General features: G+C 65.9%; 38 protein-coding genes, 2 tRNA genes and 1 pseudogene. 11 read left to right on the forward strand and 30 right to left on the reverse strand.

Translation table 11 applies throughout. The features are described from left to right. Positions 1–306: hypothetical protein (locus GX414_00650; protein ID NLI45596.1), on the reverse strand; the 306-nt coding region annotated here is incomplete at its 3' end. Between the two features lie 135 nt (positions 307–441). On the opposite strand from GX414_00650, the gene GX414_00655 reads away from it, so the two are divergent. Together GX414_00655 and GX414_00660 are read left to right on the forward strand one after the other, a co-directional pair. Beyond that, positions 442–1,401, forward strand: coding sequence for a hypothetical protein (locus tag GX414_00655; GenBank protein NLI45597.1), 960 nt, complete (start codon positions 442–444; stop codon positions 1,399–1,401). Beyond that, the gene (locus GX414_00660; protein NLI45598.1) at positions 1,398–2,177 is read left to right on the forward strand and encodes a hypothetical protein; all 780 of its coding nucleotides are present in this window, start codon (positions 1,398–1,400) and stop codon (positions 2,175–2,177) included. The genes GX414_00655 and GX414_00660 overlap by 4 nt, the downstream gene beginning before the upstream one ends. A 152-nt stretch (positions 2,178–2,329) precedes the next feature. Here the strand turns inward: GX414_00660 and rho are convergent, their stop codons facing one another. From rho to GX414_00700, 8 genes are all read right to left on the reverse strand, one after another. Beyond that, on the reverse strand, positions 2,330–3,607 hold the full coding sequence (rho, locus tag GX414_00665) for a transcription termination factor Rho (GenBank protein NLI45599.1): 1,278 nt from the start codon (positions 3,605–3,607) through the stop codon (positions 2,330–2,332). Between the two features lie 40 nt (positions 3,608–3,647). Beyond that, positions 3,648–4,244, reverse strand: a complete 597-nt coding sequence (locus GX414_00670; protein ID NLI45600.1) for a YihA family ribosome biogenesis GTP-binding protein — start codon at positions 4,242–4,244, stop codon at positions 3,648–3,650. 14 nt (positions 4,245–4,258) lie between these two features. Beyond that, positions 4,259–6,640 (reverse strand): endopeptidase La, encoded by a 2,382-nt coding sequence (lon, locus tag GX414_00675; protein NLI45601.1) that lies wholly within the window; start codon positions 6,638–6,640, stop codon positions 4,259–4,261. Positions 6,641–6,668: 28 nt separating this feature from the next. After that, positions 6,669–7,925, reverse strand: a complete 1,257-nt coding sequence (clpX, locus tag GX414_00680; protein ID NLI45602.1) for an ATP-dependent Clp protease ATP-binding subunit ClpX — start codon at positions 7,923–7,925, stop codon at positions 6,669–6,671. Positions 7,926–7,939: 14 nt separating this feature from the next. After that, positions 7,940–8,530 carry an ATP-dependent Clp endopeptidase proteolytic subunit ClpP gene (clpP, locus tag GX414_00685; protein NLI45603.1) on the reverse strand — a complete coding sequence of 197 codons (591 nt, stop codon included), beginning with the start codon at positions 8,528–8,530 and terminating at the stop codon, positions 7,940–7,942. A gap of 75 nt (positions 8,531–8,605) precedes the next feature. After that, on the reverse strand, positions 8,606–10,030 hold the full coding sequence (gene tig, locus GX414_00690) for a trigger factor (GenBank protein ID NLI45604.1): 1,425 nt from the start codon (positions 10,028–10,030) through the stop codon (positions 8,606–8,608). Positions 10,031–10,089: 59 nt separating this feature from the next. Then, positions 10,090–10,176: transfer RNA gene (locus tag GX414_00695), tRNA-Leu, on the reverse strand. Between the two features lie 119 nt (positions 10,177–10,295). Next, positions 10,296–10,371, reverse strand: a tRNA-Lys gene (locus GX414_00700). Between the two features lie 213 nt (positions 10,372–10,584). Between GX414_00700 and GX414_00705 the strand changes: the two genes are divergently transcribed. After that, positions 10,585–12,564: a (Fe-S)-binding protein gene (locus GX414_00705; protein ID NLI45605.1), complete on the forward strand. Its 1,980-nt coding sequence runs from the start codon at positions 10,585–10,587 to the stop codon at positions 12,562–12,564. A 71-nt stretch (positions 12,565–12,635) separates the two neighbouring features. Further along, positions 12,636–13,112 carry an SHOCT domain-containing protein gene (locus tag GX414_00710; GenBank protein NLI45606.1) on the forward strand — a complete coding sequence of 159 codons (477 nt, stop codon included), beginning with the start codon at positions 12,636–12,638 and terminating at the stop codon, positions 13,110–13,112. 83 nt (positions 13,113–13,195) lie between these two features. On the opposite strand, the gene GX414_00715 is transcribed toward GX414_00710, so the two are convergent. From GX414_00715 to GX414_00795, 17 genes and pseudogenes are all read right to left on the reverse strand, one after another. Then, positions 13,196–14,536, reverse strand: coding sequence for a hypothetical protein (locus tag GX414_00715; protein NLI45607.1), 1,341 nt, complete (start codon positions 14,534–14,536; stop codon positions 13,196–13,198). A 75-nt stretch (positions 14,537–14,611) separates the two neighbouring features. Then, complete coding sequence (locus GX414_00720) at positions 14,612–15,244, reverse strand: hydrogenase maturation protease (protein NLI45608.1); 633 nt, start codon at positions 15,242–15,244, stop codon at positions 14,612–14,614. Between the two features lie 9 nt (positions 15,245–15,253). Beyond that, positions 15,254–16,429: a 4Fe-4S ferredoxin gene (locus GX414_00725; GenBank protein NLI45609.1), complete on the reverse strand. Its 1,176-nt coding sequence runs from the start codon at positions 16,427–16,429 to the stop codon at positions 15,254–15,256. A gap of 2 nt (positions 16,430–16,431) precedes the next feature. Then, a pseudogene (locus tag GX414_00730) lies at positions 16,432–16,611 on the reverse strand (MarR family transcriptional regulator). Positions 16,612–16,843: 232 nt separating this feature from the next. Further along, positions 16,844–18,166 carry a CoB--CoM heterodisulfide reductase iron-sulfur subunit A family protein gene (locus tag GX414_00735; protein ID NLI45610.1) on the reverse strand — a complete coding sequence of 441 codons (1,323 nt, stop codon included), beginning with the start codon at positions 18,164–18,166 and terminating at the stop codon, positions 16,844–16,846. Positions 18,167–18,177: 11 nt separating this feature from the next. Further along, positions 18,178–19,716, reverse strand: a complete 1,539-nt coding sequence (locus GX414_00740) for a Ni/Fe hydrogenase subunit alpha (protein NLI45611.1) — start codon at positions 19,714–19,716, stop codon at positions 18,178–18,180. A 10-nt stretch (positions 19,717–19,726) separates the two neighbouring features. Beyond that, positions 19,727–20,716 (reverse strand): oxidoreductase, encoded by a 990-nt coding sequence (locus tag GX414_00745; protein ID NLI45612.1) that lies wholly within the window; start codon positions 20,714–20,716, stop codon positions 19,727–19,729. A gap of 1 nt (position 20,717) precedes the next feature. Next, the gene (locus tag GX414_00750) at positions 20,718–21,230 is read right to left on the reverse strand and encodes a hydrogenase iron-sulfur subunit (GenBank protein NLI45613.1); all 513 of its coding nucleotides are present in this window, start codon (positions 21,228–21,230) and stop codon (positions 20,718–20,720) included. Continuing rightward, positions 21,223–23,082, reverse strand: a complete 1,860-nt coding sequence (locus GX414_00755) for a CoB--CoM heterodisulfide reductase iron-sulfur subunit A family protein (GenBank protein NLI45614.1) — start codon at positions 23,080–23,082, stop codon at positions 21,223–21,225. The genes GX414_00750 and GX414_00755 overlap by 8 nt, the downstream gene beginning before the upstream one ends. Before the next feature lie 12 nt (positions 23,083–23,094). Further along, entirely contained in the window at positions 23,095–23,277 is a 183-nt protein-coding gene (locus GX414_00760; protein ID NLI45615.1) for a hypothetical protein, read from the reverse strand. 278 nt (positions 23,278–23,555) lie between these two features. Next, the gene (locus GX414_00765; GenBank protein ID NLI45616.1) at positions 23,556–24,509 is read right to left on the reverse strand and encodes a sigma-54-dependent Fis family transcriptional regulator; all 954 of its coding nucleotides are present in this window, start codon (positions 24,507–24,509) and stop codon (positions 23,556–23,558) included. A 12-nt stretch (positions 24,510–24,521) separates the two neighbouring features. Next, a complete protein-coding gene (rsfS, locus tag GX414_00770; GenBank protein NLI45617.1) occupies positions 24,522–24,866 on the reverse strand; it encodes a ribosome silencing factor in 345 nt (114 codons plus the stop codon). Continuing rightward, entirely contained in the window at positions 24,863–25,528 is a 666-nt protein-coding gene (gene nadD / locus GX414_00775) for a nicotinate (nicotinamide) nucleotide adenylyltransferase (GenBank protein ID NLI45618.1), read from the reverse strand. The genes rsfS and nadD overlap by 4 nt, the downstream gene beginning before the upstream one ends. Beyond that, on the reverse strand, positions 25,525–26,526 hold the full coding sequence (gene obgE, locus GX414_00780) for a GTPase ObgE (GenBank protein ID NLI45619.1): 1,002 nt from the start codon (positions 26,524–26,526) through the stop codon (positions 25,525–25,527). Before obgE ends, nadD begins: the two co-directional genes overlap by 4 nt. Positions 26,527–26,612: 86 nt before the next feature. Beyond that, on the reverse strand, positions 26,613–26,873 hold the full coding sequence (rpmA, locus tag GX414_00785; GenBank protein ID NLI45620.1) for a 50S ribosomal protein L27: 261 nt from the start codon (positions 26,871–26,873) through the stop codon (positions 26,613–26,615). A gap of 6 nt (positions 26,874–26,879) precedes the next feature. Then, the gene (rplU, locus tag GX414_00790; GenBank protein ID NLI45621.1) at positions 26,880–27,200 is read right to left on the reverse strand and encodes a 50S ribosomal protein L21; all 321 of its coding nucleotides are present in this window, start codon (positions 27,198–27,200) and stop codon (positions 26,880–26,882) included. 80 nt (positions 27,201–27,280) lie between these two features. After that, on the reverse strand, positions 27,281–29,158 hold the full coding sequence (locus GX414_00795) for a hypothetical protein (protein ID NLI45622.1): 1,878 nt from the start codon (positions 29,156–29,158) through the stop codon (positions 27,281–27,283). A 256-nt stretch (positions 29,159–29,414) separates the two neighbouring features. Between GX414_00795 and GX414_00800 the strand changes: the two genes are divergently transcribed. The 3 genes from GX414_00800 (at position 29,415) to GX414_00810 (ending at position 32,019) form a co-directional block, all read left to right on the forward strand. Continuing rightward, entirely contained in the window at positions 29,415–30,830 is a 1,416-nt protein-coding gene (locus GX414_00800; protein NLI45623.1) for a cytochrome C, read from the forward strand. Positions 30,831–30,881: 51 nt separating this feature from the next. Continuing rightward, positions 30,882–31,376, forward strand: a complete 495-nt coding sequence (locus GX414_00805; protein NLI45624.1) for an NUDIX hydrolase — start codon at positions 30,882–30,884, stop codon at positions 31,374–31,376. 190 nt (positions 31,377–31,566) lie between these two features. Continuing rightward, positions 31,567–32,019: a MerR family transcriptional regulator gene (locus tag GX414_00810; GenBank protein ID NLI45625.1), complete on the forward strand. Its 453-nt coding sequence runs from the start codon at positions 31,567–31,569 to the stop codon at positions 32,017–32,019. On the opposite strand, the gene GX414_00815 is transcribed toward GX414_00810, so the two are convergent. Further along, the gene (locus GX414_00815) at positions 32,007–33,443 is read right to left on the reverse strand and encodes an MBL fold metallo-hydrolase (protein NLI45626.1); all 1,437 of its coding nucleotides are present in this window, start codon (positions 33,441–33,443) and stop codon (positions 32,007–32,009) included. The two genes, GX414_00810 and GX414_00815, sit on opposite strands and share 13 nt — an antisense overlap. Before the next feature lie 178 nt (positions 33,444–33,621). On the opposite strand from GX414_00815, the gene GX414_00820 reads away from it, so the two are divergent. The 4 genes from GX414_00820 (at position 33,622) to GX414_00835 (ending at position 39,425) form a co-directional block, all read left to right on the forward strand. Continuing rightward, entirely contained in the window at positions 33,622–35,373 is a 1,752-nt protein-coding gene (locus GX414_00820; protein NLI45627.1) for a proline--tRNA ligase, read from the forward strand. A gap of 32 nt (positions 35,374–35,405) precedes the next feature. Continuing rightward, complete coding sequence (locus GX414_00825; GenBank protein ID NLI45628.1) at positions 35,406–37,058, forward strand: nucleoside kinase; 1,653 nt, start codon at positions 35,406–35,408, stop codon at positions 37,056–37,058. A gap of 35 nt (positions 37,059–37,093) precedes the next feature. Further along, positions 37,094–37,828, forward strand: coding sequence for a hypothetical protein (locus GX414_00830; GenBank protein ID NLI45629.1), 735 nt, complete (start codon positions 37,094–37,096; stop codon positions 37,826–37,828). 817 nt (positions 37,829–38,645) lie between these two features. After that, positions 38,646–39,425, forward strand: coding sequence for a hypothetical protein (locus tag GX414_00835; protein NLI45630.1), 780 nt, complete (start codon positions 38,646–38,648; stop codon positions 39,423–39,425). A 525-nt stretch (positions 39,426–39,950) separates the two neighbouring features. On the opposite strand, the gene GX414_00840 is transcribed toward GX414_00835, so the two are convergent. From GX414_00840 to GX414_00850, 3 genes are all read right to left on the reverse strand, one after another. Then, positions 39,951–40,829 carry a YicC family protein gene (locus tag GX414_00840; GenBank protein NLI45631.1) on the reverse strand — a complete coding sequence of 293 codons (879 nt, stop codon included), beginning with the start codon at positions 40,827–40,829 and terminating at the stop codon, positions 39,951–39,953. 7 nt (positions 40,830–40,836) lie between these two features. Beyond that, a complete protein-coding gene (locus GX414_00845) occupies positions 40,837–42,636 on the reverse strand; it encodes an ABC transporter ATP-binding protein (GenBank protein NLI45632.1) in 1,800 nt (599 codons plus the stop codon). Between the two features lie 87 nt (positions 42,637–42,723). Further along, positions 42,724–43,749 carry a zinc-dependent alcohol dehydrogenase family protein gene (locus tag GX414_00850; GenBank protein ID NLI45633.1) on the reverse strand — a complete coding sequence of 342 codons (1,026 nt, stop codon included), beginning with the start codon at positions 43,747–43,749 and terminating at the stop codon, positions 42,724–42,726. Between the last annotated feature and the right edge of the window lie 238 nt (positions 43,750–43,987).

A 43,987-nucleotide genomic window follows, 5' to 3' on the forward strand; every position in this document is an offset into this window, starting at 1 on the left:
CGCACCCACTCCCAAGTCCGGCGCCGCCTTCGCCGCGCTCAGCCCGTCCTCCGGCGCCAGCTTCAGCGCCTGCAGCCCGTCCGGCGACAGCTTCGCGGCGCTGACGCCTTCTTCACCGGCCGTCGGGGTGCGAGCGGCCGCCGCCTGCTGCCAGCCGAGATCGAAGGCGGCCGGGAACTTCTCCAACCGGTCGGGCTGGGCGGCCTCGTCACGCGCCGGCGGCTGCCGGCGCACCGTCTGGGCGTCCGGGGTTCCTTCGGGCTCATCGGGAGAAACAGGCGGTATGCCGGCATCACCGATCTTCATCTGCCCCTCCATGTGCAGTCAATATTGAGTGTATTGTACCACACCGCGACGCCGCGGATCGGTTGCAATGCGCCGCCATCGGGGCTAGCATAAGAGCGACTCCCTGCCTCACAACCCGAACCGGAGGGCGGACGGATGAACCAGCGGCTGGCTGATTTTCTCATTGACCTGGCGGAGAACGCCGCTGTGCGGGCGGCGTTCGAGCGAGATCCGGCCGGCGCCATGGCACAGGCCGGTTTGAGCGCCGCCGAGCAGGCCGCTGTCCGCAGCCGGGACCAGCGGCAGATCCGACTCCTACTCAGCCGGGCGCCGGCCGGGCACCTGACGGTGGTGGGCGCCGGCATCCGGCCCTCGCACCTCACCCCGGAGATCCGCGACGCGATCACCGGCGCCGACCGGGTCTTTCATCAGCTGCCGCCGGAACTCGCCGCCGGCATCCAGCCGCTGAATCCCCGCATCGAGTCGCTGCTCGACCTCTACGCGTCGGACCGGTCGCCGGGCGCAGTCACCGCCGCCATCGTGGAACGCCTACTGGCGCCGGCGCGGGCCGGCGACTCGGTGTGCGCCGTGTTTCACGGACACCCCGGAGTGCTCTGCTACTCCGCCGGCGCCGCCATCCGGCAGGCCCGGCAGGAGGGGCTCGAGGCGGCGATGCTACCCGGCGTCTCGGCCGAGGATTGCCTCTATGCCGACCTGGGCATCGACCCCGCCACCCACGGCGCCCAGAGCTACGAGGCCACCGACTTCCTCGTCCACCGCCGGCGGTTCGATGTCCGCAGCCTGCTGCTGCTCTGGCAGGTGGGCGGCCTGGGCATCTCCGGCCGCCCCTTGCATCATCCCGACCACGGACTGGCCGTGCTGGCCGAGACACTCCGCGTCCACTACCCGCCGGACCACCGCATCGCCGCCTATGAGGCGGCGGCGGACGATGTGTCGCCGCCGTCCGTCCGGTGGCTGACACTGGCCGAGTTGCCGGGCCAGGCGGTGTCGCCGTTCACCACTCTGTACGTGCCGCCGTTGGAGCGCCCCGTCGCCGATCCGGACGTTATCGCCCGGCTCCAGGCGGACGCCGACGCCCCGCGTGACCCCCAATGAGTGGCGGTTCGCTGGATGTCGTGGGCACCGGGATCCGGGCCGTCGCCCAGGTGACGGCCGAGGCCCGGCGCCGCATCGAGGCGGCCGATCTCGTCCTCTACGCCACGGACACGGTGACCGCCCGCTGGATCGAGCGGCTGAATCCCCGCGCCGAGTCGCTGGACCGGCTCTACGCACCCGGCGAGCCCCGCCGGGTGACCTACGAGCGGACCGTGGCCCGGATCCTCGAGGCGGTCCGGCAGGGACGGCGTGTGTGCGCGGCGTACTACGGGCATCCCGGCGTTTTCGTCTACGCCACCCACGCGTCGCTGCGGCTGGCGCGCGCCGAAGGGTACTCGGCGCGGATGCTGCCGGCGGTTTCGGCGTCCGACTCCCTGTTCGCCGACTTGGGCGTCGATCCGGGGCACCGGGGCTGCCAGAGCCACGAGGCCACCGACTTCCTCTCCCATCACACGGTGTTTGATCCGGCGGTGCCGCTGATCCTGTGGCAGGTGGGCATCATCGGGGACTGGGGCTACGGCGGGCGCCCCAACCGCACGGGCCGGCGGATGCTGCTGGAGAAGCTCCTCCCCGCCTACGGGCCCGAGCACGAAGTCGTCCTGTACCAGGCCGCCCAGTACGCCGCCTGCCCCTTCCTCGTAGCCCGCTTTCCGCTGCGCCGGCTCGAGGCCGTGCCCGGCGACCCGTACTGCACGCTGTGCGTGCCGCCGACGGGCACCAGCCGGCCGGACCGCGGAGTCGCGGCGCGGCTGGGACTGACGTTACCGGAAGAGTGAGCGCTCTCCATCGCGCCCACCGGGCGCGGATTCGGGCTCGCCGGGATCTCTCCATGTGGGGATGCAGACGGTCGAACGGGATGCGGGGCCGATGAGACCAACCGTCATCACGCGAACGGGACCAGCGGCTGTCAGGCCGCGAGCCCCCGGCATCAGCCGCGGGTCATCGAATCCAGAAAGTCCTTGTTGGACTCGGTCTTGCGCAGTTTGTCCGCCAGCAGCTCCATGGCTTCCACCGTGGACAGGGGGCTGAGCACCTTGCGCAGCACCCAGATCTTGTTCAGCTCCTCCTTTGACTGGAGCAGCTCCTCCTTGCGGGTGCCGGACTTGTTGATATCCATGGCTGGGAAGATGCGGCGCTCGACCAGCTTGCGGTCAAGGTTGATCTCCATGTTGCCGGTACCCTTGAACTCTTCGAAGATCACGTCGTCCATGCGGCTGCCGGTGTCCACGAGCGCGGTGGCCATGATGGTCAGCGAGCCGCCCTCCTCGATGTTGCGCGCCGAGCCGAAGAAACGCTTCGGGCGCTGCAGGGCGTTGGAGTCGATACCGCCGGAAAGCACCTTGCCGCTGGGCGGTACGATGGAGTTGTAGGCGCGGGCCAGGCGGGTGATGGAGTCGAGCACGATCACCACGTCCTTGCCGTATTCGACGAGGCGCTTGGCCTTCTCGATGACCATCTCGGCGACCTGGACGTGCCGTGAGGCCGGCTCGTCGAACGTGGAGCTGACCACCTCGCCGTCGACCGAGCGGCGCATGTCGGTGACCTCCTCGGGGCGCTCATCGATGAGGAGCACGATCAGGTAGATCTCCGGATGGTTGGCGGTGATGGAGTTGGCGATGGACTGCATGAGCATGGTTTTACCGGTGCGGGGAGCGGCGACGATGAGGCCGCGCTGCCCCTTGCCGATGGGCGCCAGCAGGTCCAGCACCCGGCCGGTCAGGTTGTCCGGCACCGTCTCCAGTTTGATGCGCTTGTCGGGGTAAACGGGCGTCAGGTTGTCGAAGAAGATCTTGTTCCGCACCTCGCTGGGATGCTCGAAGTTGATCGCCTCGACCTTGATGAGGGCGAAGTAGCGCTCCCCTTCCTTTGGGGGGCGGATCTGGCCCGAGATGGTGTCGCCGGTGCGCAGGTCGAATTTTCGGATCTGGGACGGCGACACGTAAATGTCGTCCGGGCCGGGCAGATAGTTGTAGTCGGGCGAGCGGAGGAAGCCGAAGCCGTCGGAGAGGATCTCCAGCACGCCTTCGGAGAAGATCAAGCCGCTCTTCTCGGTCTGCGCCTTCAGGATCTGGAAGATCAGTTCCTGCTTGCGCATGCCGGAGACGCCCAGGATGCCGAGGTCCTTGGCGATGCGGGTGAGCTCGCCGATGGACATCTCCTTCAGCACCGCGATATTGAATGCCTTCTCGTCGCTTTCCGTCTCCATCTCGTTTTCGTTGTAATCGATGTCGGACATGGGAACCTCCTTATATGTCCTGTGATTGTTCATTTCTGATGAAACGCTGCAGCCGCCCCAGCAACTCCAGCCGGCCAAGCTCCGTCAGCGCGGAGAAAGGCAGGATGTCCCGGCCGGGGAACGCCGTCCGCAGCTCGCGCAGGCTGGCTGACCGGGCGTTGCCGGACAGCTTGTCGGCCTTTGTGGCCACAACCACGTACTCGGCCGACTGCGCCTCCAGCCACTCCCGCAGGGTCCGGTCCAGCGGCGAAAGCGCGTGGCGGATGTCCACGAGCAGGATCACCAGCCGGCGCCGCGAATCGTCGGCGAAATACTCCCGGATCATCCGGTCCCAGGAGCGGCGCTCGGCTTCGGCTATCTTTGCGTAACCGTAACCGGGCAGATCCACCAGATAAAAAGAACCGTTGATCCTGAAATAATTGATCCCGCGAGTCTTGCCCGGGGTGCCGCTGACCTTGGCGACGCCGCGCCGCTTCAGCAGCGTGTTGATCAGGCTCGACTTGCCCACGTTGGACCGGCCGACGACGGCGATCTCCGGGAGGCGCTCCCGCGGATAACCGGACGCCGACCGCGCGCTGGTCACGAACTCGACCGCCGTGAATTTCACCCGTTGAATCCCGGTCAGTTGGCGATGTGCCCTTCCTTGACCTCACCGTCGATCGCGGCAGGGGCTTTTTTGTCAAGGGTCTGCAGGGGGCCGGGCAGCCGCTCGAGGGCCAGGCCCAGGACCTCGTCCATGGTCTCGACGAAATGGACCTCCAGCTCGTCCCGGACCTCCTCCGGGATTTCCTGAATGTCCTTGCGGTTGTCGGCGGGCAGCGCCACGTGCTTGATGCCCGCCCGATGCGCGGCCAGAATCTTTTCCTTCACGCCGCCGATGGGCAGCACCTGGCCGCGCAGGGTGATCTCGCCGGTCAGGGCCACGTCCCGGCGGACAGGGATCCCGGTCAGAGACGAGACAATGGCGGTGGCCATGGTGATCCCCGCGCTGGGGCCGTCCTTGGGAATCGCCCCTTCGGGGATGTGCACGTGGATGTCTTCGTTCTTGTAGAATTCGGGATTGATGTGGAAGGTCACCGCCCGCGAGCGCACGTAGCTCAACGCGGCGTGAGCCGACTCCTGCATCACTTCGCCGATCTTCCCCGTCAGGGTCAGCTTGCCGGTGCCCGGCATCCGGGTGACCTCGGTGAGCAGGATCTCGCCGCCCATATCGGTCCAGGCCATGCCGGTGGCCACGCCCACCTCGCTCTTCTCCTGCGACTTCTGCAGGCGGAAGCGGATGGGGCCGAGCAGCTTCTCCAGCAGCGGCGGGTCCACCGCCACCCGGTGGGAGCGGCCCTTGGAGAGGATCTCACGGACTACCTTGCGGCAGACGCGGCCGATCTCGCGCTCCAGGTTGCGCACGCCCGATTCGCGGGTGTAGTGGCGGATGATCCCCAGCAGCGCCTCGTCGGTGAAGACGATCTGCCGCGCGGACAGTCCGCTGGCCTCGCGCTGCTTCCCGACGAGGAAGCGCTTGGCGATTTCCAGCTTCTCCCGCTCGGTGTAGCCGGAGATTTCCAGAATTTCCATCCGGTCCTGCAGCGGGCGCGGAATGGCGTGGAGCACGTTGGCCGTGCAGATGAACATGACCCGGCTCAGGTCGTACTCGGTGTCGATGAAGTGGTCCAGGAAGTGGGAGTTCTGTTCGGGATCGAGCACCTCGAGGAGCGCCGCCGACGGGTCGCCGCGGAAGTCCACGCTCATCTTGTCCACTTCGTCCAGCACGAACACGGGGTTCTGCGTGCCTGCCTTCTTCATCATCTGGATGATCTGGCCGGGGAAGGCGCCGATGTAGGTGCGCCGGTGGCCGCGGATCTCCGCCTCGTCACGGACGCCGCCCAGCGACAACCGCACGAACTGGCGACCCGTGGCGCGGGCGATGGAGCGCCCCAGCGATGTCTTGCCCACGCCGGGCGGGCCGACGAAGCAGAGGATGCTGCCTTGGCTCTTGCGCGACATCTGGCGCACCGCCAGGTATTCGAGGATGCGCTCCTTGATCTTCTCCAACCCGTAGTGGTCGGCTTCCAGGATCTTCTCCGCCTTGCCGATGTCGCGGATCTCGCGCGACTTCTTGTTCCACGGCAGGCTCAGGAGCCAGTCCACGTAGTTGCGGGAGACCGTGGATTCGGCCGACATGGACGGCATCGCCTCGAGACGGCGGATTTCCTTCAGGACCTTGGCTTCGGCGTCCTGGGTCATGCCGGCCTTGGCCACCTTTTCCTTCAGCTCATCGATCTCGGACGTCTGCTGGTCCTCGCCGAGCTCCTTCTGGATGGCCCGGATCTTCTCGTGCAGATAGTACTCTTTCTGGGCCTTCTCCATCTGCTCCCGGACCCGGCCCTGGATCGACTTGTCCAGCTTGAGCTTCTCGATCTCGAAGCGGATCAGCTCGATGATCTTCGCGAAGCGCTCCTCCGGGTGGTCGATCTCCAGCAGCTCCTGTTTCTCCTTGATGCCGATGGGGATGTTGCCGCTGATCGTGTCGGCGACCTTGTTGAGGTCGGGCCCCTTGATCACGCGGCTCATGGCGTCGGCGTTGAAACTGGGGTTGATCTTGACGTATTCGCTGAACACCTCGAGGAGTTGTTCGCGGATGGCCTCCGCCCGGCCGGGGCTCACCTGCTCCGGCTCCAGGAGTTCGGCCTCCACCATGAAGAAACCCGGATCGTGGGTGGTGGAGACGATCCGGCCCCGCTGCAGCCCCTCGACCAGCACCTTGATGTTGCCGTCGGGCAGCTTCAGGTTCTGGATGATCAGGGCCATGGTGCCCACGGTGAAGATGTCGCCGGCCTGCGGCTCGTCGGTGGCCGGGTCCTTCTGGGTGGCCAGGAAAAGGTAGCGCTCGTTGCGCAGAGCGTACTCCAGCGCCTTGACCGACGACTCCCGGCCGATGATGAACGGGAACATGGTCTGGGGGAACACGACCACGTCGCGGATGGGGATCAGGGGCAGCTTCATCATGCGGCTGGTGGCCACGGCGGACGACTCCTCAACTGGCTTTGCGGAGCAGCTTGCGGATCAGCTCCTTGTTGCGCACCGCCTCGGCGGTGATGCGGATCCCATCGGAGATCTGGCTGGACGGCAGCTCGAACATCAGGTCGAGCATCAGGTCCTCCAGGATCATCCGCAGGCCGCGGGCGCCGAGCTTCCGCTCGATGGCCATGTCGGCCACCGTCTCGAGGGCCGCCGGCTCGAACTCCAGCTCCGCGCCCTCGAATTCGAACACCTTCTTGTACTGGCGCACCAGGGCGTTCTTCGGCTCGGTCAGGATCTGGATCAGCGCATCGCGTGCCAGCTCCTCCAGGACGCCCAGCACCGGCACGCGCCCGACGAACTCCGGGATCATCCCGTACTTGATCAGGTCCTGGGGCTGGGTCTGGGCCATCAGGTAGCCCTGGTACTCCTGGACGGAGGCATCCGCCTCCTCGGAACGCACGAAACCGATGCTCTTCTTGCCGACGCGCCGCTCGATGAGCTTCTCCAGCCCGACGAAGGCGCCGCCGCAGATGAACAGGATGTTCGTGGTGTCCATCTGGATGAACTCCTGGTGGGGGTGCTTGCGCCCCCCCTGCGGCGGAACGTTGGCCACGGTCCCCTCCAGGATCTTGAGCAGCGCCTGCTGGACCCCTTCGCCGCTGACGTCCCGGGTGATGGAGGGATTTTCGTCCTTCCGGGCGACCTTGTCGATCTCGTCGATGTAGATGATCCCGCACTGGGCCCGTTCCAGGTTGCCGTCGGCGTTCTGCAGCAGCCGGAGCAGGATATTCTCCACGTCCTCGCCCACGTAGCCGGCCTCGGTCAGGGTGGTGGCGTCGGCGATGGCGAAGGGGACGCTCAGCTTCTTGGCCAGCGTCTGCGCCAGCAGCGTCTTGCCCGAACCGGTGGGCCCGATGAGCAGGATATTGCTCTTTTGGAGCTCGACGTCGGCGGCGTCACGCTTGCCCTTGCGGTAGTGTTCGATGCGCCGGTAGTGGTTGTACACGGCCACGGCCAGCTTCTTCTTGGCCAGCTCCTGGCCGATGACGTATTCGTCGAGAAACTTCTTGATCTCCTTCGGCCGGGGAATCTCCTCCTTGAGGATGTCGAGGTCGGCGTAGGAGTCCTCGGCAATGATCTCCTCGCAGATGCGTACGCAGTCGTCACAGATGAAGACCGACGGGCCGGCGATCAGCTTGCGGACCTCCTTCTGCGACTTGCCGCAGAAGGAGCAGTTCAGGTTGCTGCCGCGGGTTTGGTCCTTGATCATCGTCGCGCTCCGGTTCAGAGTCCCTGTTTGGTGATGACCTTGTCGATCAGGCCGTAAGCCACTGCTTCGTCCGCACCGATGATGTAGTCGCGCTCCACGTCGCGGAGGATCTTGTCCATGGGTTGCTTCGTGTGCCGGCACAGGATGTCGCAGGTGATTTCCTTGAGGCGGAGGATCTCCTTGGCGTGGATGTCGATGTCGGTAGCCTGTCCGGACAGGCCGGACATGAACGGCTGGTGGATGAGGATGCGGCAGTTGGGCAGGGCGTACCGCTTGCCCGGGGCACCGGCGGCCAACAGCAGGGCGGCCATGCTTGCCGCCTGGCCGATGCAGATGGTCACCACGTCGGGCTTGATGAACTGGATCGTGTCGTAGATGGCCAGCCCCGCCGTGATGGACCCGCCCGGTGAGTTGATGTAGAGGGAGATGTCCTTTTCGGGGTCCTCGGCCTGGAGGAACAGCATCTGGGCGATCACCAGATTGGCGATCTCATCCGTCACGGGGGTGCCCAGGAAGATGATATTGTCCTTGAGCAGCCGCGAATAGATGTCGTACGCCCGTTCGCCCCGGTTGGTCTGTTCGACGACGATGGGAACCAGTGCCACGGTCAACCTCCTGCGGTCGGGACCGGCGCCGGCGGCCGGCCATCAGATATTAGATGTCGGAACCGGCCGCGGAGTTTATTCCGCGGCTTCCTGAGTCTGGCCTTTTGCCTTGCCCCGGGACCTGGCCTTAGGCTTGGCCTCGGCTTGGGGGGCGTGGTCGTGGTCATGCGCGTGGTCGTGGCCGCAGCCGGGGCCGTGCACGTGCTCCGCCTCGGCCGGCGGTTCGGTGATCCGGGCGGCGGCGACAACCACCGCCAACGCCCGGCGCAGCTTCAGGCCGTTCTTGAGCCGGTTCAGCGCCTCTTCGTCGCGGATCATTTCCGCCTTCAGCGCCTCGGGCGCCTGGCCGCGGGCGGCGGCCACGCGGGCCATCTCGGCCTCCACGTCCGCGTCGGTGATTGTGACACCTTCCTTCTCGGCGATCTTGTTCAGCACCATGGTCTCGCGGACCGCCCGCTGCAGGTTGGGCGCCTGTTCCGCCCGGATCGCCTGCCAGTCGAGTTTGCCCACGTCCGTGGCGCTCATGCCGCGCTGCATCAGGTCGTTGACCGCCGGCAGCGCGAAATCGGAGAAGGCGGCCTCGGTCAGGGTGTCCGGCACGGGGAAGTCGTAACCGGCCAGCAGGGCCTCGGTCACCCGGCGCTCCAGCTCGCGGCGGTTGTGGTCGGCCACCGACTCACGGAGTTCCGCCTCGACGCGGGCGCGGAATTCGTCGAAGGTCTTGAAGTCGCCCATGGACTGGGCGAATGCGTCGTCCAGCGCCGGCAGCACACGCTCCTTGATCTCCTGGACCGTCAGCCGGACGGTCGCGGTCTTGCCGGCCAGGCGGTGGTCGTGGTAGTCGGCGGGGAATTCGAGGTCGAATGTCCGCGTCTCGCCGACAGCCTGCCCCTCGGCCTTCAGGGCCACCAGCGAGTGCTTCAGGTTCTCCTCCACGAGCAGGTACATCCGTTCGTCCCTGACCGGCTCGGCCTGCCCGGCCACGGCGGCCTCGAACACGGCGGCGAGGAAGTCGCCCCGCCGCGCGGGCCGGCCCGTGACCTCCTGGAGCGACGCGCGGGCCTGGCGCCGCCGCTGGATCTCGTGCTCCACGAGCTGCGGGTCGAAGGCGGCGTCGCGGTGGGCGACCTCCAGACCCCGGTAATCCCGCAGCTCGAAATCGGGCAGCACCTCGAAGGCCACCACGGCTTTGAGCGCGCCGCCGAAATCGTAATCGGACTCCACCACCTCCGGCGTGCTCACCGGCTTGAGGCCGGTCTCCTCGAGGGCCTTGGGCAGGGAGTCCTTCATCACCTGCTCCACCACTTCCTGGACGATGGCGGTCTTGAACCGCCGCTCCAGCAGGCCCACCGGGGCCCGACCCGGCCGGAAACCGGGCAGCACGGCGATCTTCTTCATGTCATCGATCACCTTCTGCCGGACCGCTTCCGTCTCATCGGGCGCGATTTCCAGATTCAGAACCTTGCGGCATCCGCTGCTTTCACCCAACGTTACCTTCACGTGCGACCTTCCTTTCGATAGGGTGTGGAATCCGTCATGGCGGGAACGGACCAAAAATTTGGTGCGAAAGGGGGGAGTTGAACCCCCACACCCTTGCGGGTACTAGATCCTAAGTCTAGCGCGTCTGCCAATTCCGCCACTTTCGCAGACACAGGCGACTGACTCTATAGATGCATGATACGACATTCGGGTGTAGGTATCCAACTTGATGTCCGGAAGATGGGTGGCAAATCCCGATCGCTGAATTGAGTTGAATAAGGAAATATGGTGAGCCGTGGAGGAATCGAACCTCCAACCTAGTGATTAAGAGTCACTTGCTCTACCAATTGAGCTAACGGCCCACCGAATGTAAATAACAACCTGATGATTCTGACGGTTGCCCGGGGAAGGAAGCGGGTGTTCCCGAAGCAAGACCCTAACTATACTCAAACTTCTCGGTTTGTCAATGGGAAAATCGTCCGCCTTCCCCCGCGCTCGCTCTCGCGGCTTGACAGCCGGGGGCATCTTCCCGATAATGGTAGCCCGCCTGACACAAGCCCTTCAAGGAGAACGGCATGGACCCCAAGACGCTCATCGATCCGGCCGGCGGAGTCTTCTATTTCCTGTTCCTGGCCATGAGTCTGGCCGGAGTGGGCATCTTCGTCCGGCGCCTCCGCGGCAAGTGGCTGCTGCTGCGCCGCGCCGCGTCGGAGGACCGCTTCAACCGCTGGGGGGAGCGGATCCGGGCGACCCTGGTCCACGTCGTCGCCCAGGCCCGCATCCTGCGGGATCCGGCCACGGGGCTGATGCACGCGTTCATCTTCTGGGGATTCTGCGTGCTGGCCATCCACACCACCTCGCTGTTTCTGGGCACGTGGATCCCCGGTCTGGACTTCGAGCGGCGCCTCGGCGCGGCCTACGCCTGGCCCAAGGACCTGTTCATCGTGCTAGTGGCCCTGGCCGTGCTCTGGGCCGTCTTCCGCCGCGCCGTGCTCCGGCCGGCGCGGGTGGAGTCGTCGGGCGAGGCCTACCTGGTGCTGGGCCTGATCCTGCTCCTGATGCTCACCGACATGGGCGCCGAGGCCGCCCTTCACGCAGCCGGTGTCCCCACCTACGGCTTCCTGGGCGCCGCCCTGGGCCCGCTCGTCGCCGGCTGGAGCCGGACGGGCCTGCAGGCGCTCTACGCCGGCTCCTTCTGGATCCAGGCCGCCACGATCCTGTGTTTCCTCAACCTCCTCCCCGGATCGAAGCATTTCCACGTCATCACCTCGCTGCCCAACGTCTTCTTCCGAAAGCTGGAACCGGCCGGACGGCTCCGGACGCTGAACCTGGAGGACGAGAACGCCGAGAGCTTCGGCGTGGCCAAGGCCCAAGAGCTGGACTGGAAGGTGCTCCTGGACGTCTACTCCTGCACCGAGTGCGGCCGCTGCCATGAGCACTGCCCCACCCACACCACCGACAAGCCGTTGTCTCCCAAGCGAATGAATGACCACCTCAAGGCGTTCATCTACAAGCACGAGAAGGCGCTGACCGGCGCGCCGGCCGGCGAGGTGCCCGACCTGTTCGCCGCCGGCGCCGTGGGCGAGGACGAGATCTGGGCGTGTACCACCTGCGGCTTCTGCGAGGACGCCTGTCCGCTGTTCATCGAGGAGGTCCAGTGGATCGTGGACTTCCGGCGCTACAAGACCCTGACCGAGAGCCGCTTCCCCGAGGAGTTGACCAAGGCGTTCCGCGGGCTGGAGACCAACTCCAATCCGTGGGGGATCGGCGCCCACAAGCGGGCCGAGTGGGCCGAGGGGCTCGGCATCCCCACGGTGGGCGAGGCCGATTCCTTCGAATGGCTGTTCTACGTGGGCTGCTCCGGCAGCTTTGACGAGCGGAACCGGAAGGTGGCCCAGGCGTTCGCCCGGCTGCTCCAGAAGGCGGGCGTCTCGTTCGCCATCCTGGGCGAGGCGGAGGGGTGCTGCGGCGACGCCGCCCGGCGCACCGGCAACGAGTACCTGTTCCAGACCCTGGCCCAAGCCAACATCGAGATCTTCAAGGAGGCCGGTGTCCGAAAAATCGTCACCACCTGCCCCCACGGCTTCAACACCCTCAAACATGAGTACCCGCAGTTCGGCGGCGAGTTCGAGGTCTGGCATCACTCCCAACTGCTGGAACGCCTGGTGCAGGAGGGCCGGCTCAAGCCCGGCCGCCGGCTGGACCTGGATGTGGCCTTCCACGACTCCTGCTACCTGGGACGCTACAACGGCATCTACGACGCGCCCCGCAACGTGATGGCTGGGATCGAGGGGGTGAAAGTGTCGGAACTGGCACTGCACCACCGCCAGGGATTTTGCTGCGGCGGCGGCTGCGGGCGCATCTTCATGGAGGAAAGCCTCGGCTCCCGCATCAACCACCGCCGGATCGAGCAGGTGCGCGACTCCGGCTGCGCCACCGTGGCCCTGGCCTGCCCGTTCTGCAACACCATGCTCTCCGACGCGGTGAAGGAGAAGGAGCTGGAGGGCGTCGCGGTCCGCGACATCGCCGAAATCCTGCTCGAGGCTGTTGAATAACCGGCGGAGTTCGGATACCATGGACGCATCCACCCATTCCGCGGGCGCCCGATGTCGCCGCGGAGGCGTCGATGCCTGAAGGCAATTTCTGGATCAATATCGGCGGCTGCCTCGTGCTGGCGGGAGCGGCCGTCACCGCTATCATCCTGGTGGTCGTATTCGCCCGCCGCCACCGCCGCCACGAGCTGGCCGGCGCCAAGCGGGCATTTGAGGACTGCCTGGCCCAGCTCCGCAAGGATCCCAGGAACGCCGACCTGAAGCGTGAAGCCGTCCAACTCGGGCAGTGCTACTCCCGGCTGAGCATCGGCCGGGACGGGCGGCCCGCGTTCGACGAAGCGGCGCTGAACAAGGCCGTTGCCACCGTCTGTCCGCCGGAACTCTATCCGCCGCCCGCCGAGGACAGTCTCGAATTCCGGCTGGAACAACTGGATCGCTACCGCCGGCGCGGCCTGATCACGGAACCGGAATACAAGCAGAAGCGGGCAGCACTGTTGGCCGGTTCCCCGCCGGCCGTGGACCGCTGGGGGCAAAAGCTCGACCACAACTGACGCTCGCCGGCCACGACGGGGATGCCAGCGGCGAACGGCCGTTCGCCCCGGCGGCAGTTTGGTGCCGGCCGGGAACGGACTCCTCACACAGCCAGACTGATCACCGGCAGCCGGACGGTGAAGCAGGTGCCCTTGCCCAGTTCGCTGGCCACCTCGATCCGGCCGCCGTATTTCTCCACCGTGACCTTGACGATGGCCAGGCCCAGTCCCGTCCCCTCCTTCTTCTCGTGCTTGGCGTTGGAGGCCCGGTAGAACTCCTCAAAGATGCGCTGCTGCTCGTCGGGCGGGATGCCGATCCCCGTGTCGGCCACCTCCAACCGGTAAAAATGATCCGGCTCCAGCCGGCCGGTCACCTTTACCACGCCGAACTCGGGCGTATAGGTGATGGCGTTGCTCACCAGATTCACCACGATCCGTTCCAGGTCCTGGCTGTCACCGCGGAAAATGGCATCGTGGCTGTCTAACTGAATCTCCAGGCGCACCTCTTTATGGGCGGCGTGAGTCCCCAGGTCTCCGGTGACCTTCCGGATCACCGCCTCCAGGGGGATGTCCAGTTTCTCCTCCTCGGCCACCGGCTGCCCGCCCCGGATCAGGTCCAACAGCTCGTTGATCAGACCCAGCAGCTCGTTCAACCGGCTGCTGGAGCGGCGGGTGAGCTCCATCACCTTGGCGGACGCCTCGCCGGCCAGACCATCCAGGATCACCCGCAGCATGCTCTGGGTGGCGGCCAGCGGGCTGCGGATCTCGTGGGAGACGATCCGGACGAAGCGGGTCTTGGACTCGTCCGCCCGGCGCAGCCCGTCATAGGCGTCGCTGAGGTGGTCCTGCAACTGCATCAGCTTCTCCTCGCCCTGGCGCAGGTGCTGGATCACCGTGGTGGACAGATAGACGGTCAGCAGAATCAGGATCGAGAACGAGCCGAGGAACAGCAGGAGGGAGTACAGGTTGTCGTAGCGCGGCGAAGGCAGGAATCCGGGCAGCTGGATGGGCGGATAAAACCCGGCGTATTCCAGCATGGCCATCCCCGAAATGATGACAATGGCGATGAGCCCGTGACGCAGGCACGCCCGGCGGCTCACCAGCATGCCGGCCAGGATCACGTGGAAGATGAAGAACGGGAGGAAGGGGCTGTCGAGCCCCCCGGTGATGTGGCAGAGAACCGCCAGCGCCAGCCAGTCCAACAGGATCTGCAGGTGGAGGCTGCGCTTGGAGCCCAACTGGGACAAGCCGATGCGGACTAGAACGTTGTAGGCCAGGATGGCCAGGCCGACGCCGATCACGGGAACGGTGCGCATCTCGGGCAGGACCAGCGCCGCGACCAGGCCGAACAGGATCACCGCCCCGCCCGCGATCCAGCGCAGCCGGACCAGCCAGTGGGCGCGTTCCTCGACGGCTTTGTCCAGCGGGATGATGCGGATTTCCATTTCGGCTCCCGTTCTTCACGCCCGGTCCCGGCTCCGGCGGGACCGGACAAGCTGGCGCGATTCAGTCCGGGGCGTTCACGTTATATTATCTTCCGATGGCCCGCCCATGAGAAGACATTCCTGAACGTTCGTTTCCCTGGGGGCCGCGGCCGGACTGCGGGCGCCGGACCTTGCCGGGGGAAAGTCCGCCGCCGGTTCGCCAGGCCGGGTTTGCAGCTCGATCCAGATCCGTTCGACCAGCTCCCGCGCTGCCGCCGCCACCGGCGGGGTCAGCCCCTCGCCAAAGGTGGTCGCATCGGCGATCTCGATGCCGTAGATGGTCACGGTCCGCGGCATGGGGATGGCCAGCCGGGATGCCAGGTCGAAGGCGGTGGCGACATGGATCTCGTGGCCGCACACCAGCCGCGCGCTGCCGGCCACGTCGTCGAGGGCCAGCCGGCGGATCCGCCCGGGAACTGGATCCGGTACGGTGAGGCTGTCCACCAGGACCGCCCGCGGAAAACCGGCCATGAGATCGATGAGCTCGAAACCGCCCCGGGCGCTGGTCCGCACCTCCACCCCCGGCTGCGGTCGGCAAGCCAGCCGGGCCTCCAGGTCCGCCGCGACCGCCAGTCCGGCGGCGTCATCGCCCAGGATGGGATTGCCCAGCCCCAGCACCAGCACGCGTCGGGCGGCAGCCGGGCCGGCCTGGACGGCTTCGGGTCTCACCGGCAGGCCTCAGACGGTCGCCGGCTTGGGCACGCCGGCGCGGACGGTCTGGCGCTCCCGCGCGGCCTCGAGCACGGCCACGATGTACTTGGACACGGGCCGGAAGATCAGGTGGGCCCATTTGCCGAATGGGACCTCCACGATGAGCATGGGCACCGCGATCATTAGGTGCACGACGTACGCGATGTAGGTCGGCCAAGCCAGGTCCATCAGCCGGAAAATGTTCACCACGATGCCGGACAGCGCGGTCAATAGAAGCAGAATGAGGAACATCCAGTCGGTGGGATGGGAAAACCGATGGATGGGCTCCTTCTTCTCCAGCCGGCCGCGGATGGCCAGCAGGGTGACCGCCAGCAGCATGAGCGTCGCGTAGTAGCCCGGGATGCTCGTCCAGTGAAACTCGGCCCTGTCCACCTGAAAGATGGGCAGGAGCAGCACCACGAGCAGCAGCATCGTGCCGTAGCCCGTCACCAGCAGGAAATGCTGCAGCCATTTCAGGCGGGTGTCGTTGTCGCACTCCAGCCAGCGCCGCTGGGTCAGCCCGTGCACCACCATCTGGTAGAACTTGGTGAACCAGAGCGTGAAGGGGATCCGGACGCCTTTCTCGCCCCGGACGACGAAGTAGATCATCCGGAACGCGTTGGTCCACAGCAGCAGCCCGAGGACGACGGCCAGCACCCAGTCGCCGATGTGGACCCATTCGGTGTTGGCGAAAATGGCGACGCGGACATGCTCGCGCGCCGCCACCGGCAGGTCGCGGAAACCGAACGGGATACCCAGCCAGCCGGGCACCACGAACAGCGCCAGCACCAGCAGCGCCCCGGCCGCCAGCAGACCGATTTCCCAGGCCTTGCTGAGGTACAGCTTGCGGGACAAACCGGTGAAATCGTACTGCGCCGTCAGCCAGCGGCGGGTGGCCATCATCAGCTCGCCCGGGAAGGCCTCCCGTGGACAGGTGTCGGAGCACGTGCCGCAGTAGTAGCACAGCCACGGCTCGGGCGCCTCCACCAGCTTGTCGCGCAAACCGAGCTGGAGGTAGCGGATCATCCGGCGGGGAAAGACCGTGTCGTCCTTCGACAGCGAGCAGACGGCGGTGTAGTTGCCGCAGTTGAAGCACTTGTTGATCGTGTCGGCGCCATACCCGGCCACCTCGGCGGCCAGGCGGGGATCCACTCGGCTGCCCATCCTCATACCTCCTTCAACCGGTAGCAATAATAGTCGCCACGCAGTTCGTCCTCGACCAGCTTGCCGTATCGGCGCATGGCCATGACGTTCCAGACCACCTCCTCCGATGGCAGGTCGCACCGGGCGGCCAGCTCGGGAATGGTCCGCGGCGCATCCCGCAACGCCTCGAGGAGCGCCTTGCGGACCTGGGTCTGCCGCTTGAAGTACTCTTTCTGCTCCGGCGTGCGCTCGCCCTGGCGTTCGCGCAGGATGTCGATGGGCCGCTTGGCCCTGGCGCTGCGGCCCGCGCCGTCGGCCGGAGCGGCCGATTCGTCAGCGATCGGACCGGCGATGGGTTGTTCGCTTTCCGACATGGTGGCTCTCCCTGCCGTCATGATCCGCCCGATCCGCCTCGCGGCGGAGCGGGCCGGGTTTTCAGTGAACCTTGGCCGGTTCGATGAAGCGCTCGTGGTAGCGCGTCGCCTCCAGATAGATGGCGGCCTCCATGGCCGCGGCGCCGGCCTCGACGATGGCGTCCGGGATGTCCTTGGGACCGGCGGCCACGCCGGCGACAAACACCCCGCGCCAACTGCTCAGCACCGGGCTGATCTTCGGCGAGATGGAGCGGAAGAAGCCGTCCTCGTCGAGCTCGGCGCCCAACACTCCTTCGCCCTGCCAGGCCGGGATCAGCCCCTGGGACAGCACCACCAGGTCGTAGCGCTCCTCGGCCACCCGTCCCTCCTCGTCCAGCAGCTCCACGCGGAGGAGCAGGTCCTTGTTCTCCAGCTCGTTGATTCGGGCCACCTTGCCTTTCACCACACGGACGCCCTCCTGCATGACCCGGCGGTAGAACTGCTCGTAGCCCTTGCCGAAGGCCCGAATGTCCATGTGGTAGATCGTCACGTCGACGTCGTGGATGTAGTGCCGCAGCAGCAGGGCCTGCTTCAGGGCATACATGCAGCACACCCGCGAGCAGTATGGCACGCCGATGGAGCGGTCGCGACTTCCCGCGCACTGGACATAGGCGATGCGGCGGGGCACCTTGCCGTCGGACGGCCGCAGCGGCCGCCCGTAAGGGCCGTTCGACGACTGGATCCGTTCCATGGCCATCGGGTTCATCACGTTGATGAACTTGCCGCCGCCGTACTCCGCCTTGCGCTCCATGGGGGTGATGTGCAGGCCGGTGGTGATAATGACGGCGGCCACCTCCACTTCCACGTCCTCCGGCTGCTGGGTGTAATCGATGCAGCTGGCCGGGCAGGCCTTCTCGCACCGGCCGCAGAAGGTGCAGTAGGTCGGATCCAGCACCGCCACCTGAGGGATGGCATTGCCATGGGCGATGTAAATGGCCCGGCGCGCACCCAGGCCGTAATCGAACTCGTGGGGCACGTCCACCGGGCAGACCAGTTCGCACTGGCTGCAGCCGATGCACTTTGACTCGATCACGTAGCGGGGCTTTTTCTGCAGCTTGACCCGGAACCCCACGTTCAGCGGCTCCACCGACTTGACCTCGGTGTAGGTCTGGATGCGGATGTGGGGGTTGTGGGCAGACTCCGCCATGCGCGGCGTACAGATGCAGCTGGAGCAGTCCAGTGTGGGGAAGACCTTGTTCAACCCCACCATGATCCCGCCGATGGAGGGCTCCTGCTCCACCAGCAGGACGTCGTAGCCCTGCTCGGCCAGGTCCAGGGCGGCCTGCATGCCGGCGATGCCGCCGCCGATCACCAACCCGTCGTAGTTTTTTTTCAGTTCCGTCATGGCCACATCCTTTACCGAGGCTCTCGGGCGGTCGGGCGATCGCGCCGGATCTCCCGGACCACTTCACCGTCCGGGCGCCGGATCCGCACGATCAGGGGCATCTGCCCGGGGAGACTGTGGGTGGCGCAGCCGTAGCACGGATCGTAGGCCCGAAACGCCATCTCGATCATGTTCAGGATGCCTTCCTTCACCTCACCGCCGTGCTGGATCAGGTTCTGGGCCGCCTTCTTGACCGACATGCAGATGGCGGCATTGTTGTTGGTGGTGCCCACGATGAGATTGGCTTTCTTGACGATGCCCTTGTCATCGGTGACGTAGTGGTGGGTCAGGGTGCCGCGGGGCGCCTCCACGATGCCCACCCCCTCGCGGGGTGTGCCCAGGCAGGGCGTCCGGTAGTTCTCCAGGTGGGTGATCTCCGGATTCTGGACCAGCTCCAGCGACCGCTCGGCGGCGTTGATCAACTCCACCACCCGCGCCCAGTGGATGGCCAGGGTGTGGTGGACCGGCGTCCGGCCGCTCCGGTCGCCGGTGAGGGTCTCGAAGTACTCCTCGTAGGCCTCCTGCGCCACGGGCGTGCTCATGCCGTCGGCGGCGTTGAGGCGCGCTTGGGGCGTCGCCCGGTAGACGCCCGACTCCTTGCCGTCCACCAGCCCCTTCCACCCCACTCCCTTGATATAGGGAAACTTCAGGTAGCTCCACGGCTCCACCCGTTCGGCGATATGGTCCATGTACTCGTGGGGGGCGTACCGGCAGAACTCCGCCCCGTCGGGATCCACCACCCGAACCTTCCCGTCGTAGAAGTTGACCTTGTTGTTTTCGTCCACCAGCCCCATGGAGTACGTCCGGTGGATGTAGGGGCCGTTGACGATGAGGTCCAGGTATTTCGGGTTGGCTAAGACCACATCCCGGAACAGCTTGAGGGTGAACTTGCCGAACTCCACCATCCAGCGGGCGATCTCCTCGAGCCGGTCGCGTTCCGCCTTGCTGATGGGCTTGCTCATCCCGCCGGGGATCGCGTTGACCGGATTGACCCGCTTGCCGCCGAAGATGGCGGCCGCCTCGTGACCCCAGGCGCGGCACTGGATCACCTGGCCGCCGATCTCCACCCCCACCTTGCCGATCACCCCGATGATGTTGCGCGTGGCGGGATCGGAGTCGGGCCCCATGACGAAGTCGGGGGCGCCCAGGGCATAGAAATGGGTGGTGTGGTCTGTGACGTAGAAGATGTTGTACTGAAGCTCCCGGAGCATTTTGGCGGTGGGCGTCAACTCCACCCCGTACACAGCGTCGCACGCCTTGGCGCTGGCCATGTGATGGGCTTCGGGGCAGACGCCGCAGATTCGGGGAGTGATGCGGGGCAGGTCCTCCACCGGCCGGCCCTCGCAGAATTTCTCGAATCCGCGCAGTTCGGGCACCTGGAAGAAGCAGTCGGCGACGGCGCCCTCGGCATCGAGAAAAATGTCGATCTTCCCGTGTCCCTCGAGGCGGGTGATGGGATCGATGCTGATCCGCCGGTAGCCTTCCTTTGTGTGAGCGTGTGGCGTGGTCATCGCGCCCTCCTTACTTGCGGGCCTTCAGGTGGCTGGACCCCAGGGTGAACCGGTAGAAGGTGCCCACCGGATCGGCGATCTGGTCGATCATCGCCTGGGCCTGTTCCTCGGTCCGGGCGTCCAGCATCGAGGCGATGGCGCTGACCATGGCCGTGCCCTGGTCCACCACGTCGCCGGCGGGGCCGTAGCATCCCTCGCACGGCATGCCCGCCTGGGGGCAGAGCGCGCCGCACCCGCTGCGGGTGGCCGGGCCGACGCACAGGTAGCCCTGCTCCAGCAGGCACCAGTTCGGCTCCGGGATGGAGGTGTGCACCCGTTTGAACTCCTTGATCCGGACCTGACGTTTTTCCAGCTTGCACTCGTCGCAGACGGCCTTGTCGAAGCAGGCCACCTTGACGTTCCGGTTCTGCAGCGGCACCTGGCCGCCCGCCAGCGCCAGGATGGCCTCCCAGACCCGGTCGGACTGCGGCGGACAACCCGGAATTTCGTAGTCGACGGGAACCACGTCCTTGAGACGCAACACCTGGGGGTAGAACCGCGGGATCTCCAGGTCGCCGTATTCGGACGGCGTGACCGGCTGGGGCTCCACGCCCGCCGGATTGTCGATGGACGGGTTGTCGTGGTAGCTGGCGTTGAAGATGCCCTTGACCGTCTTCAGGTTGGCCAGGGCCGGAATCCCTCCGTCCGCGGCGCACTGGCCGTAAGCGACAAGGGACTTGCTCTTCCGACGCAGCAGCCGGGCCACCTCCTCCTGCTCCGAGTTGCGGATGCCGCCGTTGTAGAAGCAGAGATCGATGTACCCGTCCGGATAGTTGCGGACATCCTCGTACTTGAAGTCGGCGGCGCAGGGCCAGAAGACCACGTCGGCGATCTTGATCAGCTCCAGCAGGTTGGGCCCGATCTCCAGCAGTGAGATGTCGCAGACGCCGCAGCTGGCGGCCCAGTACTTCGCGATCTTCAATTTCGCGGCCGGAGTCGCGGTGTTCGGGTTGGTGCTCATGTCACTCTCCCCACGCCTTGAGATCCATGCCGTGGCCGACGCCGCGGGTCCGCATCAGGCCGGGCCAGTCGAGGGGGCCGAGCCGGCGGACCTGCTCGGTGATCTCCGCGACCAGCTTGGAGAACTTCTCGCCCTCGGCCGCGCTGACCCATTCGTGCCGGAACCGCTCGGGCTCGATCCCCAGGTCCAGCAGGATCCGTTTCAAGAGCGGCATGCGGGCCATGGTCTTGTGGTTGCCGGTGATGTAGTGGCAGTCGCCGATGTGGCAGCCGCAGACCAGCACGCCGTCGGCGCCGCGGGCGAAGGCGGTGGTGACCAGCTCCGGGTCGATCCGGCCGGAGCACATCACCCGGATGATGTCCACGTTGGGCGGGTACTTCATCCGGGCGGTGCCGGCCATGTCGGCCCCGGTGTAGGAACACCAGTAGCAGAGGAAGCCGATGATGCGCGGCTGCCAGTCCGGCCCGGCCGCCGGGCGGGTGTCGGTGGACGCGGTGTTCGCCGGTTCACTCATGGGAGCCTCCAGTCGGAAGGGGTGCCGGCATCATGTCGGCCAGCAGCATTTCCACCTCGGCCATGACCTGCGTGTCGGTGAAGCCGAACTGCTGGATGGCGTTGCTGGGGCAGGTGGCGGCGCAGGTGCCGCAGCCGGTGCAGAGCGCCTCGTTGATGACGGCCACACCCTTTCGCGGATCGCGGGTGATGGCCTCGTAGGGGCACACGGTCAGGCAGGTCTGGCAGCCGGAGCAGCGGTCTTCGTTCACGCGGGCGATGAAGGGGTCCATCTCCACCTGGCCCTGGGCGATGAGCGCCGCCGCTTTGGACGCGGCGGCGGCGGCCGCGGCGCTGCATTCGGTGATGTCCATGGGCCCCTGGCAGGAACCGGCCAGGAAGACGCCCGAAACCGCCAGCTCCACCGGCCGCAGCTTCGGATGCACCTCGAGGAGGAAGCTGTCGTAGCCCACCGCGCACTTGTACATGTCGACCAGTTCGGAGATGTCGTGCGGGATCACGCCCGTGGCCAGAACGACCACGTCAACGGGAACCTCGACATCCAGCCGGTTGGTCAGCAGGTCCTGCACCATGACCACCACCGGCCGTTCGCCGCGCGGATCGTGGCGCACCTTGGGCAGCCGCCGCGGATCGTACCGGATAAAGCGCACGCCCCGCTCCGACGCACGCTCATAGTAATTCTCGTGTCCGCGCCCGTAAGTGCGGATGTCCTGGTAGATGTCGTAGATGACGACGTCGGGGAACCGGTCGATGATCTCGTTCGCCTGGTGCAGGGTGGCCGTGCAGCAGGTCCGGGCGCAGTAATCGTTCACCTTGCCGGAGGGCTGGGGCATGTTGATCCCCTCGTACTGACGCGCGCCGGCGCAGTGGATGAAGGCCATGGATTTGACCGGCCGGCCGTTCAGCACGAGCTGGCCGGCGGTGGGCCCCTCGGGATCCAGGATGCGGATGAGCTGCTGCAGGGTGATCACCTCGGGGAAAATACCGGAACCGTATTCGCCGAACATCGGCTCGTACGGATCGTAACCAGTGGCCAGCACGATCACGCCGGAGTGGATCTCGATCTCCTGCGGCTCCTGCGACAGGTCGATCCCCTTCCCGCCCACCACGGACAGGCACTTGCCGCACTTGGTGCAAGACCGCCAGTCGATGGCCGGCATCTGCGGCCAGCAGCCGGGATAGGGCATGTAGATGGCCTTGCGGCGGGTCAGCCCGAAGTTGTACTCGGAGATGGTCTCCTCGGGGCACGCGGCCATGGCGATGCCCACCTGGGTCAGGCGCTTGTCCACTCCCCGCGGCGAGATCCGGAGCCGGGTCCGGAAATCACCCACGATGCCGGAGCTGGACATCACCTGGGCGCCGGTGTGGACGGTGACGAGGGGGTGATGCACCACTTCGGCGATCAGCTTGCCCAACAGCTCCTTGGCGTCCTCGTTGGAAGGGAAGAGCGTGTAGAGCTGAGCCATCCGCCCGCCGAGGAAGGGGGTGTTCTCCACCAGCGTCACCCGCATGCCGCGCTTGGCCAGGTCGCGGGTCGCGACGAGGCCGGCCACGCCGCCGCCGATGACCAGGGCGGACGGGTGGATCATGATCCGGCGCTTGGCGAGCGGCTGCAGGTGGCGGATCCGGCCCACCGCCGCCCGGACGAGGCGGGTGGCCTTGAGGGTGGCCGCCGCCTTGTCCTCCACCACCCACGACACCTGCTCGCGGATATTCACATGCTCGAAGAGGTACTGGTTCAGCCCGGCCCGGCTCAGCGCCCGGCGGAAGGTCAGTTGGTGGAGCGTGGGGGAGCAGGCCGCAACGATGACGCGGTTCAGGCCCAGCTCGCGGATCTTTTCCTCGATGAGCATCTGGCCGGGATCCTAGCACATGAACATGTGCGTTGTGGACAGGACGACATCGGGAAGCCGGCCCACCTCCTCGGCCACCCGTCGGACATCCACCACGTCGGAGATGTTGCCGCCGCAGTGGCAGATGAAGACACCGATGCGAATGGCTTCAGCGGGGGGAGACTGGGGGCGGTGCGGGGGTCGGTCAGCCGTCATACGTCCCTCCTGCCCGGTTCGACCGGCGCGCGTTGTTTCCATTCCCGGGATATAAAAACTCTTCTCCTCCCGGGAGAACAAACTGTGATCGTATTTAGAACAATAAATTTCACCAAGTATAAAAAGCGGACAAAACAAATGCAAGCGAAACGTGGAAAAATGTACCCCGCGGCCGCAGGTCGGCTACAAATGCAACACGACTTGATCTGTGGACTCATTCAGTCGAAAAGCCGCGCCCCCTCGATCACGGGGGGAGGCGTCTGTCCGCAGGCCGCGGTTCAGAGGCCGTAAAGTCGGCGTTTTTCCAGCAGCGTCTTGCGATGGATGCCCAGGATTCTCGCCGCCTCCCCCTTGCGGCCGCCGGTGGCCCGCAGCACCCGCACAATGTGATCCCGTTCCACCTCGGCCAGCGACCGGAGACGGTTCGCCGCCGCGTCCGCCCCGGGCTGGGCCGGCAGCTCGGACCGCGGCACCGCCGCACCCGGGTAGAGCAGCACCCAGCGCCGCACCAGATTCTGCAGCTCCCGGACGTTGCCGGGGAATGGATGGCGGGCGAGCTGGTGCACGAAGTCGGGCGCCAGCTCCGGCTCGGCCGCGCGCGCCCGGCGCGCCTCGGTCCGGATGCAGAAAGCCAGCCAGTCGGGGAAACCGGCGGGATCGTCGCGCAGCGGCGGCAGTCCCAGCGCGAACAGGGCCAGACGGTAGTAGAGCTCCTGCCGCAGGACGCCCCGGCGGACCAGCTCGCCCGGCTCGCCCTGGGTCAGTCCGATGAAGCGGGTGTCGAGGACGATCTCGGCACGTCCGCCCATGGGCGTGAAGCGCCCCTGCTCCACCACGCGCAGGAGCTTGGCCTGTGCCGCAAGCGAGAGCGAATCCAGCTCATCGAACACCAGAGTGCCGCCGTTGGCCTGCAGCAGCCAGCCGTCGTGATCGTCGGCGGCGCCGGTGAAGGCACCGCGGACGTAGCCGAACAGCTCGGTTTCGATGAGCGGATCGGGCAGCGACGCGCAGCCGATTTCGATGTACGGGCCGTCGCGGCGGGAGCTCAGACGGTGGGCCAGGTAGGCGAACAGGTTCTTGCCGGTGCCGCTCTCCCCCCAGATGAGGCAGGTGGTGTCGGCGGCGGCGATCCGGCGCAGGGTGTCAAACACCGTCCGGAGTGGCCCCGCCCCGATGTGCACCTCGGCGGCCAGCTCCGGCGGAATCACGCCCGCGGATTCGGGCGGCGGCATGGCGCCTCCTCGTCAGGGCAGCGCGCGGACGTCCACGACCTTGCCGTCCGCCCAGAGCCGCTCGAGTTCGTAGTACTCTCGGGTTTCGATGGAAAAGATGTGGACGATGAAATCAAAGTAGTCGAGGAGCACCCACTCGGCGTTCTGATAGCCTTCGACATGGGCGGTCTCGATGCCCCGCTCCCCCAGTTTTTTCTGCAGTTCGTCGGCCAGCGTCTGGATGTGCTTCTCGTTGGCCCCCGAGCAGATGATGAAATAATTCGTGAAATTGGAGATTCTGGAGATGTCGATGATCCGGACATCAATGGCTTTCTTGCTGTCCAGGATTTCGTGGATGGTGGCAAGTGTCTCTTTCATTCTCCTCCATACAAGCCTGCTTTTTGGATGTAGCGGCGGACCGGCTCCGGGATGAGGTCCGCGCAGTCTGCGTGGGATTGTAGCATAACCCGGAGCCCGGTTGAAGACACATCGGGCATGCCCAACTCGGCCAGGACGGCGCGGGTGTCCCCGGTCAGCGCCGCGCGGATGCGCGCCGGCGTCCAGCCCCGGCCGTCCGCCACCCGGCCGGCGGCCAGCAGCGCTTCGGCCTCCGTCCCGAGGGTCACGCCGGGCCGGGCCACGAAGAGGAACCGGTACGCCGCGAGTAGCCGCTCCCACTCCCGCCAGTGCCGGAAATCGCGGAGCGAGTCGCCGCCGGCGATGAACACCGCCGCGGCCGCGGGCACGCCGTAGGTCACGCCGAACTGGGCCAGCGTATCGATCGTGTACGACGGACCGGGCACCTCCAGCTCCAGCGGGCACGGCACCCAGTCGGACCGGTGGGCCGTGGCCAGGGCCACCATGGCGTAGCGGTGCCACGCCGAGGTGACCGCCGTCCCCGGCTTGTGGGGCGGGGTGTGGTTGACGATGAAGTAGATCCGGTCCAGGCCCAGCGCCGCCTGGGCCCGTTCGGCCATCCGCAGGTGGGCGATATGGACGGGGTCGAACGTCCCGCCCAGGATGCCGGCGGACAGGCTCACGGCGCCACCGCCAGCATCTCGCCCAGCGTCCGGACCAGCTCCGGCAGGCCGTCGCCGCTGACGGCGGAAACGGCCAGGAACGGCTGCTTGCGCCGGCGGCAGTGCAGCCGCAGCCGCTTGAGCTGAGCGTTATCGGACACGGCATCGAGCTTCGTGGCTACAACCAGCTGCGGTTTGTCGGCCAGCGCCGGGTTGAACAGCGCCAGCTCGCGGTTGATGGCCTTGAGGCGCTCCACCGGGTCGCGCGGTTCCAGCCCGGAGACGTCCACCAGATGGACCAGCACCCGGGTCCGCTCCACGTGACGGAGGAACCGGTCGCCCAGGCCGGCGCCGGCGTGGGCACCTTCGATCAGGCCGGGGATGTCGGCCACGACGAAGGAGCGCCAGTCGTCGCAGCGGACGACGCCCAGGTGGGGCGCCAGGGTGGTGAACGGGTAGTCGGCGATCTTGGGCCGGGCGGCCGAGATGCGCGAGATGAGGGTGGATTTGCCGGCGTTGGGGTAGCCCACCAGGCCGACATCGGAGAGGAGCTTGAGCTCCAGCACCAGCTCTCGCTCCTCGCCGGCGCGGCCCGGCTCGGCGTTGCGGGGCGCCTGGTTGGTGGCGGTAGCGAAGCGGGCGTTGCCCCGGCCGCCCCGGCCGCCCCGGGCGGCCACGAAGCGCTGGTCGGGCGCGGTGAAGTCGAACAGCACCGCTTCGGTCTCCGGGTCACGCGCCACCGTTCCCACGGGCACGGTCACGATGCAGTCGTCGCCGTCGCGGCCGTGCCGGTTGCTCCCCTCGCCGTGCCCGCCGCGGCCGGCGCGGAACTCGCGCTGGTAGCGGAAATCCAGCAGCGTGTTGAGCTGGCTGGAGCTGACGAGCACCACGCTGCCGCCCCGGCCGCCGTCGCCGCCGCTGGGGCCGCCGTGCGGGACGAACTTCTCCCGCCGGAACGCAACGCAGCCGTTGCCGCCGGCGCCGGCCCTGATCTGGATGGTGGCGTAATCGATGAACATGGTCCGGTCAATCACCTGAAAAAAAGAAATACAGGCGCAGCGCCTGTATTTCATTCTAGCCCGGTGTCAGGGGAAAGGAAACGGGTTTACTCGGCCTGGGGAATGATGCTCACAAACTTGCCGCGGCTGCCGCGATCGCGGAACGCCACGATCCCGGTCACCTTGGCGTACAGGGTGTCGTCCTTGCCGCGGCCGACGTTGAGGCCCGGCTTGAGCGGAGTGCCCCGCTGCCGGACCAGGATGCTGCCGCCGGAAACCAGCTGGCCGGCGAAGCGCTTGATCCCCAGTCGCTGCGAATGGCTGTCGCGCCCGTTTCTGGAGCTGCCCACACCTTTTTTATGTGCCATGGCGTCTCACTCCGTCTTCATGGAAATTTTGTCGATCTTCAGATCGGTGAACGGCTGCCGGTGACCATTGAAGCGTTTGTACTGCTTGCGGATTTTTTTCTTGAAGACGATCACCTTGTCTGCCTGGCCGTGCTCCATCACGGTCGCCTGAACGGCGGCGTTCTGGATGGTGGGGGTGCCCACCAAAACCGCGTCGTCGGTATCGAGCAACAGGACGTCGTCAATGGTGACGTGCTCGCCCACGGGAACGTCGAGCTGTTCCACCCGGACCACCTGCCCTTCTGCCGCCTTGTACTGCTTGCCGCCGGAACGAATGATCGCAAACACGGGAGGGTACCTCCATCGATTTTCGAGCGGTGGATTATAGCCAGCCGCCAGGCGCTTGTCAACCGGAATGTTGCACGAAATCACTTCGCCGGCAGATCCTCGGCCGCAGCCGGCTCCGGCGCTGCCTGCGCGGCCCGGGTCCGGTCCAGCTCCTCCCGCGCCCAGAGGGGGTACTTCTCCTCGGCCAGCTCCACGGTGATCTTGCCGTGCAGCCAGCTCAGGTTCATGGGATATTCTTCGGGGTGCATGATCACGAAGAAAAAGTGCCAGACGAGGATCGCCAGGGTGGCCAGAATGGCTTCGTAGTAGTGGATCACCTCGCTGACCCGGATGATCCAGAAGGGGAAGATCCGGGTGGCCGCCACGGGGAACCACAGGACGAAGCCCGTCACGGCCATGACCGCCGTCCCCCAGACAAGCGCCCAGTACTCGGCCTTCTCGGAGTAATCGTACCGCCGGAAGAGCGGCCGCTCCTTGGCCAGGCCGAGGTGGTACCGGAGGTTGACGACGACCAGGCGGAGGTCCTCCCAGCGGAGCCAAAGCGCCTTCAACTGGGCCCGGCCCTTGACGCTGAACGCCAGGTACGCCAGATGCCAGATGCCGGTGGCGAGCAGGCCCACGGCGAAGACACGGTGCAGTACCGAGCGCACCGGCTCGGTCATGCCCAGCGCCCGCAGCCACTCGAAGAAGAAACTGTCGGAGAACTTGAGCGCAAAACCGGTCACCGCCAGCCCGATGAAGGTGATGGTGAGCAGGATGTGCATCCAGATCTCCTGCGCGTGGAACCGGGTCAGGCGCGGCGCCCGGCTCTCGTGATGATGCTTGCGGCGGAAAAAATAGTACAGGATCAGCACGTTGTGGGCCACCATGCTGCCGATGACCGCAAGGATCATCAGGACGTAGAAAGTCTGGAAGAAACCGGCCAGGCGGTTTTCCTGCAGGTTGGCCGTGGCATGGGTGTAGCTGCGGGCGAACTCCGGCGTGGCGCCCGGATGGCAACGGGCGCAGGTGGCGGTCACGTTGCCGGCCGCGACCGTGGAAGTCGGATCCCGCTTGGGCCGGATCTCGTGGGATTCGTGGCAACTGACGCAGGTGGCCGCGCGCGGACTGTTGAGCTTGAGGCTCAGGCCGTGGTACGAATCCACGAACTCGGCGGCGGTGCCCATCCTGGCGCCGTACTTGCGCAGCACCTTCGGGCTGGTGTGGCAATCGAGGCAGAGCTGGAAGCTGATCTGACGGTTGAAGGTGGCCGAATCGGCCGCGTCGCGTCCCAGGATTTCATGCTCGCCGTGGCAGTTGGTGCAGGTGGGCGAATCCGAGATGCCCAGCTTGAACGCCTTGCCGTGGATGCCCGCCAGGTATTCGTCCGTGACCTGCCGGTGGCACTTGCCGCAGGTCTCCGGGATCCGCCACCGATGGATGGTGCTCTCGGTGTCGGCGGAGCCGCGCAGGTCATGGGTGCCGTGGCAGTCGGCGCAGGAGGCCGCCTGCATGTTCCCCTGGCCGATTCGCTTGGCGTGTGCGGAGCGTGAGTAGCTCTCAAAGACGTAGGGCAGGCGGACCTCCCGGTCCTTCAAACCGTTCATGCCGTGGCATTTTCCGCACAGCTGCGATTCGTTGGACTTGTGGGTGGGCGATTTGGGGTCGCTGGCCGACAGCATGTTGTGCACGCCGTGGCAGCTGGCGCAGGTGGGTGCCGCCCCTTTACCCAGCGCGGAGGTCTGGGCGTGAATGCTGCGCGCGTAGTCGGTTGTCACATCCTCGTGGCAGGTCGCGCAGTCGGCCGGCCGCAGCTTCTCCGCGTGGGGAAATTCGGTGACGCCCTGCAGGCTGGTGTGGCAGTCCACGCACGCCAGGCCCGCCTGGCCGTGAACGGAGGCCTCGTACTGTTTCGGATCCACCGTGTCGTGGCACTCGAGGCACGTCGCGGTGTCCGCCAGGCCCAGTCCGCTTCCCATAACCCAAAGAACTGCCAGCGGTAACAACCGGCTGAATTTCATAATGACATTTCCTCGGTCGGCGTTCTGTATTCTGACGTATAGATAATATTCCACCTTGACTGGACTCGCAATCCCCAATTTGGTCTTGACCGTTGAATTCCGCGGTATTGCCGGAATCCGGCCCGGACCCACGCGGCCTCGAAAACGTCTTGAGTTTCCGACAAAATCCATATATGTATTAAGCGTTGATCGATTTCACACCGGGCGGTAATGCATGAAAGTCATTCAAGACCTGGCCAAGAATCTCTGGGTCAGCAAGTTCAGTCTGCTGGGCGCCACCATGGTCACGGTCTCGGCCGTGCTCATCGTCACCGCCTGGATTCTGGACATGCTGGGCGTGGCCGGCGGTCCCTACCGCGACCTGTTCGCCTACGGCTTCCTGCCCGGGGTGTTTCTGGTCGGCCTGGCGTTTATTCCGCTGGGCATCTGGTTCGCCCGCCGGAAGGCCCGGCGCGACGGGACGGAGATCCGCCCGCTGGTGATCGACCTGAGCCGGCCCGAACACCGCCACCGCGCCGTGCTGATACTCGCCCTGACTCTGGTCAACTCCATCATCCTGTCGGTGGCCATGTACGAGGGGTACCACTACACCGATTCCGACGAGTTCTGCGGCACACTCTGCCACACGGTCATGGAGCCCGAGTTCACCGCCTACCAGCGTTCGCCTCATGCCCGGGTGGGCTGCGTGGCCTGCCACATCGGGGGCGGCGCCTCCTGGTTCGTCAAATCGAAGCTCTCCGGCCTGCGCCAGGTCTACGCGGTCATGGCCCACACCTACAGCAGGCCTATCCCCTCGCCCGTGGCCGACCTCCGGCCGGCCCGCGAAACCTGCGAGGCGTGCCACTGGCCGCAGTTCTTCCACGGCAAGCAAACGGTGGTCCGGCGCAAGCTGGACGACACAGCTGACGTGAACAATCCCTTGGTCTCGGTGCTGCTGCTCGACATCGGCGGTTTCAACGCCAAATCAAATCGCTACGAGGGCATTCACTGGCACGTGAGCCGGCACGCCCGGGTGGAGTATCTCCCGGCCGACCCCAAGCGCACCCGGATCCACCGCGTCCGGTCCGTCCGCGAGGACGGCACGGTGCACGAGTATGCCCCGCCCGACAGCATCCCCGCACCGCCACCCGGAACCGAGTGGCGGACCATGGATTGCGTCGACTGCCACAACCGGCCCACCCACATCTTCGATGAGCCGCAGACGGCCGTGGACCAGGCCCTGCTGGACGGCAAGATCCCCGCCACGCTGCCGGGGATCCGCCCCTTGGCCCTCCGGCTCCTCACCGCCGCCCACCCCTCGCACGCCGCGGCCCGCGAGGGGATCCGCGCCGGGCTGGAGCGGCACTACGGCGCGTCGGGCGACGGGGCCGCGATCCGCAAGGCCGCCGACGGGATCTTCGCCATCTACCGGCTGAACGTGTTTCCCGACATGAAGATGACCTTTGGCGTGCATCGCAGTCATCTGGGACATGCCGATGACACCGGCGGCTGCTTCCGGTGCCACGACGGGGAGCACGCCACGGCGGACGGCCTGGTGCTGTCGCAGGACTGCGAGCTCTGTCACCAGGTGCTGGCTCAGGAAGAGCCGGAAAACAGCCTGGACAAAGCGATCGCCGACATCTTCCGATAGGCTGGCACCGAGACCGCCGGTCGGCAACCGCGTTCAAGGATAAGGATCGGCATGATCTGGCAACCCAAGCGATTCTGCGCTTACTGCGGCGCCCCCCTGTACCCTGATGGAGAGGGCGCCGGCCGCTGCGCAACCTGCGCCACGACGTTCTACGACAACCCGGTGCCGGCCGTCGCCGCCCTGGTGCGCGACGCCGCCGGCGCCATCCTCCTGGTGGAGCGCGCCAGGGAGCCGCAGGCGGGGCGATGGGCCCTGCCAGGCGGATTCATCGAGATCGCGGAATCCACCGCCGACGCCCTGCGGCGCGAGCTGCGGGAGGAGACCGGTCTCGAAGCGGACCGCGTGGAGTTGATCGGGATCGAAGACGAACCCAGCCGCCGGTACGGGCGGGTGATCGTGGTCTGTTACCAGGTCGCCGGCTACCGGGGCGAGCCGGTTGCCGGCGACGATGCGCGCGCGCTGGCATTCTTTCCGCCCGGCGCGCTGCCCGACCTGGCCTTCGTCAGCCACCGCCGCTTCATCGAACAAGCCATCCGGTCCGGGTGAGAACGGACCTGCGTCCGCTGCCACGCCGGCCGCCTGAAGCGCCCGCTTCGCACCGATCCGGCTACGGCGAAATCGGTTTCATTCCGCCATACCCCAAGAATGTTTTTGACACAGGCTCCATAATTAAATATCATTACCTGAACTATAGATTGCAAGGTGGATTGAAATGAGGGAATTAGGCAACGGTAGAATGAAAATCGGCCACGTGGCCCGGATGCTGAACGTTTCCGTTCCTACGCTGCGCATGTACGAGCGGGAAGGCATCCTGATCCCGTGGAAATCGACCGGCGGGACCCGCTACTTCGACGAGCAGGACGTCGAGTGGATCCGCTGCATCCGCCGCATGATCTCGGAACTGGGGCTCAACATCGAGGGGATCCGGCGGCTGCTGGCCCTGATCCCCTGCCACGAACTGCGCGGTTGCGCCGCCACCCAGTACGCGCACTGCCCCTGCCACATCGACGCCAGCCGGCCGTGCTGGAGCATCACCGGCGCCAGCCGCCGCTCCTCCCAGAAGGAATGCCACGGCTGCCCGGCGTACCGGAACTCGATCAGTTGCCAAAATCTCAAGAGTTTGTTTGAAATCCGGCTCCACCAGCTCGCCGGCAGCAATCACGGAGCAACTCCGGATCACACGGCCTGACCGTCGCCGGCCATCGGCGGCAGGTATTTATCCAGATCCACTTTTTCCAGGTAGGCCGGAATCTGCACCGCCCAGCCGAGCCGTTCGCGGATCTGCGCCTCCAGCGCCCGCATTTGCTCCCATTCGCCGTGCACGAGGAAGGTCATGCGCGGCGGACGTCGGAAGTTGCCCATCCAGCGGAACAGCTCGCCGGAGTCGGCATGGGCGCTGAACGCGTCGATGGAGCGGATCTCCGCCCGAACCGGGACGTTCTCGCCGTGGATCTTGACCTCGCGCTCACCGTCCAGGATCCGGCGGCCCCGCGTCCCCTCGGCCTGGTATCCCACGAACAGCACGGTGTTGCGCCGGTCCGGGAGCTTCAGCTTCAGGTGGTGCAGGATCCGTCCCGCCTCGCACATCCCGCTGGCGGAGATGATGATCACCGGCTCGTCGATGGTGTTGATGGCCATGGAATCCTGGACGGAGCTGGCCACGTGCAGGTTGTGGCAGAGCAGGCGGCAGTCGCCCGGCCGGCTCCCCCGCGACACCTCCGGATCGAAGCGCTCCGGGTAATCGCAGAATATTTTCGTCGCCTTGATGGCCAGCGGGCTGTCGATGTACACCGGAATCTTCGGAATCCGCTGAGCCTCCTGCAGCGCCCGGAGCTGGTAGAGGATCTCCTGGGTGCGGCCCACCGCGAACGCCGGGATGACCACCTTGCCGCCGCGCCGGACGGTCCGGCTGATGACGTCGTCCAACTCGGCCTGGATGTCCACGTCCTGGTGGATGCGGTCGCCGTAGGTGGATTCCATGATGAGGAAGTCGGTCTCGTCGACCGCCGTCGGGTCGGGGAGGATGCTCTCGCCGTACCGGCCGAGGTCACCGCTGAATACCACGCGGAATGTGGACTCGTCCTCGCGGCGCATGGTCAGGCGCACGATGGATGAGCCCAGGATGTGCCCCGCGTCCACGAACTCGAACTGGATGTTTTTGTTGATGGAGAACGCGCTGCCGTAGGGCACGTCCTGAAACTTCTCCAGCACCCGCTCGGCGTCGTCGATGGTGTAGAGCGGCTCGGCGGGTGCGTGTTTCGAGAAGCCCTCCTTGTTGGCGTAGCGCGCATCTTCCTCCTGGATATGGGCCGAGTCGGGAAGCATGATCTCGCACAGGTCGTGGGTGCTCGGGGTGGTGAAGATCCGGCCGTCGAAGCCGTGAGCGAAAAAGCGCGGCAGGAACCCGGTATGGTCGATGTGGGCGTGACTCAGGATGATGTCGTCCACGTACCCGGCCGGTAGCGGGAAGGTCTCCCAATTGCGGACGCGCAGCTCCTTGAGCCCCTGGAACAGGCCGCAGTCCAACATGACCACCTTGCCGCGGTGCTGAATGATGTGCTTTGTTCCGGTGACGGTCCGGGTGGCGCCGGCGAACTGGAGGAAACTGCCCATGAGCCGCTCCTATGCAAAAATCGACCGACGCCATTATAGGGTCTTTCCCGCAGGCTTTCCACTTCCAACATCCGTCCGGCGTCCCGCCGGCCCGTGAAAAGCCGCGTGAATGCTTGACAATCTCCCGATGATTCTATATGTTACCGGATTGCTTGGGAGACCGATCAAGGAGACTCGCATGCGCCTGAGCCACTATTTCATGCCCACTCTGCGCGAGGTGCCCGCCGAGGCCGACGTGGTGAGCCACGTCCTGCTGCTGCGCGGCGGATTCATCCGCCAGCTGGCGGCGGGCGTCTACTCCCACCTGCCGCTGGCCCAGTGCGCCCTGCTCCGCATACGTCAGATCATCCGCGAGGAGATGAACCGGATCGGTGGCCAGGAGTTCCACCTCCCGGCCATCCACCCGGCGGAGGTCTGGCAGGCCACCGGCCGCTGGGAGGTCATGGGCGACAACATGTTCCGCCTCAAAGACCGCTGGGGCCGCGACATGTGCCTGGGCATGACCCACGAGGAGGTCTTCACCTCGATCGCCCGCAACGAGCTGCGCTCCTACCGGCAGCTCCCCCAGATCTGGTACCAGATCCAGACGAAGTTCCGCGACGAGCCGCGGCCCAAGTCGGGCCTGCTGCGGGTGCGCGAGTTCACCATGAAGGACTCCTACTCGTTCGATGTCGACCGGGACGGCCTGGACACGAGCTACCGCTTGCACTACCACGCCTATTGCCGCATCTATGCCCGCTGCGGGCTGGACTACTTCGCCGTGGAGGCCCACTCCGGCTCCATGGGCGGGAGCCAGTCCCACGAGTTTATGGTCCGCTCCGACGCCGGCGAGGATCTGGTGGCCCGCTGCGCGGCGTGCGGCTACGCGGCCAATCTGGAGAAGGCCACGAACCGGCTCGCCCCCGTCGCCGACACCGAGCCCGCCGGTCCCGAACCGGTGCGCGTGGCCACGCCCGGGCAGAAAACAATCGAGGAGATTTCGAACTTCCTCGGTGTGCCGGCGCAGAACCAGATCAAGACGCTGGTTTACATGGTCGACTCGCAACCCATGCTCATTCTGATGCGCGGCGACCACCAGCTCAACGAGGCCAAGCTCGAGGCCGCCACCGGAACCAGCCTGCTGCGACCCGCCACCGCCGAGGAGATCGTCGCCGCCATGGGCGCCGACGCCGGCAGCCTGGGCCCCGTGGGCGTGCAGCACCTCACCATCCTCGCCGACGAGGCGCTGCGCGGCCGGCGCAACATGACCACCGGCGCCAACGCCACCGACTTTCACATCCAGGGCGTCACGCCCGACGTGCACTTCACCGCGGCGTACCACGACCTGCGCACCGTCGCCGACGGCGATCTCTGCCCCGGGTGCGGCGCCGCCCTGGGCGTGTTCAAGTCCATCGAGGTGGGGCACATCTTCAAGCTGGGCACCAAGTACAGCGACGCGCTGGGCGCCACGGTGCTCAACCGGGACGGCCAGTCCGTCCCCATCGTCATGGGCAGCTACGGCATCGGCGCCGAGAGAATCCTGTCGGCCGCGGTGGAGCAGTGCCACGACGACAAAGGCATCGTCTTCCCCGCCACCATCGCCCCCTTCGACGTCATCCTCGTCCCCGTGAGCATGGAGGACAGCCGGCTGGTCGAGACCGCCGACCGGTTCTACGCGGAGCTCCGCGCCGCCGGCCTCGAGGTGCTCTACGACGACCGGCCCGAGCGGCCCGGCGTCAAGTTCAACGACGCCGACCTGGTGGGCATCCCCGTCCGGATTACCCTTGGAACAAAGAAGCTCGCCCAGGGGCTGGCCGAAGTGACGGTGCGCCGCGAGGCCAAAGCCGTCGACTGCCCCGTGGGCGAGGTGACGGACCGCGTGACCGCCACGCTGGCGGCGCTGCGGGCCGAGATCGAGGCCCGCGTCCGCGACATCCGTCCGCTGCAGTGACCGGAGGCGTGGCCATGAACCAGTCCCTGTCGATGGAGATCACCTTTCCCGACGGCAAGCGCCTGAGCATCCGGAAGGGGTCCACCCTGCTGGACATCCTGCGCCGCTCGCGACTCCAGAGCGCCATGCCGGTGGTGGCGGCCAAGATCAACAACCGCCTCACCAATCTCCGCCACAAGCTGCGCGTCGACTCGCGGGTGGAGTTCATCGACTGCGTTCACCCCGAGGGCTTCCGCGTCTACCAGAGCTCACTGGTGTACCTCCTCGGCATGGTGGTGGAGCGGCTCTTCCCCCGCGCCGAGATGAAGGTGGAGCACTCCCTGAGCAAGGGGCTCTACTGCGAGCTCATCAAGGACACCACCCTGACGAAGGACGAGTTGCGGCGCATCGAGGCCGAGATGCGCGACCTCATCGCGCAGGACCTGCGGCTGGACAAGGAGAAGACCTACCTCGACGAAGCCCGCCAGTTCTTCCGCGCCACCGGCCAGGAGGACAAGATCCGGCTCTTCCGCCACTCCAACCCCCACACCATCGACATCTACATCTGCAACGGCTACCAGAACTACTCCGACTGTCCGCTGGTGCCCAGCACGGGGCTGCTGAACCTCTTCAGCCTGGTCTTCTACCCGCCCGGCTTCATCCTGATCATGCCCGAACCGTACGCGGTGGAGGTGGGCGAGGCGGCGACCGTGCCCGAATTCATCTCGCAACCCAACCTGTTCCGCGTCTTCCAGGAGTATGGCCAGTGGCTCGACATTCTGGGCCTGGGGGAGGTGGGCGAGCTCAACGAGCGGGTGGTGGCCGGCGCCGCCCCGGAGATCATCCGGATCAGCGAGGCGCTCCATGAGAAGAAGATCGCCCAGCTCGCCGACCAGGCGGTGGGCAGCCGGATCGTGCTCATCGCCGGGCCGTCGTCGTCGGGGAAGACCACCTTCGCCAAGCGGCTGGCCGACCAGCTCCGGGTGGACGGCCTGCTGCCCGAGGTCATCTCGCTGGACGACTACTTCCTCGACCGCGAACAGACGCCCAAGGACAGCCACGGCCAATACGACTTCGAGAGCATCCGGGCGCTGAACATCGACTTGCTGCACGAGCACTTCGAGCGGCTTCTCGAGGGCCAGCCCGTCTCGATGCCCCGCTACAACTTCCACACCGGCCGCTCGGAGCCGGATCACCGGACCATCACGCCGTCGGCGACCACCATTCTGCTGTACGAGGGGATCCACGCCATCAACCCGGAGTTGATGCGCAACCTGCCCATGCACCAGATCAAGCGGATCTACGTCTCGCCCCTGACCGCGCTGAGCATGGACCACCACAACCGCATCCCCACCACCGACGTCCGGATGCTGCGCCGGATCGTCCGCGACTACCTGTTCCGCGGCTACGACGCGCTGGTCACCCTGCAGCGCTGGCGCTCGGTGCGCCGCGGCGAGACCGCCTACATCTTCCCCTACCAAAAGGACGCCGACCTGTTCTTCAACTCGTCGCTGGTGTACGAGCTGGCGGTGCTGAAGCGCTGCGCCGAGCCGCTGCTGCTCCGCATCAGCACCGAGCACAGCGAGTACTCCGAGGCGCGGCGCCTGCTCAAGTTCCTGTCCTACTTCCAGGACATCCCGCCCGACTCGGTGCCCAACAACTCCATCCTGCGGGAGTTCATCGGCGCCAGCGCGTTCCGCTACTGACGCGGCGGCGGGCGGACGGCCCCCAGGAGCGCCCCGTGTCCAACCGGCAGCACGAAACGCCCGAAGACGCCATGCGCCGCGTGACCGCGGAGATCGTGGGCCGCGCCGCCCGCTACGCCCGCCGCCGGGGCCTGGACGTCCGGATTTCCAAGACGTCGCGGGGCGCGGGCACGCCCGTCGTCGAGCTGGATCCGGCCACACCGGCCGGTAAGGCGCGCCTGGCCGAGTATCTCGCCCGGCCGGCCCGCCACTACACCCTCGCGGGGCTCGGCGCGCCCGAAGACCCCAACGCCGTGAACTGGCGGAAGGTGAACCTGCCCGCGCCGCGCCGCACCCTGCTCACGGTGATGGTGGGAATCTCGTTCCTGCTCAAGGGGACGCCGTTCAAGAACCGGTGGTACCGCTGGATGGGCGTCCACGTGGGCCGCAACGTGGAGGTCATGCAGATGGTCTGGCTGGACCATTTCCGCCCCGAGCTCGTCTTCATCGGCGACAACACCCTGGTGGGCGCCTTCAGCCAGTTCACCGTGCACGCCTACGAGGGGCGCGGCCGGTTCCGCTTCGGGCTGGTCGAGGTGGGCCGCAACTGCACCATCGGCGCCGGCGCCGGTCTCGGCATGATCAAGGTGGAGGACGACGTTCGCATCCTGCCGGGCACGGTGGTCTCGCCCTACTACCCCCGCATCAAGGCGGGCACGGTGGTCGGCTACGACCCGCCGCCGAAATCGGCACCTGTCACGCAGGAGCAGCCCGAAACCGTTGATAGTTGAGGGTTCGTGCCCGTAATCGTAATCGTAATTCGTAATCGTGATCGTAATTCGTAATCGAGGCTCGAGACTCGAGGCTCGAGGCTCGTTCCCGTAATGCGGACATCGGACATCGGACTTCGGACTTCGGACTTCGGACTTCGGAATTCGGACATCGGCCGCTTCGCGCGGAGCGCTCTGGATAGCACGAAGTGCTTTGGAGTGCGGCGGCTCGACGCCGCTTTGGATTTCGGAACGGTTTGTCGATTTGGGACGGCTGCAAAATCCAAAGACGCGTCCCGCGCCGATCCAAAGCGCAGTCCAGCCTGCGCACTCCACGGCGCTTCGCGCTATCCAAAGACGCGTCCCGCGCCAATCCAGAGCGCAGCCGCCGACGGCGATGGAATGGTGTCGCGGGCTCCACGGGCCTTGCGGGGAGGGCTTTCCCGCCGCTCGCTCCCGCTCGCGGTACCTCCCGCGTGCCCGCCGCTCGATGGTGCCTGTCGACCCGGAGCGCGAGGCTCGTTCCCGCCATGCGGACTTCGGACTTCGGGCCGCCCGGATTCACCGCGGAGGACGCAGAGGGCACAACGGATATTTCAAACCACCAAACAGTGTCGTTCTTGATCTTGTGTTCACCAGTTCTCAGGTTCACAAGTTTGCAGATTGTTGAAGCCCAATCGGTTGAAATGTGATCGTTGATGTTCTATGGTTGAGTATCTGAACGCGTAGCGGTGATCATGATCGGTGAGCTGGATATAGTCTGAATGAAAATAGTGATGAGTTCAGATCAGTCGAGGCACCCGTTTGAATCCGATTGAACACCATGAAGGAGACTGGTATGTCTGTTGTCGACAAGATCATCTGGGGTTTGATCTTTCTCGCTGTTGCCGGTATTCAGTTTGTTTCATCTCCGCACCAATCAACTCCGTTTAAAGTTAGAGGAGTTTTTATCGGCGGCGTGATTTTAACTGGTATCGCCTTCTGGATTTTTTTTACAGCGTGGCGGAATCGACAACATCTTGGAAAAGGACCTTGCGATCTCTGCGGTCGGAAGGCCCGCCCTCTCAAGGTGTACCGAGTGATAGACAAAGCTCCAGATGATTCCATCCACATTGTCTGCTGGATCTGCGAGTTGCAAAAATATCTCTTCATGCTTGTCTACGCAGCGCTCGTAGTAGGTCTTGGTTACGTTATCGACGCGCTGAAAGTGTACTTTCCAAGCGGCCGCGAATCCATCATGTCGCCCGACCGGTACGATCCTTATATGACCGTCGGAATCATCGCTTGGCTGGTGGGCAGCATATCCCTGTACTTCCTGGTCAAATCCATGCTGCCTGCCGAAATTCTGAAACGAAGGGCTTCTGAATCAGAGATTAAACCGTATGACCCGGAATCCGAAATCTTCGCCCGGTTGCAAGAGCTCAATGCAGAAATGATGGCTTGGACCCACGACGACGGCTTGCCCAAGCTGGAACAGCTAAATCTCGAAGCCCGAAAAATTGGTCGGGTCCTCCACCGCGAAGGAGGCAAGGAGCGCATGCTGGAGGTTTTCAGAGCGCTGGATCTGGGCCGCCCCATTGAGAGCGCTTGGGATGGAATTGGGCAGTGGCGGGGGTAATCCGGCAGTACCACATGTGGTCACCGGGGTTGGCATCGCGATCATCGTCGCGGGGGTTTTGGAAAAATGCACCCAAACTCACCGGATCACATGAATTCGGTTAACACCTACTGAAACACAACCACTCTCGCTGGTGGCTGGATCCCGATCCTCGGACATTGGACGTCAGCCAACGCTTCGCGCAGAGCACTTTGGACAGCGCGCAGTGCTTTGGAGTGCAGCGGCTTGACGCCGCTTTGGATTCCGGACCGGTTTGTCGATTGGCGACGGTTGCATAATCTTAAGACGCTACCGCGTCCATCCAAAGCGCAGCCGCCGACGGCGATGGTCCCATCACCCAGGTTCCATCAACGACACGAATGAACTCGTATCCAAATAGCCAATTAAATATTAGCAATAATCAATGACCAATAATCCCACCAATCCGAAATGACCGATGACCATTGATCAATGAAAAATGATCGATGAACTCCGCCCTGCCCCGACTCACCGATTCACCCATTAACCCATTCACCGATTCACCGTTTATTCGATATTCTGAATCTGCTCCCGGAGCTTTTCGATGTCGGCCTTGAGGTCGATGCCCAGGCGGCTGATCTCGATGAGATCGGTCTTCGACAGGATGGTGTTCGCCTCGCGGTTGAGCTCCTGCAGGATGAAGTCGAGCTTCTTGCCCGCCGGCCCGCCGGCGGCGAGCACATCGCGGAACTGCTGCAGGTGGGAGCGGAAGCGGTCCAGCTCCTCGGCGATGTCGGCGCGCTCCGCCTGATAGGCCGCCTCCTGGAGCAGCCGCGCCGGGTCCGGCTCCCCCGCCCCGGTCAGCAGCTCCCCCAGCCGCTTCTGCCAGCGCGCCAGACAGTGCTGCCGCACCGTCTCCTGGTGCGCGGCGATCGCTTCGATCCGGACGGTGACGGCGTCCAGGATCCCGGCCATCACTTCCCGCAGATTCGCCCCTTCCCGGGCGCGCATCGCCGCGAAGGCGGCCAGCACCTCGCGGAGCAATTCCAGCAGCCCGGCCTGGAATGCGGCGTCGGCCGTCGCCGACTCGGCGGACGCCTTGAGCACGCCGGGCAGGGTGAGTAAATCCCGCATCTGCAGGGTCAGCTTCAGCTCGTCGGCCAGCGGCGCGAGCTGCGCGTGGAACTGGCGGACGAGGTCGGTGTTGAGCGGCGGCGCGCCGCCGGCGGCCGGCTGCAGCTCCACCCAGACGTCCACCCGGCCGCGCTGCAGCGCCGCCTTGACGGTGTCGCGCACCGCCTGCTCCAGCTCCACGGAGGCCGCCGGGAACTTGAGAAAAATGTCCAGGTAGCGGTTGTTCACCGCCTTCATCTGGATCGACACAAGATAGCCGCCGATGGCCCGGGAGCCGCTGGCGAAACCGGTCATGGAATGGAGTGTGCCCATCGCGTCCTCACGCTTCGTTGCGGAATTGGATGTCGTGCAGCTTCTTGTACACCGCGCCCAAGGCCAGCAGCTCGTCGTGGGTGCCCGTCTCCACGATGCGGCCGCGATCCAGCACGATGATCCGGCCGGCGTTGCGCACGGTGCTCAGCCGGTGGGCGATGACGAAGGTCGTCCGGTTCTGCATCAGGTTGGCCAGCGCCTGCTGGACCAGGCTCTCCGACTCGCTGTCCAGCGACGAGGTCGCCTCGTCGAGCACCAGCAGCGGCGCGTCGCGGAGCAACGCCCGGGCGATGGCCAGCCGCTGGCGCTCGCCCCCCGAGAGCCGCGCGCCACGCTCGCCGATGATCGTGTCATACCCCTGGGGCATCTTGACGATGAAGTCGTGGGCCAGCGCCGCCCGCGCCGCCGCCTCGAGCCGGTCGGCGGACACGTCGCCGGAGCCGTAGCTGAGATTGTTGCGCACCGTGTCGTTGAAGAGGAAGGTCTCCTGGGTGACGATGGCGATCTGGCGGCGCAGCGAGTCGAGGCGGACGTCGCGCAGGTCGACGCCGTCGATCCGGATGGCCCCGCCGGTGGGATCGAAGAACCGCGGGATCAGGTTGGCCAGCGTGCTCTTGCCCGCCCCCGAGCTGCCGACGATGGCCAGCACCTCACCCCGGGGCACCCGCAGGTCGATCGCCTCGAGCACCGGCACCGGCTCATCGCCCGGCCGCTCGTAGTGGAACGACACGTGGTCGAAGACGATGTCGCGGCGCATGGGCGGCAGCTCCGCGGCGTCGGATCGCTCGGCGACCCGCTCGTCCTCCTCGAGCACCTCAAAGATGCGGTCCACCGAGGCGAACGTCTGCTGGAAGCCCAGGTGCATCCGCGAAATGCGACGCACCGGGTCGTAGAGCCGCACCAGCGAGGTCAGGAACACGGCGAACGCGCCTACGGTGAGCGCGCCGGCCTGGATTCGGAAGTGGGCATACACCAGGAAGGGGACGAAGATCAGGACGCCGATCAGCTCCATCAGCGGCGGGTTGATGGAGACGATCCGCCCCGCCTTCAGGTTGAAGCGGAGCAGCCCGTCGGTCATGCGGCGGAACCGCAACGACTCCCCGGCCTCCATGCCGAAGCCCTGCACCACCCGGTGGCCCGACATGGTCTCCTGGAGCATGTTGGTCATCTCGGCCATGTGCTCCTGGCTGTGCCAGCCGTAGCCCTTGATCCGCCGGCCGAGGAAGCTGGTGATCCCCGCCACCACCGGCCCCACCACGAGGGTGGCCCCGGCCAGGTACGGATCGATGTAGAACAGCAGCACGACGAACGCCACCATGGTGAGCACCTGGCGGGCGAAGTCGGCCAGCGAGCGCGAGACCGTCTCCTGGATCTTGTCCACGTCGTTGACGATCCGGCTGGTGAGCTTGCCGGTGGAGTGGCGCGCGAAGAACAGGGTGGACTGCCGGACGATGTGATCGAACAGGTCATTGCGGACGTGCTGGATGATCTTCTGGCCCGTGTAGATCGTGGCGTAGTCGGCGAAGTAGAGACAGACGCACTTCAGGAAGGTCAGGATCAGGATGCCCAGGGCGACCTTCAGGTAGATGTCGGGCCCGCGGAGGTCGAACCAATCGTACAGGAACTGGAACTTGGCCGCCGCGCCGGAGAGCGCCGTGTGCTGCGCCAGCACCGAGTTGAAGATGGGCTCGATGAGCATCATGATGAGCCCCTCGAGCGCGCTCACCAGGGCCAGCAGCACCAGCGACACCGCCAGTAGAGGGAGGTACGGCTTGAGGTAGACCATCAGTTTGCGCAGTTCGTTCATGTCCGGGCGGCTTCTCCGGGCGGAAGTGACTCATCGTAGTACGGTCGGGCGGGAAAGTCAAAGGCGGTTGAGATTTCGGACGGGCGGTCAGCGGGGATCCGCCTCGGCCGGCGCCACCGTGAGCACCGCCGCTCCGTGCCGCAGCCGGCTGTGCTTCAGGTCGGCCAACGCCTCGTTGGCCGCCGCCAGGGGGAACGTCTGCACGTCGGTGTGAATGGGCACCACCGGCGCCAGGGCCATCAGCTCCTCCGCGTCGGCTCGCGTGCTGGCGGTGACGGAGCAGAGCGTCTTTTCGAAGTAGAGGTGGCGGGCGTAGTCCAGCGGCGGGGTGTCGCTCATCCAGATGCCCGCCAGGGCGAGCGTGCCGCCCCGGTCCAGGTGCTCCAGCGCGCGCGGGACAATCTCGCCGGCCGGGGCGAACACGATCCCGCCGGTCAGGGGTTCGGGCGGCGCCTCCGTGGCGGCGCCCACCCACTCCGCGCCCTGCCGGCGGGCCAGCTCGCGGTGCGCCTCGGAGCGGGTGAAGACGTACACCCGGCAGCGCCAGTGGCGGGCGATCTGAATGGCGACGTGGGCCGACGCGCCGAAGCCGAACAGTCCCAGCGCCTCGCCGGGGCGGACGCGCGACAGGCGAAGCGCCCGGTAGCCGATGATCCCGGCGCACAGGAGCGGCGCCGCCTGGGTGTCGGACACCCCCGGCGGCAGCGGACAGGCGAACGCCTCGGCCGCCACGGCGTAGTCGGCGTAACCGCCGTCCCGGTGGAATCCGGTGAACACCGCGTCGGGGCAGAGGTTCTCGCGCCCGGCCTCACAGAATCGGCAGGCACCGCAGGTTCTACCCAGCCACGGCACCCCGACTCGGTCGCCGGGTCGGAACCGCAGCGCTCCCGGCCCGACGGCGTCAACGACGCCGACGATCTGGTGGCCGGTCGTGATCGGTCGGATCGGGAGCGCCAGGTCCCCTTCGGCCTCGTGGAGGTCGGTGTGGCAGACGCCGCAGGCGGCGACGCGGATCCGGATCTCGCCCGGGCCCGGTTTCGGCATGGGGACATCCTCCAGCCGCAGGGGCCGCTCCTCGATGGGGGCTGATTCGTGAAGCCGCATGGCGCGCACGGGTCACCTCCGAAGCTGGCACAACCGAAGCTTGTGGCCATTGTAGTGCGGCTGTCGTCGCACTGCAAGGTTCGGGGTTCGGAGACCGTTCCCATTCGTTGATGTGATGAGAAGAGCGCTCCTTTTAGCGCCACCGAGACACGAGATATAATCTCGTGGGTGATTGCTCCCGGGGTCGCGGCGCCAAAAGGAGCGCACACGATGACAACACCATTGTACCTCGGAGTCGATTTTCATC

The sequence above is a fragment of the Acidobacteriota bacterium genome, from assembly GCA_012517875.1.
GTDB lineage: Bacteria > Acidobacteriota > JAAYUB01 > JAAYUB01 > JAAYUB01 > JAAYUB01.

Bases quoted from the DNA above. Each gene is read 5' to 3' on its own strand.
- GX414_00820 (NLI45627.1), top strand. From the start codon at position 33,622: ATGCGCCTGAGCCACTATTTCATGCCCACTCTGCGCGAGGTGCCCGCC.
- rsfS (NLI45617.1), bottom strand. From the start codon at position 24,866: ATGAAAGAGACACTTGCCACCATCCACGAAATCCTGGACAGCAAGAAA.
- GX414_00805 (NLI45624.1), top strand. From the start codon at position 30,882: ATGATCTGGCAACCCAAGCGATTCTGCGCTTACTGCGGCGCCCCCCTG.
- GX414_00660 (NLI45598.1), top strand. From the start codon at position 1,398: ATGAGTGGCGGTTCGCTGGATGTCGTGGGCACCGGGATCCGGGCCGTC.
- GX414_00740 (NLI45611.1), bottom strand. From the start codon at position 19,716: ATGACCACGCCACACGCTCACACAAAGGAAGGCTACCGGCGGATCAGC.
- GX414_00735 (NLI45610.1), bottom strand. From the start codon at position 18,166: ATGACGGAACTGAAAAAAAACTACGACGGGTTGGTGATCGGCGGCGGC.
- GX414_00810 (NLI45625.1), top strand. From the start codon at position 31,567: ATGAAAATCGGCCACGTGGCCCGGATGCTGAACGTTTCCGTTCCTACG.
- GX414_00825 (NLI45628.1), top strand. From the start codon at position 35,406: ATGGAGATCACCTTTCCCGACGGCAAGCGCCTGAGCATCCGGAAGGGG.
- GX414_00800 (NLI45623.1), top strand. From the start codon at position 29,415: ATGAAAGTCATTCAAGACCTGGCCAAGAATCTCTGGGTCAGCAAGTTC.
- GX414_00715 (NLI45607.1), bottom strand. From the start codon at position 14,536: ATGGAAATCCGCATCATCCCGCTGGACAAAGCCGTCGAGGAACGCGCC.
- GX414_00815 (NLI45626.1), bottom strand. From the start codon at position 33,443: ATGGGCAGTTTCCTCCAGTTCGCCGGCGCCACCCGGACCGTCACCGGA.
- GX414_00750 (NLI45613.1), bottom strand. From the start codon at position 21,230: ATGAGTGAACCGGCGAACACCGCGTCCACCGACACCCGCCCGGCGGCC.
- rho (NLI45599.1), bottom strand. From the start codon at position 3,607: ATGGAGACGGAAAGCGACGAGAAGGCATTCAATATCGCGGTGCTGAAG.
- GX414_00765 (NLI45616.1), bottom strand. From the start codon at position 24,509: ATGCCGCCGCCCGAATCCGCGGGCGTGATTCCGCCGGAGCTGGCCGCC.
- GX414_00755 (NLI45614.1), bottom strand. From the start codon at position 23,082: ATGCTCATCGAGGAAAAGATCCGCGAGCTGGGCCTGAACCGCGTCATC.
- GX414_00745 (NLI45612.1), bottom strand. From the start codon at position 20,716: ATGAGCACCAACCCGAACACCGCGACTCCGGCCGCGAAATTGAAGATC.
- GX414_00835 (NLI45630.1), top strand. From the start codon at position 38,646: ATGTCTGTTGTCGACAAGATCATCTGGGGTTTGATCTTTCTCGCTGTT.
- GX414_00795 (NLI45622.1), bottom strand. From the start codon at position 29,158: ATGGGAAGCGGACTGGGCCTGGCGGACACCGCGACGTGCCTCGAGTGC.
- GX414_00725 (NLI45609.1), bottom strand. From the start codon at position 16,429: ATGGGCAGCCGAGTGGATCCCCGCCTGGCCGCCGAGGTGGCCGGGTAT.
- GX414_00845 (NLI45632.1), bottom strand. From the start codon at position 42,636: ATGAACGAACTGCGCAAACTGATGGTCTACCTCAAGCCGTACCTCCCT.
- GX414_00760 (NLI45615.1), bottom strand. From the start codon at position 23,277: ATGACGGCTGACCGACCCCCGCACCGCCCCCAGTCTCCCCCCGCTGAA.
- obgE (NLI45619.1), bottom strand. From the start codon at position 26,526: ATGTTCATCGATTACGCCACCATCCAGATCAGGGCCGGCGCCGGCGGC.
- lon (NLI45601.1), bottom strand. From the start codon at position 6,640: ATGATGAAGCTGCCCCTGATCCCCATCCGCGACGTGGTCGTGTTCCCC.
- GX414_00705 (NLI45605.1), top strand. From the start codon at position 10,585: ATGGACCCCAAGACGCTCATCGATCCGGCCGGCGGAGTCTTCTATTTC.
- rpmA (NLI45620.1), bottom strand. From the start codon at position 26,873: ATGGCACATAAAAAAGGTGTGGGCAGCTCCAGAAACGGGCGCGACAGC.
- GX414_00655 (NLI45597.1), top strand. From the start codon at position 442: ATGAACCAGCGGCTGGCTGATTTTCTCATTGACCTGGCGGAGAACGCC.
- GX414_00710 (NLI45606.1), top strand. From the start codon at position 12,636: ATGCCTGAAGGCAATTTCTGGATCAATATCGGCGGCTGCCTCGTGCTG.
- GX414_00840 (NLI45631.1), bottom strand. From the start codon at position 40,829: ATGGGCACACTCCATTCCATGACCGGTTTCGCCAGCGGCTCCCGGGCC.
- clpX (NLI45602.1), bottom strand. From the start codon at position 7,925: ATGATCAAGGACCAAACCCGCGGCAGCAACCTGAACTGCTCCTTCTGC.